Source organism: Veillonellales bacterium (genome assembly GCA_039680175.1).
Classification (GTDB): domain Bacteria; phylum Bacillota; class Negativicutes; order JAAYSF01; family JAAYSF01; genus JBDKTO01.
Map to the genome: position 1 here is coordinate 1 of JBDKTO010000041.1, position 57671 is coordinate 57671.

27 protein-coding genes (1 of these 27 running past the window's edge) are annotated in these 57671 nt (G+C 48.5%); 11 read left to right on the forward strand and 16 right to left on the reverse strand.

Translation table 11 applies throughout. From position 1 onward, the window contains the following. The coding region (locus ABFC84_06420; GenBank protein ID MEN6412388.1) for a hypothetical protein at positions 1–21004 on the reverse strand (21004 nt) is incomplete at its 3' end. A gap of 275 nt (positions 21005–21279) precedes the next feature. Next, positions 21280–22002 (reverse strand): LytTR family DNA-binding domain-containing protein, encoded by a 723-nt coding sequence (locus ABFC84_06425; GenBank protein ID MEN6412389.1) that lies wholly within the window; start codon positions 22000–22002, stop codon positions 21280–21282. A 99-nt stretch (positions 22003–22101) separates the two neighbouring features. Between ABFC84_06425 and ABFC84_06430 the strand changes: the two genes are divergently transcribed. Further along, positions 22102–23388 (forward strand): ATP-binding protein, encoded by a 1287-nt coding sequence (locus ABFC84_06430; GenBank protein ID MEN6412390.1) that lies wholly within the window; start codon positions 22102–22104, stop codon positions 23386–23388. Between the two features lie 791 nt (positions 23389–24179). Next, positions 24180–25895 (forward strand): methyl-accepting chemotaxis protein, encoded by a 1716-nt coding sequence (locus ABFC84_06435; GenBank protein ID MEN6412391.1) that lies wholly within the window; start codon positions 24180–24182, stop codon positions 25893–25895. 264 nt (positions 25896–26159) lie between these two features. Here ABFC84_06435 and ABFC84_06440 read toward each other — a convergent pair whose 3' ends face one another. The 5 genes from ABFC84_06440 to ABFC84_06460 form a co-directional block, all read right to left on the reverse strand. Beyond that, a complete protein-coding gene (locus ABFC84_06440; GenBank protein ID MEN6412392.1) occupies positions 26160–27338 on the reverse strand; it encodes a thiolase family protein in 1179 nt (392 codons plus the stop codon). Positions 27339–27437: 99 nt separating this feature from the next. Beyond that, the gene (locus ABFC84_06445) at positions 27438–28211 is read right to left on the reverse strand and encodes a CoA-transferase (protein ID MEN6412393.1); all 774 of its coding nucleotides are present in this window, start codon (positions 28209–28211) and stop codon (positions 27438–27440) included. Between the two features lie 5 nt (positions 28212–28216). Beyond that, complete coding sequence (locus ABFC84_06450; GenBank protein MEN6412394.1) at positions 28217–29194, reverse strand: CoA-transferase; 978 nt, start codon at positions 29192–29194, stop codon at positions 28217–28219. 26 nt (positions 29195–29220) lie between these two features. Beyond that, entirely contained in the window at positions 29221–30552 is a 1332-nt protein-coding gene (locus ABFC84_06455; protein MEN6412395.1) for an aspartate aminotransferase family protein, read from the reverse strand. A 137-nt stretch (positions 30553–30689) separates the two neighbouring features. Continuing rightward, positions 30690–31532, reverse strand: a complete 843-nt coding sequence (locus tag ABFC84_06460) for a MurR/RpiR family transcriptional regulator (GenBank protein MEN6412396.1) — start codon at positions 31530–31532, stop codon at positions 30690–30692. A gap of 328 nt (positions 31533–31860) precedes the next feature. On the opposite strand from ABFC84_06460, the gene ABFC84_06465 reads away from it, so the two are divergent. The 6 genes from ABFC84_06465 to ABFC84_06490 all read left to right on the forward strand — a co-directional run bounded on the left by ABFC84_06465 (position 31861) and on the right by ABFC84_06490 (position 39501). Next, positions 31861–33552, forward strand: coding sequence for a sigma 54-interacting transcriptional regulator (locus ABFC84_06465; GenBank protein ID MEN6412397.1), 1692 nt, complete (start codon positions 31861–31863; stop codon positions 33550–33552). Positions 33553–34062: 510 nt separating this feature from the next. After that, positions 34063–35523, forward strand: a complete 1461-nt coding sequence (locus tag ABFC84_06470) for a sodium:solute symporter family protein (protein ID MEN6412398.1) — start codon at positions 34063–34065, stop codon at positions 35521–35523. A gap of 102 nt (positions 35524–35625) precedes the next feature. Then, positions 35626–36822 carry a pyridoxal phosphate-dependent aminotransferase gene (locus ABFC84_06475; GenBank protein MEN6412399.1) on the forward strand — a complete coding sequence of 399 codons (1197 nt, stop codon included), beginning with the start codon at positions 35626–35628 and terminating at the stop codon, positions 36820–36822. A 179-nt stretch (positions 36823–37001) separates the two neighbouring features. Next, positions 37002–37988, forward strand: a complete 987-nt coding sequence (locus ABFC84_06480) for a phosphoglycerate dehydrogenase (GenBank protein ID MEN6412400.1) — start codon at positions 37002–37004, stop codon at positions 37986–37988. Positions 37989–38075: 87 nt separating this feature from the next. After that, positions 38076–38426 (forward strand): (2Fe-2S)-binding protein, encoded by a 351-nt coding sequence (locus ABFC84_06485; protein ID MEN6412401.1) that lies wholly within the window; start codon positions 38076–38078, stop codon positions 38424–38426. Between the two features lies 1 nt (position 38427). Beyond that, positions 38428–39501: an FAD-dependent oxidoreductase gene (locus ABFC84_06490; GenBank protein ID MEN6412402.1), complete on the forward strand. Its 1074-nt coding sequence runs from the start codon at positions 38428–38430 to the stop codon at positions 39499–39501. A gap of 169 nt (positions 39502–39670) precedes the next feature. Here the strand turns inward: ABFC84_06490 and ABFC84_06495 are convergent, their stop codons facing one another. Continuing rightward, positions 39671–40303 carry a CatB-related O-acetyltransferase gene (locus ABFC84_06495; protein MEN6412403.1) on the reverse strand — a complete coding sequence of 211 codons (633 nt, stop codon included), beginning with the start codon at positions 40301–40303 and terminating at the stop codon, positions 39671–39673. Between the two features lie 578 nt (positions 40304–40881). Between ABFC84_06495 and ABFC84_06500 the strand changes: the two genes are divergently transcribed. The 3 genes from ABFC84_06500 to ABFC84_06510 are packed head-to-tail and all read left to right on the forward strand — an operon-like array spanning position 40882 to position 45644. Continuing rightward, positions 40882–42060 (forward strand): glucose-1-phosphate adenylyltransferase, encoded by a 1179-nt coding sequence (locus tag ABFC84_06500; GenBank protein ID MEN6412404.1) that lies wholly within the window; start codon positions 40882–40884, stop codon positions 42058–42060. Beyond that, on the forward strand, positions 42060–43172 hold the full coding sequence (glgD, locus tag ABFC84_06505) for a glucose-1-phosphate adenylyltransferase subunit GlgD (GenBank protein ID MEN6412405.1): 1113 nt from the start codon (positions 42060–42062) through the stop codon (positions 43170–43172). Before ABFC84_06500 ends, glgD begins: the two co-directional genes overlap by 1 nt. A 36-nt stretch (positions 43173–43208) precedes the next feature. Further along, positions 43209–45644: a glycogen/starch/alpha-glucan phosphorylase gene (locus ABFC84_06510; GenBank protein ID MEN6412406.1), complete on the forward strand. Its 2436-nt coding sequence runs from the start codon at positions 43209–43211 to the stop codon at positions 45642–45644. Between the two features lie 66 nt (positions 45645–45710). Here the strand turns inward: ABFC84_06510 and ABFC84_06515 are convergent, their stop codons facing one another. From ABFC84_06515 to ABFC84_06550, 8 genes are all read right to left on the reverse strand, one after another. After that, on the reverse strand, positions 45711–46658 hold the full coding sequence (locus tag ABFC84_06515) for a diguanylate cyclase (GenBank protein ID MEN6412407.1): 948 nt from the start codon (positions 46656–46658) through the stop codon (positions 45711–45713). 13 nt (positions 46659–46671) lie between these two features. Next, a complete protein-coding gene (locus ABFC84_06520) occupies positions 46672–47919 on the reverse strand; it encodes a response regulator (protein ID MEN6412408.1) in 1248 nt (415 codons plus the stop codon). Positions 47920–47925: 6 nt separating this feature from the next. Continuing rightward, positions 47926–50625, reverse strand: coding sequence for a hybrid sensor histidine kinase/response regulator (locus ABFC84_06525; protein ID MEN6412409.1), 2700 nt, complete (start codon positions 50623–50625; stop codon positions 47926–47928). Between the two features lie 22 nt (positions 50626–50647). Further along, a complete protein-coding gene (locus ABFC84_06530) occupies positions 50648–52849 on the reverse strand; it encodes a methyl-accepting chemotaxis protein (protein MEN6412410.1) in 2202 nt (733 codons plus the stop codon). Between the two features lie 90 nt (positions 52850–52939). Then, positions 52940–54754, reverse strand: a complete 1815-nt coding sequence (locus tag ABFC84_06535) for a hypothetical protein (protein ID MEN6412411.1) — start codon at positions 54752–54754, stop codon at positions 52940–52942. 17 nt (positions 54755–54771) lie between these two features. Beyond that, entirely contained in the window at positions 54772–56466 is a 1695-nt protein-coding gene (locus tag ABFC84_06540; GenBank protein MEN6412412.1) for a ShlB/FhaC/HecB family hemolysin secretion/activation protein, read from the reverse strand. A gap of 133 nt (positions 56467–56599) precedes the next feature. Next, a complete protein-coding gene (locus ABFC84_06545; GenBank protein ID MEN6412413.1) occupies positions 56600–57274 on the reverse strand; it encodes a TMEM165/GDT1 family protein in 675 nt (224 codons plus the stop codon). Between the two features lie 60 nt (positions 57275–57334). Next, on the reverse strand, positions 57335–57671 hold the 3' portion of the coding sequence (locus ABFC84_06550) for a TrkA family potassium uptake protein (protein MEN6412414.1). Its footprint extends 323 nt past the window's final position; the window shows 337 of its 660 coding nt (coding positions 324–660); its start codon lies beyond the right edge, outside the window; the stop codon is at positions 57335–57337.

A 57671-nucleotide genomic window follows, 5' to 3' on the forward strand; every position in this document is an offset into this window, starting at 1 on the left:
CCGTCAGGCTGATATTCCCGTCTGTTGTCTTGACGGTGCCGCCTGCCTCGGTAATAAGGGCTTTGGCGTTAGTGACATCCACCTTGCCGTTAGCTTGATTGATGGTTTTGATGGTTAATGTGTCTGAGGTATTCGTAAACTCAATGTCACCGGTTCCGCTATTGCCGGCGTTAAAGGCATGCACGGTATTGTCTTGTTTCAGTTCCTGACCCGCAACGCTGTCGGTAGTCAGCAAAGCAGCATCCAGTATCTTTCCGCTGTCTGTTTCGGCAATGGCACTGCCGGCGGTAAGGCCGACCTTGCCGGTGGTTTCAACATCACTGTTGAGAATGATGTCCCGGTCGGCTGCCAGCTCGATTGTTCCGCCGGCGCTTGCCACTGTTCCGTTAACTGCCACATCGCTTTCCGCGCCTGTTGCTGTCAATGTTACCGTACCGGTTCCGCCGGCATTGACTGTTCCGTTGATGGTTTCGCTGCCGTCTGCTGCCGTCAGGCTGATATTCCCGTCTGTTGTCTTGACGGTGCCGCCTGCCTCGGTAATAAGGGCTTTGGCGTTAGTGACATCCACCTTGCCGTTAGCTTGATTGATGGTTTTGATGGTTAATGTGTCTGCCGCGTTCGTAAACTCAATGTCACCGTTAGTTTGGTTTGTTGCCTCAAACGTTTTTACCGTGTTGGCCTGAGCGAGCTTCTGACCCGCGACGCTGTCGGTGGTCAGAAGCGCGGCATCTGAGATGCGGCCTTGGGCTGTTTCGGCAATAGCTCTGCCGGCGCTGAGGCTGACGCTGTCCGTGGTTTGTACATCACTATTGAGAATGATGTCACGGTCGGCCTGAGCGGTAATATCGCCATCCGTTCCGTTCACTTTGCCATTGACCAGAACATCCTGCGCGGCTGCCAGCTTTATTGCCCCGCCGGCGCTTGCCACTGTTCCGTTAACCGCTACATCGCTGGCTGCTCCGACTGCTGTCAGGGTTACCGTACCGGTTTTACCGGCGCTGACTGTGCCGTTGATGGTCTCGCTGCCACCTGCTGCCGTCAGGCTGATAGCTCCGTCTGTTGTCTTAACGGTGCCGCCCGCCTCGGTAATGAGGGCTTTGGCGTTGGTGACATCCACCTTGCCGTTAGCTTGATTGATGGCTTTGATGGTTAATGTATCTGCCGCGTTCGTAAACTCAATGTCGCCTGTTCCGCTATTGCCAGCGTTGAAGGCATGCACGGTATTGGCTTGTTTCAGGTTCTGACCCTTGACGCTGTCGGCGGTCAGCAAGGCGGCCTCCAGAATCTTCCCGCTGTCTGTTTCGGCAATGGCTCCGCCGGCGCTGAGATTGACATTGCCGGTGGTTTGTACATCATTGTTGATGGTTATGTCGCGATCGGCCTGGGCGGTAATATCGCCGCTGTCTCCGCTCACCTTGGCATTGACCAGGACATCCTGCGCGGCTGCCAGCTCGATTGCGCCGCCGTCGCTTGTCACTGTTCCGTTAACTGCCACATCGCTGGCTGCTCCGGTTGCTGTCAATGTTACCGTACCGGTTTTACCGGCACTGACTGTGCCGTTGACGGTCTCGCTGCCGCCTGTCGCCTTCAGGCTGATAGCACCGTCGGTTGTCCTGACGGTGCCGCCGGTCTCGGTAACGATAGCTCCGGTGTTAGCGATATCAACCTTGCCGTTAGCCTGATTGATCGTTTTGATGGTTAAAGTGTCTGATGCGTTCGTAAACTCAATGTCGCCCTTCGTTTTGTTTACTGCCTGGAAGGTTTTTACCGTGTTGGCCTGATTCAGGTTCTGGCCATTAACGCTATCGGTGGTCAGCAAAGCAGCATCCAGGATGCGGCCTTTGTCTGTTTCATCAATGGCTCTGCCGGCGTTGAGACTGACCTTGCCGGTGGTTTGTACATCATTGCTGAGGGTTATGTCGCGGCCGGCCTGGGCGGTAATATCGCCATTCGTTCCGCTCACCTTGGCATTGACCAGGACATCCTGCGCGGCTGCCAGCTCGATTGCGCCGCCGTCGCTGGTCACCGTTCCGTTAACTGCCATATTGCTTTCCGCGCCTGTCGCTGTCAGGGTTACCGTACCGGTTCCGCCGGCGTTGACTGTGCCGTTGACGGTCTCGCTGCCGCCTGTCGCCGTCAGGCTGATAGCTCCGTCGGTTGTCCTGACGGTGCCGCCGGTCTCGGTAACGATAGCTCCGGTGTTAGCGACATCAACCTTGCCGTTAGCCTGATTGATCGTTTTGATGGTTAAAGTATCTGATGCGTTCGTAAACTCAATGTCGCCCTTCGTTTTGTTTACTGCCTGGAAGGTTTTTACCGTGTTGGCCTGATTCAGGTTCTGACCCGTGACGCTCTCGGTGGTCAGCAAGGCACCATCCAGGATGCGGCCTTTGTCTGTTTCATCAATGGCTCTGCCGGCGCTGAGGCTGACGCTGCCGGTGGTTTCAACATCATTGTTGATGGTTACGTCGCGGCCGGCCTGGGCGGTAATATCGCCGTCCGCTCCGCTCACCTTGGCATTGACCAGGACATCCTGGTCGGCTACCAGCTTGATTGCGCCGCCGTCGCTGGTCACTGTTCCGTTAACTGCCACATCGCTGGCTGCTCCGGTTGCTGTCAATGTTACCGTACCGGTTCCACCGGCGCTGACTGTGCCGTTGACGGTCTCGCTGCCGCCTGTCGCCGTCAGGCTGATAGCTCCGTCGGCTGTCTTGACGGTGCCGCCTGCCACGCTAATGATGGCGCCGGTGTTGGTGACATCAACACTGCCGTTAGCCTGATTGATGGTTTTAATAGTCAGTGTTTCTGCCGTGTTCGTAAGCTCAATGTCGCCGGTCGTTTTATTTGCTGCCTGGAAGGTTTTTACCGTGTTGGCCTGATTCAGTTTCTGGCCATTGACACTATCGGTGGTCAGCAAAGCAGCATCCAGGATGCGGCCTTTGTCTGTTTCATCAATGGCTCCGCCAGCGGTGAGACTGACGTTGCCGATGGTTTGTACATCACTGTTGATAGTTATATCGCGGCCGGCCTGGGCGGTAATATCGCCATCCGTTCCACTCACCTTGCCATTGACCAGAACATCCTGCGCGGCTGCCAGCTTGATTGCGCCGCCGGCGCTTGTCACCGTTCCGTTAACTGCCACATCGCTGGCTGCTCCGGCTGCTGTCAGGGTTACCGTACCGGTTTTACCGGCGTTGACTGTGCCGTTGATGGTCTCGCTGCCGTCTGCTGCCGTCAGGCTGATATTCCCGTCTGTTGTCTTGACGGTGCCGTCTGCCTCGGTAATAAGGGCTTTGGCGTTAGTGACATCCACCTTGCCGTTAGCTTGATTGATGGTTTTGATGGTTAAGGTGTCTGAGGCGTTCGTAAACTCAATGTCGCCCTTCGTTTGGTTTGTTGCCTCGAACGTTTTTACCGTGTTGGCCTGATTGAGCTTCTGACCCGTGACGCTATCAGTGGTCAGCAAGGCGGCATCCAGGATCTTCCCGCTGTCTGTTTCGGCAATGGTTCTGCCGGCGCTGAGGCTGACGCTGCCGGTGGTTTCAACATCACTGTTGATGGTTATGTCGCGGCCGGCCTGGGCGGTAATATCGCCGTCCATTCCGTTCACCTTGGCATTGACCAGGACATCCTGCGCGGCTACTAGGTCGATTGCCCCGCCGGCGCTTCCCACTGTTCCGTTAACCGCCACATCGCTGGCTGCTCCGGTTGCTGTCAGGGTTACCGTACCGGTTTTACCGGCGTTAACTGTGCCGTTGATGGTCTCGCTGCCGCCTGCTGCCGTCAGGCTGATATTCCCGTCTGTTGTCTTGACGGTACCGCCTGCCTCGGTAATAAGGGCTCCGGTATTAGTGACGGTCACGTTGCCACTGTTTTGATTAATCCCGGTAATATTAAGTAAATCGACCGCATTAGCAAAAACGATATCACCTGTACCGGTATTGGCGGCTGAGAAGTTGCTAACCGAATTGGCGCCGGCTATATTCTGCCCTTCTTTACTATTGGCCGCCAGTGTTTGCGCTGAAATCTTTCCCTTCTGCAGCTGGTTGATTTTACCGCCTGTGGAGGTAATATACACAGAGCCAGTTGTTTTCAAATTATTAACCGTTGCATCATCACTTGCGGTTACATAAATTGGTGACGTTTTAGTTGTTGCCGACGATCCCTCTTCCATGTCAACCGCCTCACCAGTTAGCGTTATGTCGCTATTGGCGTTAACCACCCCTTTAAGAACCAGCTGTCCATCAGCGTCAATAAACAATCGTTGACCGGAGGTCAAATCACCCACATTCAGTATGTTCGCGGTGCTTTGAACAAAAATGCCGTAACCATCAGCTGACGAAGCAGTTAATTTGCCTGATGGATTCACCGTCAGTGTAAACGGATTATCGCCTGTTCCTACACTGCCGCCCTCGGCAAAGAGAGAAACATTTTCTCCTTCCAAGGCCATGGGTCGATCTCCCCGACTGTCGAGGATCGAACCCGCCGCTCTTAGGACAATATCTCCCGTACTGTACATTTCTGCCACATTAAGGTTGCCTGTTTTCTCGGTAATGTAAATATTACCGCCTGCTCTGGCAGTCAATGCTGATAGTTCACCAAGGTCAATAAGCAACGGATCAGCTTTTGTACCAATGCCACTATCTCCGCCCTCCAAAATAGTACGGTTGCCCTGGATGGCTGCCTCTCCTGCAGTTGCTACGTTATAGATACCATCTTTACCTTTTACACGAATAGAATCGCCGCTTTTAATGGTTTTCACATAAATAGGATCTTGCGAACCCAGGTAAACATTATTTTTCCCTTCCGCGGTGATTGTACCGTTAGCGGTAACGGAAATATTAATTGGCAAGCGATTGAGAATCGTAATTTGTTTCGTGTCATTATCCACCGATACATCGTCAGACTCAGCTGCCGCTAAAGCAATACGCGCATCATCATTCTTTAATGCATCCGGATTTGTTCCATCAATGACGATAGAACCGGAATCTTTGCCAATACTACCATTGAGCGCTTTCAATGTAATATTACGGCCTTTCACATTGGGATCTTTGATCCGGGTTTCGGTACTGGTGGTTTGTTTGAAAAGAATACCGCTACTGAGTGCGTAATTTAATTCGTTTTCTGTCCAGGCTGATCCTTGTGTCAGGCTTTGCTTTTCGCTGTCTGTAAGGACATAGACCCATGATGGGTTATAACTGGTATTGCCGTAAGCAGCATGGAGTCTCTGGTACTCGGCATCACCGCTTGGATTGGAGTAATCGTCAGCCTGGTAACCAGTGATGTTGCCGTTAGCATCATACGTCGCCCGAACATTGCGCATCTGCCAGTATTTTTGATATTCGGCCTGCTTGGCTTGTTTATAGGCTTTGACAGTATTGTCAGCGCTCGTAGTTGCTCCCGTCCCGGTGAGCAGCATATTATCCCAAAGAGCTTGCAGTTGGGCAATGGTACGTGTGTCTTTTTTCTCTTCCGGATTGGCATCAATCATACTCCCGTTAGCCACTTCCAGACTGACATCGCCGCCGGCCGATTCAACCCGGATGAGCCGCATATCGCCGCTAGCCTGGCGAATGTTGATGTTGGCAGCTGCAGTAGCGTTAAGGCCAGCGCCGTCTTGGCTGCCGATATTCACATTCAGCGCCTGTACCGTACTGCCGGTACTGCCGATACCTCCCGAGGCAGATACAAGATCAATACGGTTTCCTGTGATCACAGCATTATTGCCCGCTGCCGCCTGAAGGATGCTTCCATCCGCTGTCAGACTTACATTACCATTCGTTGCGGAAATATTGTTTACCCGAACATCGCCGCTAGAGCTACCGAGGTAGATATTCCCGTTTGCACTGGTAGCTGTCAGCGCTCCGGAATTACCCGCAAGCTGCACCGCCACCGGCGTCAGACTGGAGCCGATACCGGTTCCGGCAGTAAGAGTAATATTGGGGCTGGTGATTGTGGTTAATCCTGCTGTTGCACTAATGGCTTTATCGGCTGATAACGTAGTCGTACCGGCTAAGTTGCGCACCGGTCCGGCCACAATTAGATTTTGCTTGCTAGTTACATTAATCTGCCCAGAGTCATAGCCGATAAAACTGACGGGGATGGAGAAATCTGCTTTCACGGAATGGGTATGGATGTCTTCGCTGCCCTTTACATACGTGTCTTTTACAAAATAATCGGTCCAACCGAAAATCCACCAACCATGGGATTCAGACCAGGAATAACTACCTGCCTTTTCTTGTTGTGCTGTGTTAACATTCTTATAATCGTAACTATAATTGGCTGATTGGCCTGTTTGAGTCACATAGGTTCCGTTCGGCAGATTGGTAATAGGTCCGGAAGGTACTGTAACATCAGAAATTGTTGTGGCGTCCTTCCACGAAATCAGCCCTGCCCAACTGCCGCTTTTCTTAGTAATTTCTCTAGTTTCATTTTGTGCTTGCCCGCGGTTCCAAACATAATCTAAACCTGACTGAGGGGCATAGCTGGAGCTTCGGCTATTAGCAGTTACTTGATCTGACAGCTGTTTGTTTCCTGCCGTCTGGACAGTTTGGACATCACTGCCCACGCGGGTAATGGTAGTCACAACCGGGCGCAATACACCCGTTTCGTCCTGCGCTGACTTGCCGGTGTCAGTAATCCGGACCTTGCCTTCAATATTGCCGGTATCCATTCCGTTAAGCACAATATCATAGCCCGTATTATTAGTCACATTGATCCGTCCGTAACCATCCAGCACCTTGATATTGCCGCCGCCGGTGTTCAGAATGATACCTGATAATTCAGCATAACCGCCTTGCACCTTGACCGCATCGAGGACAATCTGATTGGTTTCAGGGTTAAAGTAAGCAAGAATTTTTCCGTTACCGCCATCGGATAACCGGTAACTGGTCAAACTGGCAGAATTGGACATACTTGGCTTGCCTGCTGCTATCCACTGCTGTTTAAGGCTATCAATGCGTGCATTCAAATCAGTATCCAAAGTTACGTCCCAGTCGGGAATGCCGCTTTGAATCGTACCGTTAATATTTAAATAGCGAGCGCTAAGATATACATTATTACCGGCAATCGTTGAACCTGTGCCCGCTTTGTAGGCATTGGATGTCGTGTCGGTTTTTCCTGCTTCAGCTGAATTCTGTTCAGATGCCCAAATGGACTGCGGATCACCGCCGACATTGTAGATGCCGTCAACATAAGACTGAACGACATCTCTGCCGGCCGAAATGTTGACCGTGTTGCCCACAATACTCGGAGCCGCCTTGCCATCTTGCCCCAATAGCTTGATACTGCCCTTGTTATTTTGCACCATAATGGTCCCAGTCGGATTGCTGATATTTCCTACCAGTTCAATATCCGGCACTGCAACGCCGGATATAGGCGAATAGGTGTTTTGTATGGTAATCTTCGGTGTTGCACCGCTGCCGGCAGCCTCAATACTACTAAAGCTAGCCGACGGACTTCCAGACAAATTACGATCATTGATTTGAGCCAACGAACTTACTTGCCCACCGTTAAAAATCAATTTGCCGCCTTTATCTTCGATTGTCAAATCATTGACACGCAGAAAGCTGCGGCTGTTATTAATAATGGTGATTTCTGTATCATTCGGCGCTTTTAAGGAACCGCTACCGGACAAATAGTCAGCCTGAACGGTAATATCGCCGCTGCGTGCTTTAATATCATCTAAAGTTACATAATTTGCTCTTACATTTTTCAGTGCTACATAGACGGTATTTCCGGTAGCGTCTTGCAAAGCTTGCGCATAGCCGAGAGAAACCAGTTCCTGATAGATATAGTTTATTTCTGAATCATAGGCTGCGTATGCAGTTGGATCTTTAGCATAAGCAGTACGCAATTTGAACAGGTTATCCAAGCGGGTAAAAGCATTGGATACTAAATTCTCGTCTTTGGCGGTAAAGGTTACACCGTCAGTCTGCTCCGCGATGATTGGCGTATAATAACCCGAATTAGCTTCTGTCAAAGAGTCGTTGCGCGGATCGTCATTGAGCACCAGCCGCTGTTTATTTTGAATACCGGCATGAAGCGCACCGTCCACGACGACCCCTGTGCTGGCTGTCGTCTTGCTAGTTCCGCCTTTAATGTCAAGCGATACCTCACCACCACCAACTAAAGAGCTAAATGCGTTGGCAACAGCTGCGGCAAGTTGACGGTAGAGGTCTTTGCCGACACCCTGACCATCGGCTACAGCGGCTCCCTTATCAGTGATAAGGTTAATGTCGCCGACACTCAGCACATTGGCACCGCTGCCGACAGAGATCGTATTATTTTGTGTAATCAAAGCATCCGCTCCCGGCGAGGTACTGACCGGCAAAAGTGTTTTATTGAATAGGTCAGTACGCGCACTGGCATTGATGGTATTCTTAACGCCATCTCCATCCCGACCAGCCAGCAAATTAATATCACCATTCGCCCGGAAGTAAGTATTATCACCGACAATGATCTTATTCTGACTAGCTACTGTGGAAGCTGACGCCCCTTGGGCGGCTCCCGCCAAACCGTAGGTTTTCGCATTCGCGTCGGTGTCAACGGTTGCGTTGGTGCGAGCGCCGAGATTGATGGTTCCTACGCTGTTCATAGAAGCCCCGCTGCCTATCGTCACTTGTGCCAACACCGGTGCAGTAATAATTGACTCGGCCTTAGCAATGGCAATCGCTCCGCCAGAATCCAGCTTGGTCTGGTCATGGGCATCCAGATCGTTCACCGCAGTAAAGTTTGTTTGTCCCGGATTATCCGGGTCGCCTGTTATCGTAATCCTTGCATTATTACCGACTGTTACCTGGGTAGTATCGGTAATCGTCGATTGGCTGGAAGCTGCCGAACCGTTAAGCAGCCCGCCTGCCCCAGCGGAAACATTGAAGGCATTGTCTGCCAAAAGAGGTTTCCGTGCAATGTTGTTAGCCAATACATTGATGTTAAGAGCAGTGAGATTCGCTCCGGCACGAATGCCGGCATCCACCTGAGAGTTAACCGTATTAACAGCCGCTGCGCCGCTGGCGCCGACTAGAGCGGCATTTGTTGAATCCACTTTGCTATTGAAAGTTGCTCGATGAGTAGCGTCAACGGCAATGGTGTTCGCTGCCAGCAAGGTGTTTGATGAACCTCCGCCCAGTTCCGCTTTAGTAGTGCTGCTGTTGATGGTAGAGGCTTTAGCAGCTGTTCCCGCCACTAGCCCGCCGCTGCCGGAAACAGCGTCGGCATAAGTATCCTCCGTTGCTACCGCACTGACTTGTAATGTTCCGCCAATATTACCGCTAACTCCATCTTCAACCATAGCCGCTGTTGTACTGTCTGTGCTGGCCTGTGCACTGTTGGCACCTATAGCAATAAGACCGCCAACTATACCTGTCACGTCCGCTTGAGCTGATTCATTATTAGAGGCAATAATTGTTGTGTTGCTACGGATATTCAGCGCAGTATCTTCCCCGACCGAACTGCTGACTGTCGCTTTCAAATTAGCCGTACTTTGCGTTGCATTTACGCCGATTAAGCCGCCGCCGGCAGCACTAGCATAGCTTTTAGCGGTCACATTGCTGTCCGGTAGCAGTTGTGTAGCTGTAACGGAAAGGTCTTTTGCTTCAATATCATTGGCGCTGCCAATCGTTGCTGTGATTGTTGGCTTAACATCCGTCGAAGCAAGAGATGCGCCCACTGATAATAGACCAACGTTCAAACCGTCCGCCTGGGCTTGTGCCTTTTCGGTTGAAACTGAGGCAACTTTTAAGTCCGCTACAGTCTTACTCGTAACATTGTCGCCAGTATGCGCATCGGCAGTCGTGTTGATAACAATGTTTGCATCCGATCCGGATCCGGCAATGCCGCCACCGGCACCGGCTGTAGCATAGGCACTCGCAAACTCTGCTGCATTGGCGGTTACTGCTGCCGACTGAACCGCCTGTTGTTTACCAATCTCGGCTCCATCGCCAAGATAAGCTATTGCAGAGCCGCTCAGATTGCTGTGAATCACTGCCGCCCCCAGAGCACCGCCAATACTGACGCTGGCGTTCAGTGCCCGGGACGAAAATGAATCAGATGCATCGGCACTCACAGCTAAATCAGGTGCTGCTGCATCACTTGCTTTAATTAGCTTCCCATCAAAATGGGCTACGGTATCGCTCGCATCGGTTTGATACAACGTCGCGGCTCCAAGAGCGGCCACTAATCCTGCCTGACCGGCATATGCCTCGTTGCTCAGATTGTGGGTACGCTTAGCATTAACGGCGACCCCACCAGAAGTGGTGACGACCGTTCCTGTGCCAATTGACGCTGTGGTATCTGCATTAATGGAGGCAATACCCACTGCCCCACCAATGCTCGCGCCGCCAAGAGCGCCGCTGCCGGCTAATTGGTAGAAATCAAGATTTTCTTTGGCATTAACGGATACGCTTCCCGTATTCAGCCTGACATTATTGCCAATAAGCGCTGTTGTTCCACCCGGCACGAAGGTAGGTCGTGAACTAGCAATACCTTGTTCAACCGCTGCTGACACCTTGGTATTTGACGTAGCGGCACTAATGTTCGTTGCAGCATCGCTGGCCGAACTATTACCAATTTGCTTAAGAAAAGCGGAAACTTCTAAATTTTGAACCTGATTATCAATATCTTGCTGCGCAGTTACGCCATTAGAACTGGTTAAACTGGATTTCGCATCATTTCCTACCCCAGTGCCAATGGAATATACGGAGACACCACCGGCCACACCGACAAGACCGCCGGATGCGCTAGCAGCATAACTATCAATGTCTTTAGTAGATAGGGCATTCACATCCAGCATTTTATTTGCCTGAATCGCTGCGCCGTTGGCAATGTATGCCGATGTATCTGTGTTAATAATACCAATATCGACGCCACCTGCCGCACCGACTGCACCACCGGCTACCGAACCTCCGACAGAAAACAGTTTTAAGTCATCGGCGGCAGTTATACTGACAGACTGGTTGCTTCCAGCGCCGCTTAGCGTATTGATATCCGCATCACCAATATGCGCACCGGTATTGACGTTGATGACATTCGCCGCGGCTGAGCCTGCCGCACCAGCAAATGCTCCGACCGCACCACTGGCAGCGACAGTAAAGATGTCTTCTGTGCTGTCAGCTCGCACCGCTACGCCTTGTATGTTCTTGGTCACCCTGTTGGTGGCCGAAACGCCGTCAAACACCGTCATCTGCCCGGAGGCATTTGCCTTGGCATCTACCTTGGCGTTATCGGCAATATAAGCTTCCGTTGTTTTGGTTACATGATTCACATCAATCGAAGCACCGACACCGGCAATGCCGACACCCAAAGCTGCGCTGCCGGCAATGGATTTAATTTCGGTATCATCGGCTGCCGCGACTAATACGTTGTTATCTGCGGCGACTGACCCATCGATGTGTGCCAAAGTTGTGTTGTCAATAGAGTTTACGACCACCGCTCCCGCTACGGACAAGCTGGCTGATGCCGCTCCTGCTACCGCGGTAGATAAAATTGTCTCGCTGCTATCAGCAGTGACGGACATATTGTCCTTAGCCGTCATGCTCGCTCCTGTGCCAACGTTAGCTTCTGTTTCATTTTTAACAACAGATATATCTGCTCCCGGTCCAAGTGCAGCGGCACCAACGATTGCCACACCGCCTATTCCCAGATGATAGTAGTCGCTGCCAGCCGCCACACGCACATCTTGCCCTGCTGCAGTGGCATCGGTGTTATGTTGATTGATTCTCGCATTATTATCCACATAAGCATTAGTGGTATTTGTCACAACAGTCACTGAACCTGCAATCGCCGCTCCGGTACCGACAACGCCGCCTGTAGCCTCATTCGCAACGCTGTCTTTTGACATCGCAGTTACAGCTACGCCTGAAAAAGAATCTTGTTCTTCACTCGTTGTGCGAAACTTAGTCAACAAATCCTTATTATCTGCCTTCGACAGGTATTTATCATCCGTGTTCAAACTCGGTGCAGTGACTACACCAGCTTCAGCCGTTTGCACGGCATACTGCTCAGTAAATTTGCCGGTAGCCGCGTCAATAGATTTTGAAGCATTTGCCTGCACATCGGCATTATTGTCAATATAGGCTTCCGTATCTTTTGTAATGACCGCCGCGCCGACCGATCCGCCTGCCCCGAGGCCGCCGACAGCCGAACCGGCAATCAAATTCATCGTATTGTCATCCTCTGCCGCTACGCGGATGCTGCCGTCAGCGGTCAGCACCGCACTATCTCCCACAAATGCCTTAGTCGTTGCATTCAACGTTTCCACAGCCCCTGCACCGGCCACGCTGCCGCCTCCAGCCGCTCCGCTTGCCGAAACATTAGTAATCTGCTCGTCTGACAACGCATCCACCAAGATGCTTCCGTCGGCATTTACTGTAGTCTGGCTGTCTGTCGCTGACCCGATATAAGCTTGAGTATCTTTCGTAATAACGTCGATACCCAAACCAGCGCCAACACCGGAACCACCGATTGATGCCGCCCCGCCGATGTTAACAATCGCAGTCGCATCGGAAGCCTTGACAATCACATCTTTACCGGAATAGGCAGTTTCATTAATAACAGCATCTTGATCGATATGCGCTTTTGTTGCCGTATGCAGCACATTCAAGTTAATCGCACCGGAAATAGCCGTTCCGCCTGCCGAGCCTGCCACCCCAACGGTGTTTAGATTTTCACCGGCTGCAGCGTTAACCACTGTATCACCCTTCGCGTTAACAGCCGCTGTTGAACCAATATGCGCATCAGTTAAATGATCAATAACCCCAATATTCGCCGCAGCACCAAAAGCTCCGGCACCGCCGGCAACACTGCCGGCGGCAGATTGCAGCTGCAGATTGTCTCGTGCATTAACGGCTGCATCACCGCCGGCGTTTATTTTCGCCCCTTCCCGAATCACGGCCGCTGTACCGTGAGGCAGCGGTGAAACCGGTATGGTTTTATTCGCTACAACACTGGAAACAGAAATTGCTGCCGTCTTATCACCTACTGCCTTGCCAGCCTGTTCCCCAATATTTTTGGTCGTTCCGTCCTTATCTTTATAAGTATATGTATAGCTGCCAATCATCGACTCAGCTTTGTTATCCTGGACTTTACTATCGGTATCGCCTTGGGCGCTTGTTGACTTGCCGTCTTTATCTTTTACATCGAGATAAGAAAGCGCCTCGTCAGTCAATCCGCCGCCGATGGCGAGAACGGATACGCTGCCGGCAATGCCGACAACACCGCCGCCGGCACTGACTGTATTGACATGAATATCCTTCGTCGCCAGGGCGTTGACATCCACATCATTGTCTGCCGTCACATCGGCAGCGCCAATATAGGCGGTGGTATCGCCTACGATCACGCCGACATTAAAACTGCCAGCCACGCCGCCGGCGCCAACACCGGCAGACCCGGCTGCAGAAAATAACTTAAGATCATCAACTGCGGTCACACTCACATCTTTGGCTGTGATCTTGGCATTATCGTCAATATAAGCCGCCGTATCCGCACTGATCACGTTGGCGACGACCGTTCCGGCAACACCGGCATAAAGGGAGCCGCCGCCGGCTACAACCCCATCAATGACATTTTCTGTACTGGCAGCCTGAACAGCTAACCCTTGTATGGATTTGCTTGCCCGCTGGCCTTCGGCTTGTGTCTTATTATCGGTTCCGGCATAGACAGTCTGAGTGGCGCCTAAATCCCCGCCCAACGCTTCAACTTCAGCGTTTTTACCAACATAGGCCTGCGTATCTTTGGTAATAACGTTCACATCAGCCGAGCCGCCTACCCCTGCGCCGTTGATGGAAAATCCAGCCCCGCCGGCGATAACGGCGATATTCGTGTCATCATCGGCAGCAAGGCGAACATTGTTGCCGGCTTTGACGACAGCTTTGGCATCCGCAGTGTCAGCCTCCTCAATATAGGCTTTCGTCGTATTGGTCAGAACATTGCCGGCCAATGATCCGGCCACGCCGGCATTGATGCCAACGGCGCCGACGGCAGTGACGGAAAAAATGCTTTCCGCCGCGTTTGCGGTCACAGCAATATCCTTTTGTGCCATAACTTGCGCCGTCTCAGCAATATAGGCTTCCGTGTCGGCGACGCGGACAGCAAGATCTGTCCCGCCACCGACGCCGGCTGTGCCGCCGCCGGCGAAAGCACCGGCCATCGCCAGGCGATGGAAATCGCTGCCCGCAGCTACCAATACAGACTGGGAGGCTTGTTCGCCGCTGTCCGCAGTGTTGATAACCGCGCCCGTGTCGATATGGGCTTTAGTCGTATTGACGATGACATTTGCGCCCAGTGAGCCTTGTACGCCGGCAGTACCGCCGCCTGAAGCGCCGACAGCGCCCGTGCGGACAGTGTCACGGGAAACCGCGCTGACGCCAACACCATGGATGTCCTGTTTTTGCGCCACAACCGGCTTAGTCAAACCCGGAATATCTATTTGATCAAAGGGAGCTTCGGTAATGCTGTCATTCTCCGGCGCTGCAATCTCATTCGTACCCGGCACATAGGTACTATCCGTGGAAAACTTACCGTTTGCAACTTGCACGGCATCACCGTCACCATCGGCTTGTACAACTGCCTTATTACCGATATGCGCATCTGTGGTTTTGGTAATGACGCTGACGCCGGCCGCGCCACCGACGCCGGCCGTGCCGCCGACAGCGACATTACCGGCCAGAAGATTCATCGTAGTATCGTCTGACGCAGAGGCTACTGCACTGCCACCTGCATGAACCTGCGCGTTGTCGCCGATATAGCCATTGGTTTTATCGGTAATAACATAGACGACTCCAGAGCCGGCGACCCCGGCAGTACCGCCGCCGGCAGCACTGGCCGCCGCTGCAGTAATGCTTTCAGTCGATTGAGCCTGAGTAACAACATTTTCTCCCGCATGAACGATTGTCTTTTTGTCTGATTCTGAATCTTTTATAGATGCTTCCGTATCTTTATCGATGACTTCAACTACTGCACCCGCGCCAACGCCGGTCGTACCGCCGAAGCTGACCGCGCCGCCGAAGCTTGCTATCGTTGTGTCATCGCTGGCAAGAATGTTAACATTCTTGCCGCCCGTCAATACTGTGCCTTGATCGATAAATGCTGTGGTATCGACAATGACCGTCTCAACCACAGCGGAACCGGCGACACCTGCAGTGCCGCCGCCCGCACCGCCGGCAGCGATCGTATGGAGGGTTTCCGCAGCCGCAGCCGTGACACTAGTATCCTGCCCGGCGTTGATGGCAACATTCTTGCCAATCCAAGCCTGTGTATCATCTTGGACGTTAGTTGTGCCAATAGCAGCGCCAATTCCAGCCGTACCTCCCACTGCAACGCTAGCAGCAACATTCAAAGCATTAAAGTCATTGTTCGCATGTACGGTCAGATTACCGGTCGTGTCAATCTCTGCATTATCAACAACTTGGGCATACGCTTTATTTTCAGAAACAGCAGCCGTAGCAACACCCGCTATACCGGCGGTATTTGCTACGCCGCCGCCCAGACCAAAGACACCCACATCCTGTTTGGCGTCAGCGGTCACACTCACTGAGCCGGACTGATTAATATCGCCGGCAAAAATACTGGATGTTTCACTGCTATTAATTATATCGGTGCTAACTAAGCCAACGCCTGCATTGCCGGATGATAAAGCCACGCTGGTGACAAATGCTTTTGCGGTAGTATCGCTGCTGCTTTCAATAGTAACGGCATCGCTGGTTGAAACGGTTGTACCGCTGCCGATAGATGCCTTGGTTTGGTCTTGAAAATAATCTACTGCAGCAGCGCCGGTAACGGCTACTTTTCCACTGGCTGAGCCGGCAATTGCCTCTGTATAGTAATTGTTTTGGCCTAAAATCGATTGCAGGTTTTTAGCAGTGAGCGATTCTTTCAGCTTTTGCGGATCTTCGGTATTGAATTCAAAGGGATCAGGCCCTGTTACTTTATGGTTGTAAGCCTGCAGGTTAAGACTTTCGGCATCAATAACGCCACCGCTGCCGACTGCAGCAACGTACTGGTTATCAGAAACTATCGTAGCAACAGAAGCGCCTACACCTGCGTTTTGCGATAAAGCAATACTCCACGCCTTGGCAGATAGTTTGCTGGTATTGTCCGTCGTCACCGTGATATTGCCAGCCTTATCATCGGCAGTATTAATGATCCCATCGCCGTTCTGACCGGTGATGCTGACATTGTTTCCTACCGCTGCCTGAGTGACAGTCTGTGAATAGGCAACGGCCAATGCTCCGGCAACGCCGACCTTATCGCCGCCTGCGCCGGCCACGCCTTCTGCCGACAGTTTATTGACAAAGCTGTCTGATTTATTTTGCAGCGATACAGCAGCAATATTAACATCGCCTTTTGCTTTTACCGTAGTATTATCGCCAATCGACGCCGTTGTATCATTGAGTGCAACACTTATGCCAACCCCGACGCCGATGCCGGCTTTAGCTGTAGGATCAAGCGCGGCGCCGCTGCCGCGGGAACTAAAGTCTGATGTAGTATCAGCGGTGACGCTTAATTTGCCGCCAGTACTGACTAAACGTTTAGACGCGCTATCTGCACCGCCGGTTATTCCTGCGTCTACATCATCATTGATGACGGACACCCCGACAGCAGCAGCGACATCGACTTTTTTGCCGCCACTGGTACCTTCTTGCTTATCTGCAGTGTCTTTTAACGCTTTAGAGCTGACATTTTTAGGATCAGAGGGTGCCGTTTCTCCGTCATCAAGCCCCTTAGCTCCTTTTGAACTGGCAGTAGCTACTGCTTCATAGGAACGGTCAGCAGAGGCAGCAATCGTAATGTCGCCTGCGGAGACAACATCGCGGTTTATTGTCGCGGAAATAAGACCATTGCTGGTAATAACTGCTGCTGACGCACCAATTCCGACGCTGTCAGACTTGGTATCGCCGGTAGCGGTTGCTGTATGATCGCCGCTATTCGTGCTGCGAACTTCAATGGAAGCTGCGTCCAATTGGCTGCCGGTATCAATAGTAGCCTGGGTTGTTTGATTCAGTGTGGTTACCGCAGCCACTGCATCAATAGCAACACCGCCTGCAGCGCCGCCTGTCGCCTCGGTATTTGTATCACTGTCAGAAGAAGCGACGACTGACAAAGCACCCGCTTTTGTTAAATTTGCATTTTTGTCAATATCGGCTTTGACGTTATCAACTACAGTGTTTATCGCGACCGATGCGCCAATGCCAACCTTTCCACCGGTAACGCCTTCTTTCGTTGGCAAAGCCTTGGCTTCGCTATCACTTTGATTTTCTGCACGAATGACAACAGCGCCGCTGCCGGCATCGACTGTCGCATCACTTGCTACTTCTGCCGTCGTCGAATTAACGACAGTATTTATGGCAACTGAGCCAGCAATGCCGACTTTAGACCCGCCTGCTCCTGAGGTGGCTTGTGCGCTGAAATTGCTTACCTTATCAGGCTGCTCAACTGTGCCGACATCCCGCATAGCGGCGGAAATCTCTAAACCCTTGACATTATGTTTGGCTGCCCCAAGCTTAGCTTCGTTAGTCACAGTCGCGACGTTTACGGCGACAGCTGCGCCGACGCCAACCTTATTGCCGTCAGTATCAACTTTCGAAACAGCCTTGCCTTCCGCAGTAGCGGCAGCGGCGCTGTTACTAGTTGTTTTGAGTTCCAGAGTTTTCCCTGATGTAATGGCTATCCCATCCGGTGTATAGGCTTTAGCGCTAGAGACACCAATGTTGACGCCAACTGCCGCAGCAACACTGACAGAGCCTTCGCTGGTCTCAGCCTTAGGCGGTGCTGCCAGACTTGCCTTGGCCTTGTCTGACGCTTTATCTTTAATTACATCTTTATTCGCAACTGTAGTTGTCTGATCCTGTACATTTTTATTAACATCTTTGTCACCATCTTGGACACTACCGTCATCTTTCGCCGCTTTACCGCCTGCCGCGCTGGCGATAACATCTGTCTTGGCTGCACTGGCGTTGTCAGCCTGGAAGCTGACGCCGCCATCGGCTCTTATGTCCCGTTTGGTGGTAGCTTCTGCCTCATCGACAGCCACTGTTAAACCGATAGCAATGCCGACTGCGGCTTTTTCACCGTCTGCCTGGCCTTCCGCCGTGGTTGTGCTGCTGCCGGCATTATCCGCTTTAACGGTAAGATCTCCGGTTATATTTAAAGGATCGCCGCTGCCCACTTTGGCTGACGCCTGGTTGTCGGCTATGGTTAAGGCCACTACCGGCGTAACCGAGATGTTCCCGGCTGAGCCCGCTTTGGCTTCGGTGGTCAGAGTGTGACTTCCCGTTGCTGCCAAACTCACATCGTTGGCACCGGTTATCAGAGCACTATCTTCAATTTCCGCAGCAACATGATTGATTCCGATATTAACCGCAACCGATGCACCTACACCAACCTTGTCGCCTGAAGCGGTTCCTGAAGGCAGTGCATTAGCTGTGCTTACGCTTCTATTATCCGCAGCTATGTTGACATTCCCGCTTGTCTGTATATTGCCTAAACTTCCGATGGAAGCATTGCTTTCATTAACATTCACGTTAACAGCCAGTGCGCCCGCAACGCCAACATTATCTGCACCTGCGCCTGAGGAAACATTTGTCGTAAGGCTGCTTGTCGCCGGAGAATTATCAGCTTTATTCATTAGCGCCTTGACTGACAATCCGGAAGTTTCTACAGTTTGGTTAACATACGCTTTATTATCTGACGATACCTTATTGATACCTACCGCAACACCTACGCCGGTGGCACCCGCTTCCACAGCGCTGCCGTCAGCGGTAACTGCGGACTGATTGACGGCGTTACTTGTCACCTGAGCCTGACCTGTTGAAGTTGATGCGGCTGCCGATTCCATATAGGCCTTCGTAACACTGGTGATATCATTTATTCCCAATGCCGCGGCCACAGTGACAGATCCATCACTGGTCTTAGCATCATCCTGATATTCCGTAAGTTTTTTTTGTGTTTCGCTAGGGTCGGTTCCGGTTTGCGCTTGTGCACCCCTGACCGAGGAGATCGCTTCTGTCGTCACTGCATTTGATGAAAAAGCGTTGATGTCAATGGATTGAGACTGACTGATTTTGGTTTGTCCGGCAATACCCGCCTCGGTCGTGCTGTGGATAACGCCAAAGCCGAGACTACCGCCGCCTGCGTTATTACCACTATTGGTTTGATCGGTATCACCTGAATTGTCTGCGGCCTTAGCCGAAACAGTAAGATCAACTGTATTTTTGGCGGCCAAGCTGACTGCCCCGGCTGCGCTAACATCCGTTGTCCCATCAAGCTTTACACGGGCAGTGCTGTCCACCGTCGCACCGGCAAAGGCCGAATCGCCGGTCAAATTGGCAAGAAAGTCTGGTGTATTAGCAGTAATGTCTACATTGACAGTTGCCTTCATATTTACATCGCCACTTGCCACTATGGAACTATCCTTGACGTCGATAGTAGCAGACGGCGTTTTACTGTCAATACCCAATATAGCGTTGTTGCTATATGTTGATGCAGCATTAAAACTGACGTTGCCACCCTTAACAGTCGCTCCAGTCAGACTGATCGCTGCCCCATTTCCTAGTAAATCGGTAGCATTGAGAGTGATGTCACCGGCCGCATAGACGCCAGTTGCATGAGCAAGCAAGCGTGAACCGCTGTTTAATGTAATATTGGGCGCTTCCAGCGTCAATTTGCCCGAGTTGCCGACAGATGCTGCCGCCATCTGATCCGCAGAGATGCCGCCATCAACTTGGCGTGTTGAAATAGTAATGTCTTGTGCCACAGTAATGCTATTATTTGCAATCAATGAATAGTTTGCGCCCTGGGTATATTGATTGTCTTTTACCACTTCGACATCATTGGGATCAACAAGAATTGAACCGCCCTTGCCTTGCTCAGCCCATGCCCTAAATTCCCCGCCTGCCAGCGTCACTTTATCTTTAGCGCTGAACTCCACACTACCGCCGTCACCGGTTGTTCCACCGCGCACATCAATAATTGCACCGTCAGCGAAGGTCGCGCTGCGGCCGGCAAAGCTGTCAACTCTACCACCTGCAGAGTTGACTCCGTTTCCTTTAGCGGATATGACCGAGCCGGACTGCAGGTTGATATCCTGACCGGCTTTTATCGTAATCGTCCCTGCTGCTAAATTGGCTGCGCCGTCAGTTGCAACAATGCCGCTGTTCGTTATATCGCCTGCTGCCACAATCTCAATAACACCATTTTCGGTTGAAACCTTTGCCGCACCATCTAAGCCTCTTACGTTCACTACGTCGCTGAAATTCGGTTTATTTACCTTAAATGCCGCGCCAGACATGATGGTGCCGCTATTGACAATCGTTCCGGCTGCTAACCGAATATCCTTAACGGCATTCACTTTTCCCTGAACCGTTACGAAGCCATTCGCATCCACAGGAACGCTGCCGTTCAAAATCATTGCTGTTCCTGCATCAGATGGATTACCATATTTATCGAATAAATTGTCCATAAACGGTTTAGTCGGCGTAATGACTGACAGGGAGCCCACGTTAACCGCGCCGCTAGCTCCGACCACCATTCCATATGGATTTAAAAAGTATACATTACCGCCAATACGATTATCTTTTATTGAATTCAGCATGCCGTCGATCTGCGACCGACTGCCGTGAACGAAGTTTAGCAGGTTGCTTGTCCCACCTGGCAGATACAAATTAACCGTGTTTCCATTAAATACGTTAAAATAGGTAAACGAATTAAATGCATTCTGCTTGCTGATTGTCGTTGTAGTTACATCGGTGATTTTATCCTTGATCGTTAGGCTCGTATGCGTCTTGCCGTCAATGACGATCTGCTCTGCGGCAAACGACAGCGATCCACTCCCCCAGAACATTCCTACTAGCAGCGCAGCAGCAATTTTTCGTGCCAAAAGCTTATTGCAATACCTTGGCCTGGCTTGATATTGCCTTTGTGGTTTATGCACCTTTTGTTTCCTTCTATAGGACATAAACGACGGTTTTCCTCTACTCCAGGCTCTGCGCCACTTTCTTTGTATTTTCATACATGATTCCTCCCTCTCCGCCCGCACTGTACATTCCGTAATAAACATAAACCGGCATCTCACCGATATTCCCGACAATCTAGCGTTAAAATAAACTTTGCTATTATCTCTACTTTCCATAAACATCCTATTCTTAAATAAAATTATAACAAAATTTCCATAATTTTTAACTAATTAAGGAAAACTCGCAGGTTTTCTAGGAAAATTGACGAAAATAATTAAAAAACCATGTATCGTGGTGATACATGGCAAAATATTTCCCAGGCAAATATTCACTATATGCTATTCAGCCAAGCGAAAAAGCTTTCCTTGGCCTTGTTTTTATAAGTCCGGCTGACGGGGATGACTGTGCTATCACTTAACACAAACTTATCGCCAGTGTATTGCTCAATATGCTGAAAATTGACAAGGAAGCTTTTATGCGGACGAATCCACATTTTTGATAAATAGCACTGTTCGAAACCATCCAACGTAGTATAAATAGCTACTCTTTCGCCTGCAGGCGCTAAAACAATCTCGACCTTATTCTTTTGGCTTTCTAGATAAAGAATATTTTGCATCGGTATTCGCTTTGTTACACCACCGCTGGTAATCATGATGCTTTCTTTAGCTGCATCTTCTAGCTGGGCAATTGTTTTTTCCAGAAAAGCGATTATCTTCGGTTCATTTATAGGTTTAACCAGATAGCCCGCAGCATTTACCTCATACCCTTCATAGACATATTCCGTAGAACTTGTTAAAAATACAATTCTAACCCTGTTATCCTGCTGACGGATTAACCGTGCGCAAGTCATGCCATTCATATCGCCCATAACTATATCCAAAAATATAATGTCAAAGCCCGGGCTTTTGTTCTCTACCACCGAGATTAGCTTTTCAGCACTATCATAGGCAAGTATTTTGCTGCTTATATGTTGATTTTGCAAATGGCTTTCAATCGTCTTACATATTTGAGTTCTATCTGCCTTATTGTCGTCACATACCGCTATCAATAACATAATTTCTCACCCGCTAATCATAATAGTAATTTTCAGTAAAAATGTACTATTGCTTTTATAAGGCTATTGTTAAATACACTATTTAATTATGGAGGCCATATGCTAGAAACTACAGTAGTAGTACTATATTTAACGGACATTATCTTTCTAACTACGAATATTCTGCTTCTACATATTTTCTTAACACCGAAACGTTCTTTATGGGTTCAAGCCATAGCCTTTATTGCCGCAGGGTTTACTGTACACTGGCTGCGCATTCTTTTGGAACCATTAGCACCCAATTTTTTGTTACGCGGCTTTATAACCGGACCATTATATCTGATTCCTTGTACGCTGCTTTTTAAGGAAAAACTTAATGCTATCGTTTTTGTTTTCTTCTTGATTTATTCTCTGACACAGTTTAATTACCTAATCTTCATGCATATCGATCGATTTTTATCTCCTACTATACCCGATACTTGGGTTATTTTAGGCCTTTTACTTGAATTTGCATTGTTACCATTGATAAAAAAATACGCAGCACCCATTATTAAAAATATCATCGGGATCATAAATCAGCAAAATCACAGTTTTGTCTTTTTTCCCATTTTGTCTTTCATCTTACTGGCTTTCTATGGTGTACAAGGAACTTATGTGTTATCTACTTTTATCCCCATAGTGTTATCTACTATAATTATTTTCTTTGCCTATTACCTAATCGCTCTATCCATAGATCGGACCAGACGTCAGCAGCAGCTTGAGAAACAATTAGCTATGCAGCGTAACCACTATAGCAATCTAACTGAAAGTATTACCATGGCAAAAACAACCCGCCACGACTTACGCCATCATTTGGTAACAATGTTAGAATTATTGGCTAAAAAAGATGTTATTGCTACGCAAAAATATTTGAACCACCTATGTAAATTCTACGACGATAGTGCGATCCCCTCCGTGTGCCGCAACCAATCCGCCGATGCGCTCATCTGTCATTACTTAAAACTGGCTAAGCAACAAGGCATCTCCGTTGTCACCAATCTCAATATTCCTGACGATTTAGGCATTGATGAGTTAGAACTATGCGTTATTATCGGTAACTGTTTGGGAAACGCCCTCGAGGCCTGCAGTAAAATGAATACCTCTGAACCGCGTTTCATTGACATTAAAACTACAATAACTAAGGGATATCTAGTAATTAAAATTGCGAATTCATTTCGCGGTCTCGTTCAGCATCAGGATAATGGTTCTTATTTCTCCGAAAAAGGCCCTGAACACGGAATCGGCATTCCCAGTGTAAAATCACTAACTGCCAAATATCAGGGTCATTGCTTTATTTCCTTTGCGGAAGGCATTTTTAGAGTGTCTGTCTCTCTGAGACTCCCAAAAATTGTTACAAAGACACAGTAACGGTCCGTTAAAATCGAAAGGGGTTCCGTGCCTCCTAGCGAGCTGTTACATATTACTTCGTCTCCAAAATATACTATTTCTGGACCAGTTGAAACAGTTCATTGACATATTTCTTTTTATCGATCAGCTCGCTGCGCATTGTATGCAATAGCTCCAATAGGAAGGCAAAATCACCGTGCATAAAAGCAAGGCGCATTTGCAGAAATCGGGCGCAAAATAGTCACCGGTTTTCAGGAACCGCCCGGCTGCTTTTTGATACATATTCTGCCTATAACGGGAATCTTTTTCATTGGCGCTTCGACAGTGGTAAGCGGATAATCGAATACTCCGCTCAGGGCTTTTGTGATTCGCTTTGAGAAATATAAGTTTTTTGTATTATATTGCCTCATTTTCGTCATTGATGTACCGCCTTGTGTGTTACTCGCGCTTTAACCTGTCTTTACACTTAAATCCATCTCAGATACATATTCCCACTCTATTCCTTTGCGTACAATGCGTGCTCTAGTATATTCTGCAGCGCATATAAAAGGCTCTCCCAGCAACAATTGCCAGGAGAGCCTTTGTGTTTCACTATGCCTTAGCGCTTAAAGCTTCAGTCACTTTTCCCTCATCCAAAACTATTTCACATGCTGAAACTGCACCTTACCTTTTTCATTTAATTCGCAAAGGAATTATAGTAATTTTGGCGAATCAACAATTTATTGGTAATATTTCATATTTTGGGAATTCAATAAATTTACTTTGCCGAACCATTTTCCCCTGTTCAGCAAAAAACAAGGACGTGAACAACTATGACCTTTTTAAAAAATTTTAACCTTTTAACCAAGATCATGGTATTTATCGCTATTCCGTCTATATTTTTAGTGTGTGTGGGAGCACTCGGATATCATTACACCGCCCAAATGAGCGATAGTATGGATGAAATGTACCAGGACCGCTTAGTCCCCATAAAGCTCCTCAATGAATCCCGAGCCAATTTCCGCCAGGTGAATGGAATCATCCTGGAGGAAATTCTGACTAATACTGATCCGATAAAGGCTCAGCAGCGATCTTTGACCCTAAAAGAACTGTCGGCAGAAACTGATAAAACCTTGGCCGATTATGCGCATGGTAAACTTACCGACGATGAACGGGAACGAGTTGACAAAATACATAGTCTCATCCAAGGCTACCGCAGCGAATGCCGGAATGCGATTGCTATGTCCCAAACCGGCCAACGAAATGAAGCGTACATCTATTATCTCCAGAGCGCAAATCCTTACCTGAATCAACTCAATGCATTGCTGCAGGATTTGGCAGATTCTAACGATAAGGCCAGTAAAACAGCCGATGAGCAAGGCAATCAGAACGCCTGGGCTGCCGCTGCCATGATCATCATCCTGACGCTGATCTCTTTGGCCCTGTCCCTCATAACCGGCATCGGGGTGGCTCGATTGATCACCAAACGGCTGAATAACGTGAATACGGTTCTCAAAGCGGTTGCCGGCGGCACCTTGACCAGTGAAGTTGCCGTTACCGATAATGATGAAATCGGGCAGCTGGGCATACACCTTAATGCCACAACCCACAGTCTCCGCTCCCTCATCAATGAAGTCGCCCAATCGGCTGAACAGGTAGCTGCCTCCGCCCAGCAAATTACCGCAAGCTCCGAGCAATCGACCGACGCCGCCAATCAAATCGCCGCTTCCATCACTACTGTAGCCCGGGGATCGGAAAAGCAGGTAACAGCGGTTGATACAGCCACTGCCGTTATTGAACAAATATCATCCGGCATCCAGCACTCCGCCGATACCTCCCACCAAGTATCCAGCCTAAGCGACAAAACAGCATTAGAAGCCCAAACCGGAGTACAGGCCGTGGATAAAGCCATCAGTCAAATGGCTCACATTGAATCTACCGTAATAAATTCCGCCAAAGTAGTCAGCAAACTTGGCGAACGCTCCAATGAGATCGGACAAATTGTAAATACCATCGCCAACATTTCCAGTCAAACCACCCTGCTGGCCTTAAATGCCGCCATTGAGGCCGCCCGGGCCGGCGAACAGGGTCGGGGATTCGCCGTTGTTGCTGACGAAGTACGAAAATTAGCCGAACAGTCCCAGGAAGCGGCTAACCAAATTACCGGCCTGATTACCAACATTCAAAGCGATACCGCTGCCGCCGTTCAAGCCATGACCAACGGCACCAGTGAAGTAAAAACCGGGACGGCGGTAGTCAATACCGCTGGCAACTCTTTTAAAAAAATCGCCGGTCTGGTGCAGCAAGTATCCCTGCAAGTGAAAAAAATGTCAACAACAATGCAGCAAATTGCCGGTGGCAGCCGTCAGATCGTATCCTCCATCCGGGAAATCGATATGATCTGCAAAAGCACTGCCAATCAAGTCCGGACGGTTTCGGCATCAACTGAAGAACAATCCGCCGCCTTAGAACAAATGACTGTTTCCAGCCAAAGCTTGTCCCGCCTGTCTCAGCAGCTCCAGACCGCAATCGGCAAGTTCGCACTTTAATCCAGATAATCATTCGCTCCCCGTTTAAAGGCATCGACTGCATAATGACCAGAGGACGCAGTGCAAATAAATAAAGGAAACCAGGCCTAGCTTCCGTTTAATCAGGAGTTAAGCCTGGTTTTAGTATGAGGCTGCAACATAGATCTGTCATCGCGGCAATCTAAACTTTGACTGGAATCCCATGCCGTACCTGAAAGATTGCTTCGCTACGGCTTGGACTGACAAATTCAGTGCCACGTGCTATGAGCTATGAACCATGATCGCTTAATTTTTCCTTTCAACAATCATGGCTACGCCTTGGCCGCCGCCGATGCAAAGGGTAACTAACCCGGTTTCTTTATTCAGGTTTTTCATAGCATGCAGGAGAGTGGTAAGAATCTTGGTGCCGGTGGCCGCAACCGGATGCCCCAGTGCAATCGCTCCACCGTAGATGTTGACCTTACTTCTGTCCAGCTTTAATTCCCGGTCACAGGCAAGGGCCTGGCCGGCGAAGGCTTCATTGAGTTCAATGAGATCGATATCTTTTAATTCCATCCCGGCTTTTTTTAACGCAGCCGGAACAGCTACCGCCGGCCCTAGTCCCATCTGTTTCGGGTCTAACGCAATGAAAGAGTAGGATTTAATGATCGCCATTGGCTGAATTCCCAGCTGGGCTGCCTTTTCTTCCGACATGGCGACAACCGCAGAAGCAGCATCGGATAAAGCACAACTATTTCCCGCTGTTACTGTATCCCCTTTGCTAAATACCGGTTTTAATTTTGCTAATCCTTCCAAGGAAGTTTCCTTGTGCACTTCATCGGTAGCAAAAACCGTGATTCCTTTTCTCCCTTTAACTTCGATAGGAACGATTTCTTCTTTGAAAACTCCGCGTGTAACCGCTTCTTTTGTTTTTAATTGAGAAGCGAGCGCAAATTCGTCCTGTTCGCGACGGGAAATGTCGTATTTTTGATTGAGCAGTTCACACGTATCTCCCATAAACATTTCGGCTAAAGGGCACAAAAATCCGTCGGCATGCAGCACATCTTCCACGGACTTTTTGCCCATTCGATAGCCCCAGCGTGCTCCCGGCAGAATGTAGGGAACATTGCTGGGAGATTCAGTACCGCCGGCAACGACGATATCCGTTTCTCCCGCCCCGATGCTTAAAGCGGCAAGCTGCAAGGCTCTCAAGCTGGAGCCGCAGCGAATATTGATGGTAAACGCGGGTACGGTTACCGGCAGCCCGCTGTTTACGGCAGCGATTCTTGCCGGGTTTGCCCCGACCCCGGCCTGCCAGCCATTGCCGAAGATGACTTGGTCAACCAGTTCCCCTTCCAACTTGGCCCGTTTTACAGCTTCCTTTATTACAGCTGCACCAAGTTCAGGTGCGGTGACGCTTTTTAAAGAGCCGCCAAATTTTCCGCCGGCAGTTCTGACTGCACTGGCGATAACAACTTTTCGCATAATATTTTACCTCCCAATATTATAATGGGCTGAGCTTGCCGGCTGCAGATAAACCGGCAGCTCCTGGCAATTTATGCGGGGAGTTGCCGGACAAAGTGCTTATTTTAAAACCATTCTCTCAGGATCGCATTCCGTTCGTAAAATATGAAGTTCATGTTCAGTCGGAGGTACAGCTTCCTTGGCCCGGGTCAGATCAATTGAAAAAGTAATTTCGGCTTGAATCATTTCAGGCGTAAACCCGGGATAATAGCTGTGAAGGTACATTTTTTTAGTGATATCATCAAAGCGGAAAGAAGCCTTATTGGTTATCACCATTGAAGGACCGCCGCCCGGCAGACCGGCTTTTTCCCTGGCACCGGGGCCATCTAGGAAGCCGGGGGTCGTTAAGTAGTCAAGCTTCTCCACAAACTTTCTTTTGCCTAAATCCATGAAAGCGATGGATTGACCGACTACGCTTCCGATGTCGGCTGCTCCGCCGCTGCCGCTGAAACGCACAGTGGGATGAAAATAATCGCCGATTACCGTGGAATTTAAGTTTCCATAAATATCAATTTGCGCCGCTCCCAAAATAGACAGAGTTTTTTTGCCGGTAATCTGATTTTGTATTTGGTTAAAGGAATCCATTAAGCTGCCTAACCGTACTGTCCGGTACATCACTCTGGGATCGGATAAGCAAATCGGCATTTTATTAAATTCCACATCGGTAGCGCCTGTTTCAAAGAAGATGACCACAGCCGGCGAAGTAATCTTTTTTGTCGCTATCGCCGCAAGGGTGGCTAATCCCGTACCGCACAATATGACATCGACGCCGGCATTTTTAATTTCTCTGGCGGCAATAATCGCCATCATTTCCTGACCTGTATATGCTGTCAATTTGATTACCTCCTTTCTAAATTCCGTTTGTATCCATATTCCGGATCTGCTTTAAGGTTTTCCAGTCTCTCAGTACCGATTAGCGAGAGAAATTCTTCACGATTTTTAACGCCAAAAACATATTTATCAAGATATTTCGGCCATTCTGCATCATCTTTGGCAACTGCGGGATACAGGGTTTTTAGAAACCAGGGATCGTAATCATAGTACTGGGGTACAGCTGTAGGATAAGCACCCCAGGGTACTTCCACCACTGCACTGACCTGGAAACTGACGAGTTGATTTCTCTCGGGTTGCTTTCTTAGTTCATCCGTGTCCACAATTTCCTCACAAGTTACGATAACATTCTTGGCGGCTTTAGCCTGTTCAATATCGGCGTAGACTAGACCCATGAGCAGGACATTTCCGGCTTTATCGGCTTTTTGTGCATGAATGATGGTAACATCCGGCTGTAAGGCCGGTACTAACACCAGCCGATCCACCTTATCAGTCTCATTAAAGGGATTATCCATAACAATCAGTTTTTTTGCCGGCAGACAGGGGTTCTTTCGCCGGTATTCTTCGTCAAAACCCCATTTGTTGATGATATCCGTTCCTAATGTAGCATAAGTCTGTAAAAAGGGCAGCCCCATCATGCCGGCTGTAAACCGTAAGACCATTTGATAGTTTGAATAGTCTTCAACTTTAATTTTTCCCTGCTCGACGCTTTTGCGGAAACGGAAGCAAGTCGGTGCGAACCGTCCGTTGCCGCAGTAAGCGATTTCAACACTCTCCACGCAGCAGCCGCCAATCAGCTCATCCACTGCCTGACCGTTGGAACAGGCAGCGAGATGAAGTCCCTTAACTTTGTGCCGGATCATTTCATGCACAGCCGCCATGGGACATTGTGTGGCAGAAAATCCCCCCAGCGAAATCAGAGCTCCGTCATGGACAAATTTTTCAATTGCGTCCGTTAACGTCATTATCTTGCTTGTATCATTCATGTTTTCACCCTTTCTTTTCCGTATCGCTATTTTTTTGAACCCAGTTCCCGGCCAAAATCAGTGAAACCGGCCACCAGCCCTTCGACGATTTCGTCCGCCTGATCCCGGGTGAGAATAAGCGGTGGTGTCAACAGGAAGTGATCGCCATTTACTCCGTCGGCGCCGCCGGTGCCGGGATACACAACAATGCCGTGGTTAAGGCAGGCCTGAGTAATTTTTTCCGCAACGCCGGCGTTTGCCGGGAAGGGTTCTTTTGTTTTTTTGTCACGGACGAATTCCACTCCCTGCATCAGGCCGATGCCCCGTACATCACCGACAAACCAGAAGGGAAGCAGCTTTTCTTTCAATTGTCCCAGCAAATATTTGCCGATGGTTCGGGAATTTTCCACCAGCTTATCTTCAATAATCGTGTTTACTACTGCCACCGAGACAGCTGCCGACAACGGGTTGCCGCCGTAAGTGTGACCGTGGGTGAACACACCGGAACCCTCCATGAATGCAGCAAAGATTTCGTCTTTTGCAATTACAGCGCCAAGGGGCGAATAACCGGAGCTCATACCCTTGGCGGCGCAAATCATATCGGGAACCACACCGAAGTCTTCGATAGCGAACAAGGATCCCGTCCGCCCAAAGCCGGCCATAACCTCATCGTCAATCAGCAGGATGTCATAGTGATCGCAGATCTGGCGGATGATTTTGAAATATTCCGGGTGAGGCACCAATGCGCCGCAGGCGGCACCGACAACCGGTTCAGCGATAAAGGCGGTGACGTATTCCGCACCTTCTATTTTCAAAATCCGTTCCAAATCATGGGCGCAGGCTGCGCCGCAGGTTTCCGGCTGTTTGCCAAAGGGACAGCGGTAGCAATAACAGGGAGCTGCTTTCGGGAAGTTAAGCAGTAAGGGAGTATACTTTTTACGGCGTTTATCGCCGGTCATGGATAAAGAACCGATGGTATTACCGTGATAGGATTTCCAGCGGGAAATAATCCGGTATTTATTTGTTTTGTTGCCGTCTCTTTCCAGAAAATAACCCCGGGCCATTTTCAAGGCTGCTTCGGTAGCTTCCGAACCGCCGGAAACAAGATATAGTTTATTGAGTGAGCCAGGGGTCAGCCCGGCGATTAAATCCGCTAATTCCCGGATCGGTTTGGAAGTCCAGCGGGATAAGTGACTAAAGGCGATTTTCTTAGCCTGCTCGGTCATGGCCTGAATCACTTTAGGATTGGCATGACCAATATTCGATACGGCTGCTCCGGCACAGGCATCCAGATATTTTCTGCCATTTGAATCGTACAAATAGACGCCTTCGCCATGATCGATTTCCACAAGATCTTTATGCAGATTACGATAGAACACGTTATCCAAGAAAGACCACTCCTTTTGAATTAAATTTTTATTTCATTATATACTATAAAATGAAATATTTCCATCATTTTTTTATGGAGAAAGGTCTACGTTTTTGTCTGGCTGCGTTATCTCTTACGTGTCAAAAATTATTCTTCATGGTAAACCGCATGCTGTTTCCAAAGTGCTTCCAGTTCCGAAAGCCGTTGACGGGTCTGCTGCGGATTTGTTTCGCTTACCGCAACGATAAGGGCATTCATCAGGGATAAAGGAGCCGCAAGGGAGTCAATAAAATAGGCCATGTCCCGGTGGGCTAACAGTACCGTATCACCGTGCCTGACCAGTGGCGAGGTGTTGGTGTCGGTAATTACCAGTGTGCGGGCTCCCCGTTCCTTGGCAAACTGTAACCCATCCACGGTTAACTTCGTATAACGGGCGAAAGAAATTCCGATCACTAAGTCTTCCGGGCCGGCGTCGACTAACTCATCGACAAGCTTAATGGGGTTGCTGACCAGGGTGCAGTTTTTAAGGAGCATTTGAAGATAGTAATGAAGAAACGTACCGAGTGCGGCTGCGCTGCGGAAACTGACAATATAAATTTTACGGGCATCGGCAATACAGGTTACTGCTTGTTGAAACCCGGCCATGTCCAGTTCTTCTACTGTTCGGCGGATATTGATCATATCCCGGTCCATTACATCTTTTACCGGGTTTTCCCGGGGAGACTGCAACGATAATTGTAAGCGATCAACCGTAGTGATCCGGTTTCTCACCATTTTACTCATGGCTTTAATCATATCAGGATAGCCATTATACCCCAGAGCTGTCGCAAATCGGGTAACCGTCGCTTCACTGACGCCCACATCTTTCGCCAAAGCTTTGGCCGTTTGAAACACAACTTTGTCGTAATTTTTAGATAAATACGTGGCCAGTTTTTTATTTTTAGGACTCATCTCATAAAAATTTTCCTGGATCCTTTTGAGAAATGACACAATATTTTTGACCTCCCATCAATTTTAGTGCCGGCATTCATTCCATCTATTCTATTTCACCAGGGCAGCCGGTAATCCTTGTACTCCATAATAAATCAGCAGCTATCGACGTTAGCTGATATTTCTTAAGCTGGCGTTCGTTTATTTTGTCGGTGTTGTCATTCGCTGAATAGCATGTTTATAGCGTTAGTCTTGTAACATAAACGGTACTGTGCTAAAATAATATTATTATAGTAGTAAGAAAGCGATGGAGCTTCTGCGTTTAGGATTAATAGCGCAGAAGCTTTTTTAGTCTATCAGAAAGTATAAACGGCTGGGGTGGTACTACATGACGGAAAGTATAGTGAAAGGACCATGGGGGATCATCGTATCCCCGGATATTTTGCAGTCAGCTATCCGCTCCTGGGGTCCTAAGCCTTTCTTTTTTGATGTTAGAGCCGCCTATCTTACGGGAGGTGCTCAAAACCGCAGTACACTCGAGGAAATCTGCACTTATTTTGAGACAAGGATTTTTAGTGATATAGGGGAATTCTGCAACAGTATTGAAACAGGATTTGTTTTAAACTTAGATACCTCGAACCTGGAATTGAGGAAATCTCTCCGGCAGCTGCAATCAAAAAATATAATCGTTTTAGACGGAAGCTTGGGTAAGTTAGTATGGAACTTTATTGTCCAATTAGAAAAACAAACGTTACAACGGGAAATATTTTTTCAAGCGCTAAATTCTACGGTAGAGGGAATACAAATTGCGAATGCTCAGGGTTTGGAAATTTTTATCAACGATTCGCTGCTAAAAATGATAGACTTGAAACTGGAAGATCGTCTGGGCAAAAGTGTTTTTGAAGTTTCACCGGATGGAGGCATGGCACGTGTATTGGAACAAAAAGTTCCGGTGAAAAATATTCGCAATCATCCACAAGGTACAGATGTGGAATTGATCAGTAATGCGGGGCCGATTTATATAAACGGCAAGTTTTCCGGAGCGGTTACGGTAGCGTACGATATTACCGAGTTAAGCCGATTAAGTAAGGAGCTGGAGGCAAACAAGCAGGCGGTGGCATTTCTTGATAAAAAGGTAGGACATCTGGCTTCGGCAAAATATACCTTTGAAGATATTATAGGGAACAGTCAGCAAATACGAGCTGTGATTCAGCTTGCCCGTAAAGCTGCGGCCAGCGATCTGACGGTACTTATTCTGGGGGAAAGCGGTACTGGTAAGGAAATTTTTGCTCATGCTATTCATGACTCCAGTGTCCGAAGATCCAGGCCCTTTATTCCAGTGAACTGTGCCGCCATTCCCGAACAGTTGCTGGAAAGCGAATTTTTTGGCTATGAAAAAGGTGCGTTTACTTCTGCCACAGCCCGTAAGCTGGGATTTTTTGATTTGGCCAATACAGGTACATTGTTTTTGGATGAAATCGGTGACATGAATCTGAACTTGCAATCCAAGCTGTTACGGGTGCTGCAAGATAAAGAGTATATACGGGTTGGCGGAACGAAATCAGTGAGAGTGGATGTGCGTATTATTGCGGCCACCAATCGTGATTTGGTATCATTAGTGCACGAAAAAAAATTCCGTGAAGACTTGTTTTATCGGCTGAACGTCATCAACCTTACTATTCCGCCTTTACGGGAGAGAATTGCCGATTTGAAAAGCATAGCCGACTATTTGATCCGCAGAATTGGGGCAAGAGTGGGAACCCGTATTCAGGGAATAAGCCAGGAGGCGCTGGACGCAATGGCCCCGTATCCCTGGCCCGGGAACATCAGGGAGCTGGAAAATGTTTTGGAAAGGGCCGTTTTTCTCTGTCAGGGAAATGTTTTAAAGCTGGAAGACGTTCATTTGCCCCAGATCTATACGGAAAAATCCCGGGAAGGTGACAACGAAAAAGAAGCAATTACCAGGTATTTACAAACCTATGGTTATTCGGTAATCGGCAAGAAGGAAGTCGCCAGAAGGTTAAATATGTCTTTAGCAACGCTGTATAATAAAATTAAGCTATATAAATTAAAAAAATAAGGTTTATTAGAAATTAATAGAAATTTTTAGAATTTCTAGCTTAACTGCGATCAAAATAATAGACGAGGTTCGTTGCTTTAATGTCTTTGCGACCAGGTGATTGCTTCGATCATTAAATTCTATCTTTTTGTGCGGATGCTGCCACAGCAGGGTCTTTAGCAAGTACGTTAGACGGATTTAAAAAAAGTTAGCCATATTCCTCTAATACCAGTACTCTTCGCCTGGAATTGGCATGAATTTTGCATGTATATTAATTAGCCAATCAAATCCGGCTGTATTTATCTAAAAAAATATATGTTTAAGTAAGCGATGAAGCTGCGGTATTGTGTATAACTACACAATACCGCAGCTTTTTTACATAAATAAGGCATAAGGCGTTCAGACAGACCCGGCAGGCTTCGTGCATGAGGAGGTGTGGCGACAGGTGGTGTGTATTAGAAAGGGCATATTTGCAGGAAGCCGGCGTATAGACAGTAAGTAGCGAGAGAAAGAATGAGAGGAGTGAGTGGTATGACGGTAACTGAGGTTGGTTCAATTGCCTTGTGGATTTTTGCTGTTTTAATTCCGTTACAGTTAATTATAGGGGGGATAGCGGCGCGTAAAAGCAGTCAAAGTGCCAGCCATTATTTTATTAGTGGCAAGCAACTGCCGTTTTTACTGATATTTTTTGCGGATTTTGCTACCGTGATGGGAGTCGGAAATTTCATTGGTTATGCCGGAAAAGGTTATGAGATTGGGCTTAATCAGTTTTGGATGCTGGCGGGTGAGCAAGGCAGCAAAGTTATTTTCGCATTGTTTCTTGCTGGAATGATAGGTCGATACGCCTATACCACTTTCAATGAGTTCTTGGAAAAAGAAATGTTTCATGATAAATGGCTGCGTGCGCTGGGGGGGATTATGATGACCATACCGATGATTTGCTGGACCGGCGGGCAGGCAATCGGGATAGGCTCATTGCTTTCAGTAGTCATGGGAATCGATCCGGTATCCGGTATCTGGGTAGCCTCGCTTACAACAATTTTATACACAGTTATGGGAGGAATGTGGGCCATTGCCTGGACTGACTTGCTACAGGGTCTGATTCGCATCGTCGTGGGCGCGATTTTCTTCGTAGTTGTCTATCTTGGCGTGGATGGTGTCGGTGGAATCAAAACAGCGGTTACTGCCGTAAAGCCGGAGATGTGGTCCATGACGACAATTGGGTTTGGTGCCGCGATTTCGTTATTTTTAACGCCATTATGTGGGCAATTTACCTTTCAGGCTTGGTGGCAGAGATGTTTTTCGGCAAAAGATGCCAAAGCGGCGCAAAGAGGCTTTTTGTGGACAGCCTTTTTCGCAGTTCTGATGTGTTCTGCGAGTATTTTCGTGGGGATGGCCGCGTATACCATTAATCCTAATTTGCCGAAGGCGGACATGGCATTTAGCTGGATGCTCAACTCTTGGCTGGATCCGGTATTGGCAGCATTACTGGTTGTTACCATTATCGGCGCAGATATGACTGTATCAGCAGGGCTGCTTAATTCCGGAGTGACATTGCTATTAATGGATGTAATTAGACCCTTTTTCAAACCCAATTCCACTGATGCCGAATTGGTTAAAATGGGAAGGTGGTTTACCTTCATTCTTGGCGTTGGCGCTGTGGGAGTGGCCTTTTCCTTTCCGTCAGTACTTTCCGCTGCCCTGTTTGGTTTGGCAGTGACCGGTGGTGGCTTGTTTATGCCACTTGTTCTGGGACTGCTGTTAAGGAATAAAAACGGTGTTACCTATATTACCAAGAGCGCTGCCATGGCATCCCTCTTCCTGGGCGGAGGGACTGCGGCAGTATTTCAATACGTACCATCGCTAACGAAGATGTTTGGCGGCGGTATAGTTCCAGGGGTATGTTTGTCAGCTATTATTACGATCGGGGTTAGCTATTTTGAGCACTCCCTTAGTAATAGTAAAGTGCCGGAGCATGAAACAGTGAAGTAAATAATACAGTTCGCGTCTATGGAGGTTTGGCCAAGGTGTTGCTGGTGAATTCTGGTGGCAGAAAATAGGCGTACTTATTAGGAATTTAAGGGAGGCATCTTTGTGGAAAATGTACCTGTTATAGCAAGCAGGGTGGCTCAGATTCCCTTTGCGGGAATTCGCAAGGTATTTGAAAAAGCGAATAAAATGGAAGCCCAGGGACAAAAAGTAATTCACTTTGAAATTGGCCGCCCTGATTTTGATACACCGGAGCACATCAAAGCGGCGGCAAAAAGAGCGCTTGACAAGGGGTTTGTCCACTATGCTCCCAATAGTGGAATACCTCTATTGCGCGAAGCGCTGGCGATGCGGCTGCAAGCCGACAAGAAGCTACGTTATCATCCGGATAAAGAAATCATGGTGACGGCAGGCGGTCAGGAGGCTTTGTATTTAAGTTTTATGAGTATTTTAAATGAGGGTGACGAGGTGATTCTTCCTGACCCCTGCTTTGGCCCATTCCCTTTGGCAGTACGACTGGCCGGCGGTGTTCCAGTCAAGATCCCGCTTCAACCGGATAAAAATTTTGCTTATGATTTCTCAGCCGTTAAAAAATCTCTTTCGGCGAAAACAAAAGCAATTATCGTAAATTCTCCTCACAATCCCACAGGGAGCGTGTTAACAGCGGAACAGTTAAAAGCAGTGGCTGATTTTGCAGCTGATAATGGTTTATGGCTGATATGCGACGATGCGTATGATCATATGGTCTACGACGGATGTTGTGTATCTCCTGCCGGATTTCCCGGAATGCGGGACCGAACGATTCTTTGCGGCTCATTATCGAAAACATATGCGATGACTGGTTGGCGTGTCGGGTATATAGCCGCTGTAGAACCGGTAATTAGCGCCGCTGTTCGGCTCCAGCAGAATGTGATGCTGTCATTGTGCAGTTTTGCTCAGTATGGGGCGGCGGCGGGACTTACCGGACCGCAAGACTGTGTGGAGACCATGATGCAGGAATTTGCCCGGAGACGGCGACTCGTACTGGAGATGATTCCACAAATTCCCGGAATTGAATTAGCAGGAATTCCCCAAGGTGCTTTTTATGTTTTTCCCCGGATTACTCTATCCGGCATTACTTCCGCCCAGGTAGCTGAATATCTGCTTGACAATGCGGGAACTGCAGTAGTGGATGGCTCGGTATTCGGGGAAAGCGGGAATGGTCACTTTAGATTATCGTATGCCGCGTCCTATGAAGATTGTCGCGATGGATTGGAACGCATTGCCGAAGCAATGCGTGTTCTTACCAAAAAACAGAATTAAAGTGAGCTATATTTAAATTTATTGGAATGAATAATCAGTGAAGCTGGAATCTGACCTTATTCGATTTTTGAAAGTATCTTTACTTTTTGGGGATAAATGCAAAACGTTAGCTCAGCAGGAACTGAATCAAGCGCGGGCATATATGCCGATGATACTATGCGAAAAGCGGAAGGGATTGGATGAATTTGAAAACAGTATTAATTACGTCAAAAGAATTCGGCAGTCAAATCGATCAGGAACATAAAAATAGAGTGGAACAATATTTTATTCAAAACGGCTGGCATATCTTTTGGAACTCGGCGAAGACTGCTATGAGTGCGGGCGATATTATTAAACTGAATAGCCGGCATTCTCTGGATGCGATTCTGGTATATTCCAGTTCTGATGAAATCAACCGGGAGGTTTTCAAACATTGTACTAATTTGAAGGTTGTATCCCGACACGGCGTTGGTATTGAAAACATTGATACTGCCGCTGCCCAAGCGGCAGGGGTGCAAGTTAAAACTACGGATGATATGCCAGGATATGAAACGGTAGCCGACTTGACTTTTGCCCTGATGCTGTCGTTGGCGCGTAAAATTCCGATGATTGACGCCAAATTACGGGACAATCGATGGTATCGCCCGATCAGCAGTGATGTTTGGGGGAAAACGCTGGGTATATTCGGATTGGGACGTATTGGGAAAGCGGTTGCTAAACGGGCAAGCGGCTTTGATATGAATATCTTAGTAAATACCCGCCATCCGGATAAGGATTTTGTGGCTGAACATGGAATTACGGTATGTTCCCGGGAGCAATTGTTAGCGCAATCAGACTTTATCAGTCTGCATTGTACGCTCAATGAAGAGACTAAACATATGATTAGTGCAAAAGAGTTTGCGTTGATGAAACCTACAGCCTATTTCATTAATTCCGCCAGAGCGGGCTTAGTCAATCAACGGGATTTGCTCACAGTGCTAAAGGACAGAAAAATAGCCGGAGCGGCTATTGATGTTTTTGAGAAAGAACCGGTGAGTAACGACCCTATTATTCAAACAGGATTGGATAATATTGTAGTTACGTCCCATGTAGGTTCTTACACTTGGGATTCCCTGAAACGCATGGATTTTCTTGTTGCGGAGAATATCGTTGAAACAGTTGCCGGGTTCAGAAGTACGGCAGTGTGAAAAGATTTCTCTTCACTGTGTTGATATAGAAAATGAATGCCTATTTAGCTATAGACGGATAAGTTTAGAGTAAAGGGGGAACGAACGGTGAAAAAAGGGGGACTCGAGGTGGATAAGTCAACAATCGTTTGCCGCTGCGAGGAAATTACTGTAGCAGATATCGAGAATGCAGTTGCCCAGGGAGCGCAAACGTTTGATGATGTCAAAAGACTGACACGGAGCGGCATGGGGCTCTGCCAGGGTAAGACTTGCCGAACTGTAATATCCGAGCTGATTGCACAAATCAGGGGAGAATCGGTGGCGGCTATTCCTGTTCCACATATGAGAATGCCGCTTCGCGCTATTCCCATCGGAATTTTAGCCGATCACTTTTCCGGAGGTTCTGCTATGCAATCGTTGCTGGCAGAATCAAAACCGGATGAAGGGCAGGAATCATAAATTGCGTAGAGATTATGAAACGATTATCGTTGGCGGCGGCGTGATTGGCAGCGGAATTGCCTATCATCTGTCTGAAGTTCAAACCGAGGGGATATTAGTTATCGATAAAGAGTTTCCTTTAAACGGGACATCGGGATCTACACAAGGCTGGGTCTGGGTGCAAAGTAAGACTCCCTCCTGGTATGGGGAACTTTCTATGTTTAGTGCCGAACTGTATGAATATCTGCCCAGAAAAATTGGCGATATTGAATATACGCGTACCGGCGGTATCGATCCCTTTTTTACAGCAGAAGAGAGGGATCGAGCTTTGCGATTGGCTGAATCCCAATCCCAGGCTGGAATCGAGATGCATGTTTTGGATCGGGATGAAACATTGGCACTAGAGCCTGCCTTGTCACCGAAAATTTTTGGCTCTATTCACAGTAATCTTGATGGGACTGTGAACCCCATGCGCTTAGTTGAACAGTACATGCGGGCGGCTAAAAAAAATGGTGTCATCTATGAGTACGCTAATCCCGTCATCAATATTGAGAAAAAGCAGGGGGAATTTATTGTAACGGCAAAGGCCGGGACATTTTCCTGCAAGAAATTAGTCTTAAGTGCCGGTGTGTGGACCTGCGAGCTGGGTAAGCTGCTGGGAATCAATATTCCGGTTTATCCCGTGCGGGGACAAATCATTATTACGGAACCGCTGGCGCCTTTGCTCAAGCATACGCTGTCATCAATGCGGCAAACCTGTAATGGTGAGATATTAATTGGCTATACCAAAGAAACCGCCGGATTTGACCGGAGGACAACATTGGATGTAATCGAAGAGACCGCCAATTTTGGAGCTAAAATCGTACCGGCTTTGGCTGAAGCAAAAATGGTCCGTACTTTTGCCGGCTTGCGTGTTATGCCGCAAGATGAATTCCCGATTATTGGCGGCGTTCCGGGTATCGAAAACCTTTTTATTGCAGCCTTGCATAGCGGGTTTACTTTATCGCCATTGGTCGGTACTATTTTAACAGAGCTTATTACGGAGGGAGAGACCTCCATACCGATAGACCGGTGCAATATAGCTCGCTTTGCTTAAAGATAGGTGGAGAAGAGTCTGAATATTGTTATATTTATCAAGCAAATCTTTGATTCCGAAGCCAAAATTGTAGTTGCCGGGAGGAACAATTGACGATTATAGCTAGTGTTAAAGCCGGAACATTCTCAGGCTCCTGAGAATGTTCCGGCTTTTTATAACAGGAATAATCTTAAAGACGCAGCTTGTCTATTTCTCCATTCATGATCTGCGGCAGGAAATGCTGTATCTTTTCAACAGGCCAATCCCACCACTCGATCTGCTGCAGTTTCCGAATTGCTCCTTCATCAAAACGCTTTCTGATTTCTTTCGCGGGAATTCCGCCGACCACGGTATACGGCGGAACATCCTTTGTCACGACCGCTCTCGTCCCGATGATCGCGCCGTTACCGATATTAACGCCGGACAGGATTACCGCTTCATAACCGATCCAGACGTCGTTGCCGATGACGATATCGCCTTTGTTGTCCCACGCGGAGGCGACGTCCTTTTTATCCAGCTCCCATTCTTCAAAGAAAATTGGGAACGGGTAGGTGGAAAGCGATTTCAGCGTGTGATTGGCACTTGTAAAAAGGAATTTTGCGCCGCAGGCAATAGAACAAAACTTCCCGATCCTCAATTTGTCTTTATTGACGGGATAGTGATACAGTACGTTGTTCTTCTCAAACTGTGTTGGATCTGAAACGAAATCATTGTACATCGTATAATCGTCGACAATGATGTTGGGATCTGTAATCACGTTTTTCAGGTATACGGTGTCAAAATCATTGGTCCGCGGATATATTTTATCAGCCGGAATAGCCATAATAATCCTCCAATTTTATTTTTTATTCAACTCTTCCGGCAATTACAATACACCTTTTCACTCGACCACCAACTTTAAAGAATATATAAGCTAAGGTTTGCCAATCGGAAAACAGAACCATAAATTGAGAGCTGCCCTACACATTCGGCCTTGGCGCTTCATAACAACTGATTTTATATCGCAGTCCGGTAAAAGGGTACATCCGTCGATCGATTTAACACTGTCTTTCTTTAAGGAAACGGTTTTTACGCAAATACAAGTCACAGGCTAACAAAATTATGCGTATTTATCAGCCTAAGGACTGGGAGTGGCATACCAAACACATAAATTATTATATCATACGCCTCGACCTTTGAGCAATTATCAAGTGAATCCACTGGCACGCATTCTCAGAATGAGCGAATTATTCAATCGGATCCGCCAGGGCTGTCAAGGACCTGTACCCATAGTCCATTATAAGAAATATCCCGAATAATTACCGGGTTTAAAGGGTTATACTATCGGAGTATGAATATTACGAAGTTACTTTCACAGAATATGGCTACTTATTTGTCAATCTTTCAGCCGAGGTATTTGTCATGCAAAAAAAAGAATGCGTTGCCGTAGTATTAGCCGGAGGAAGAGGCAGCAGGCTGAACACACTGACCACAACCCTGGCCAAACCTGCTGTGCCTTTCGGCGGCAGATATCGTATCATTGATTTTACTCTGAGTAATTGTTATAATTCCCAGCTTGATACAATCGGCGTACTGACTCAGTACCGGCCCTTCGCGCTGCAGTGCCATGTAGAAGATGGAATAGCGCCTGAACTGGCCAGCTGCACCGGTGGTGTTTTTATTTTATCTCCTTATCTTAAGGATGATGGCGGTGAATGGTATAAAGGAACTGCCAACGCCGTATACCAAAACATTGACTTTATCGACCAGTATTCTCCCCGGTATGTTTTAGTCCTATCCGGCGACCATATCTATAAAATGGATTACCGGTTCATCCTGCAACAGCACCGGCTCAAACAAGCGGAAGCGACTATTTCGGTGATTCATGTACCCTGGAAGGATACCAGCCGCTTCGGTATTATGAATATCGGCGACGATTTCCGTATTCATGATTTTGAGGAAAAACCCCAAAACCCCCGCAGTAACTTGGCCTCAATGGGGATTTATGTATTTAACTGGCCTATATTAAAGCAATATCTCCTTGCCGATGAAAAAGAAACGGAATCCGGTCACGATTTCGGTAAAAACATAATTCCACAAATGCTCCAGGACGGCCGGAAGATGTTTGCGTATCCTTTTACCGGTTATTGGAAGGACGTGGGAACGGTGGAAAGCTTCTGGCAGGCCAATATGGATTTGCTGGGAGATGAACCGTTACTTGCGCTGGACGATCCCCTGTGGCCAATTTATACGGTAGATTCCGTCCAACCGCCACAATGCCTTACCGAAGCGGCAATCACTTCTCAGGCACTAATTGGCGATGGCTGCATTGTTGCCGGCCATGTGGACCATTCGGTTCTGTTACCGGGCGTCTGCATCGCTTCGGGGGCAATCGTCAAAAATTCAGTGATTATGCCGAATGCCAAAATTGGGGCGAACAGCAGAATATTCGGCGCAATTATCGGCAGCGGCGTCAGTATCGCCGAAAACTGCTGCATTGGCTGCAGCAGCAATGAAAAAATCACCGTGATCGGCGAACACGCTGCTCACCTGCTGCATAGCAAAGCAGCAGACGATATATTATGCCGGGAGGATGGTTGATGGGCAATCTTATGGGAATTATTAATACCGTAGAAAGCAGCCAGATTTTAAGAGAAATGACGCTCCATCGCCCCCTTGCCACCGTTCCTTTTGGGGGAAAATACCGCATGATTGATTTTATTCTATCCGGAATGGTCAATTCGGCTATTGACAATATCGGCATTCTTGCTCCCTATCAGCACCGGTCGCTGCTCGATCATTTACGTTCCGGCAGGGACTGGCAGCTGGGGCGAAAAAAAGATGGACTGACCTTGCTGCCTCCCCCCTATGATCCAAAGGAAAAAGGGTTCGAATTCGACTGGCATCATTTTCACAGTAATCTGGACTTCCTGCAAAAAAGCCGGCAGGAATTTGTCATTGTGGCTTCTGCCGGTGTTATCGGTAATTTTGATTTTTCTCTGCCCTTCCGCTTTCATACAGAAGTCAAAGCCGACATCACTTGTTTATATCAAAAACAGCCGTCCGGCGATCAGGACTGTCCAAACTGCATTCTGCTGGATATCGGTAACGATAACAGGGTAACCGCGATCCAGTTTAATCCGTCTCAGGGGGACAATACAAATTTTTTTCTTGGCATGTTTATGCTGCGAAAAGGACTGTTAATCCAGCTTATTCAAACTTGTTTTGCCGAAAATGCTGCCGACTGCCTTTTTCGGGTGATCAGCAATCACTTACAGCAGTTAAAGGTCTACGCCTATCTTTATCCGGGACACATTGCCCGAATTCATTGTTTGCATAGTTATTACCGGCACAGCATGGACCTGCTGGACCCTCAGATATGGCGGGAACTGTTTCAGCCCGGTAAAATCTACACAAAAAGTAAGGATGAAGCTCCTGCTAAGTACGTTGGACAGGCCAAGGCAACAAATGCACTGGTAGCAGGCGGCTGCAGCATTAAAGGCACTGTCGACCACAGCATATTATTTCACCGGGTAATTGTAGACGAAGGAACTCACATTAAGAACAGCATTTTAATGCCCAACACCGCGGTGGCGAAGAACGCCTGTCTAGAGCACGTTATCTGTGATAAGGATGTTCGAATTTCAGCCGGAATTTGTCTGAAAGGGAGCCGGGAGAATCCCCTGTTTCTAAAAAAGGGTACCGTCATTTAGTTTCTATTTTAAGCGCTTGGCCTGAGGAGGGTTTTTATGCATCTTAGCAAAGAAATTTTTAAGAATCAATTTGTTGAAAAGCTGCTGTACCTGCACCAAAAAAACTTAGCAGAAACGTCCCGGCTTGAACGGTACCAAGCTTTGAGCAGCCTCGTCCGTGATTATATCAGCAAAAAGTGGCTTGATTCCAACCGACAGTCGCGGCTAAAGGAACAAAAACAAGTCTATTATTTATCCATCGAATTTCTCCTTGGCCGGATGTTAGGAATGAATCTGGTCAATTTAGGAATCTATGACCTGTGCCGGGATGCATTGGCTGAATTGGACATTCGTCTGGATACCCTAGAGACGGTTGAAGAAGATCCCGGTCTCGGCAATGGCGGACTGGGACGACTGGCCGCCTGTTACCTTGACGCTATGGCAGCTGAGGGATTGCCGGGACATGGCTGCTGCATCCGTTATCGTTACGGTTTTTTTGAACAGAAAATCGTGAACGGCTGCCAAATTGAAGTACCGGATAATTGGCTAGCCGAAGGCTTCGCCTGGGAATTCCGCCGGCCGGAGGAATCGGTGCCGGTAAAATTCGGCGGCACAGTCCGAATGGTGTCGTCGGGAAAAGTGAGCTATATCCTCGAAAATTATGAGATGGTGTCCGCTGTTCCGTATGATGTTCCCTTTTTAGGCTATAAGAATGACACGGTAAACACGCTGCGGCTATGGAGCGCCGAACCGGTGCGAGAAAATCTCATATGCTCAGCGGCCAATGCTCTGGATTGCATTCGAACAATCGCCTATAAAAATAAAGTGGAATTACTGTCCAGCGTACTGTATCCTGATGACAGTTCTTACGAAGGCAAAGTATTACGCCTCAAACAGCATTACTTTCTCGTTTCAGCCAGTCTTCAAAGTATCCTCAACAACTGCAAACAAAGGAAAATACCCCTGTCCGATCTGGCCAGCCATATTGCCATTCACATCAATGACACCCATCCGGTGCTGGCCGTTCCCGAGCTGATGCGAATACTGGTGGACGAAGAAGACATCGGCTGGGATGAAGCCTGGCAGATCACGCGGAATACTTTTTCCTACACAAATCACACGGTGCTGCCGGAAGCAATGGAAAAATGGTCTGCGGATATCCTCCAGCACTTTCTGCCCCGAGTCTATATGATTATCAACGAAATAAATGAGCGTTTTTGCCGGGAACTGTGGAACAAGTATCCGGGAAACTGGGATAGGATCCGAGCAATGGCAATAATCGCCGATCATAACGTTCATATGGCTCACTTGGCCATCGTTGGCAGTCATAGTGTGAACGGCGTGGCTCAAATCCACACTGAAATTTTGAAGACACGGGTAATGAAAGATTTCTATCAATTTTATCCCGCCAAATTTAATAATAAAACAAACGGAGTAGCCCATCGCCGCTGGCTGCTAAAAGTAAACCCGGCCCTTGCCCGGCTGCTGAACGAAAGTATCGGCCCCAGCTGGATGCAGTTTCCCCGTCACCTGCTGAAACTGCTGGAGTACACGGATGACGGAGCTTTTCAGGATAAACTGGCAGTAATTAAGAAAAACAACCGGCTAAAGCTTGCCAAATACATAAGAGACATGCAGGGAATTGATATTAACGTTGATTCTATCTTCGATTCGCAGATCAAACGTATTCACGGCTATAAACGTCAAACTATGAACGTATTCCACATTATGCATCTCTACAATCTGCTGCGGGAAAATCCCGATTTAGACATAATACCGCGCACTTTTATTTTCAGCGGCAAAGCCGCTCCCGGATACTTTCTGGCAAAGCAAACCATAAAACTAATTCATACCTTGGCTGCGGTCATCAACAACAATAAAGCCATCCGGGATAAAATCAAAATCGTATTTGTGGAAAACTATAATGTGTCAATGGCCGAATTGATTATTCCCGCTTCCGACGTCAGCGAGCAAATTCCCACAGCCAGCCGGGAAGCCTGCGGCACCGGAAACATGAAGTTCATGCTGAACGGAGCGGTTACTATCGGAACTCTTGATGGGGCAAACATTGAAATGCACAATCTCGTCGGCGATGCAAATATTATCACCTTTGGTCTTACAGCCGACGAAGTGCTGAATTACTACGAGCACGGCGGCTATAATGCGTGGGATGTTTATCACAGCGATCCCCGGATCAAAACCGTGCTTGACCAGCTTATTAACGGTTTTCTTCCCGTTGACGCCGCTGAGTTTAAACCTCTGTTCGAATCGTTTCTCAACCATAACGACCAATTTTTTGTCCTCAAGGATTTCGGAGCGTACGCTGCGGCGCAAATTAGGCTGGAAAAGCAGTACCGAGATCAAAGAGTCTGGCTGAGCATGTGCGCTTGCAACATTGCTTATTCGGGTAATTTTGCCGGCGACCGGGTCTTTGCCGAATATGCACGGGACATCTGGGAAATAAATCCGGCCGTCCCGGTAAAATGTTATTAATTGAGTTCTATCCCTTACATGCTAAAAACCCGCAGCTGCGGGTTTTTAGCATTGCTGTCCGCTCCCTCACATCGCCAAATAACTTACCACACAGTTCTTTGACTGCAGTTTGCCTTTATACAAAGCCTGATCGGCATTTTTAATACTTGCGTCAAGCCCTGTCGCCTGAGTTATTTCCGCTACCCCCAGTGTGACTGTCACCGGAAACTTTTTTCTCCGGCAGTAAAAAGGTGCTGTCTCAATCACTGTTCGTATTCGTTCGGCAATAATCTGACCATCCTTTAACCCAGCATCCGTCAGCAGCAGCAAAAACTCTTCACCGCCCCAGCGAGCCACTGCCGTATCTTCCCGCACCACCGACTTTATCAAAGCAGCGACTTCTTTTATCACCAAATCGCCGCAATCATGCCCATAGGTATCGTTTACCTGCTTAAAATCATCAATATCAGCCAAAATAATCGCTGCCTTGCCTGTATTTTGCTCTAAGTTATCAACCGCGCTTTTAATCTGCTGGATCATACTTCTTCTGTTGGCAAGACCGGTCATATAATCTGTCATGGCAGCCAGCCGAAACTTTTCCATTACCTGCCCTAACTCCCGGTTCTTCAATTCCAGTTCCCTGGCATATTCCAGCAAAATTTCCTTGGATTTTTTCAGTTCTAGATGAACTTTAATTCGGGCGCACAATTCCGGGGAAAAAAACGGCTTCGTAATATAGTCCTGTCCCCCGGCTTCAAATCCCCGGACTACTTCCCGGGAATCGGCAACCGCGGTAATAAAAATCACAGGGATATCGGCCATCGGTTTTTGGCTTTTCAATTTTTTACAAACGGAAAGGCCATCCATACCCGGCATAATGATATCCAGCAGGATCAAATCCGGCCTGATTTCATGCGCCAGTTTCAGGGCTGTTTGACCATCCAAGGCCTCCATAATTTCATATCTATCGCCTAAAAACCGGCGAATTATTTTTATTTCCACCGGACTATCGTCGACAATTAAAATTTTTGCCATTCTTCTCCCTGCTTTAATTTTCAAAATATTGTATTATACCCGCCAGCAGATTCGCCTCTTCCTGGCCTTGTTCCCCCCGAATCCAGTCGACAAGCCGCTTATTATTGGCTATCGCCTTCACCTTGCCGGAATGGCTGTGGATTACCGCAATCATTTCATTTATTTTGTCCAGCAGGGGCGGCTCCAATTTCGCCATCCTACCAAAATCAAGCAATACCCGGGGAGTACCTTGTAAATGTTCTTCCAGTTCCAACGCTAAGGATCGGCAGCTGGTCAGGGTGAGGCTGTGACTCAAATGTACCTGAACCACCCCGTCCTGAACGGAAATCGCATACGGCGGCAAAAGCGTATTGGAATCATTTCCCAGAACGGTTGACAGTTCCTCGGCCTTTTTCAGCTTCCGGACCCGTTCCCGATGCTGTTGCAAATTATCATCCTGCTGCAGGATATTATTAAGCACGACCGCTACCTTTTCCTGGCGGATCGGTTTTAGAATAAAGTGCCGGGCTCCCCGCTCCAGGGCATCAAGTATTCCCCGGCGGGATTCCATGGCACTCACGACGATAATCTTGGCAGCGGGATAGGCCGCAATAATTTTTGAAATTGCTTCCGCCCCGCCCAGCCCGTCCATTGTCAGATCCATCGTCACCACATCCGGTTTCAGCCGGGTATACTCTACAAAAGCCTGGGCGCCATTGGCCGCCTCGCCGGCAACAGTATGCCCCAAGGCGGTGACGATTCCCCGCAGGCAGTTTCGGGCCACTGCGGAATCATCCACAATCAGCACCCGCGCCGGGATTTTTTTATGGTCCCGCTGCGGAACTTTTTGTCCTGTCCCCGGAGAGGCGGCAGCGTCCCGCAAACTGCGCACAAGAGCAAGGTGCTTCTGCTTGTCAAATTTTTGCTGCAAAACATTATTTAATACCGCTGAAAGCATGTCCTGTGAAACCGGCTTCACCAAAAAATGCCGGGCTCCCCGTTCCAGAGCGTCGAGTATCAGCCGTTGATCCCGACGGGCGCTGACCATAATAATGCGCGCTTCCGGATAAGCGAGAAGAATTTTAGAAGTAGCCTGAACCCCGTCATGCACAGCCATTGTCAAATCCATGGTAACTACATCCGGCTTCAGCCTGACATATTCGGCAAAAGCTTCGCTGCCGTCGGCTGCTTCGCCGGCAACCTCATGGCCGAGAGATATTACCATCTTGCCCAGCATCCCTCTTGCCGTAGCCGAATCGTCCACAATCAAAATCCGCGCCATCCTGTCTCACCCCCTCTGTCTCGGTTCCGCTCTTTTTCCCAGGACTTCATGAATACTCTCCAGCAGTCTGAGCCGGTCAAACTTATACTCATAGATATCAAATCCCGCCCGCAGACCTTTGTCCCTATTTACCTCGCCGGTTAAAGAAGTAAGAGCAATCACCGGCAGCTGCCGCAGTTTTTCATCGGCACGAATGGCCCGCACTAACTCAAATCCATTCATAAGCGGCATTTCGATGTCGCTGATAACCACATCTACCCGGGATTGCCGCAACTTTTCCAATGCCTGGCGGCCATTTTCAGCCGAAAGCACCTCATATCCGTCACTTTCCAGATAACTTTTGACTACTTTCAAAAAGAACGGCGTATCTTCCACCAGCAATATAGTATTTTTTTTCTCTGCCGCCCCTTGGCCTTCATCTCGCTGAATCGGACGATGGTAATATTCCGGTGCGGCCTTAGCAAATAGTTCATGTATATTCAATAAGGTGACCACCGTGCCGTTAATCATTGCCGACCCCAGGATACCGGTGCCGCAAACCCCGTCTTTATCCAGAGACACCTGGGTATATAAGGCATCTTCAATTTTTTCAGCAAGAATTCCCACTGTATACTTCACCAATTTTGGCAGGATAATATAGACTTTGTCCAGATGATTCTTTTTCCGTGAAAGCGGTAAATGATGCTCCGGCCGTATGACCCGGATTGTCTGCCCCTGGTAAAAAATATAATATCTTGAACCAATTTTTTGCAGCCGAGATACTTCTGTTGCTACAATCCGGGACACCATTGCCAAATCCAAGCCCAGTGTTTCACCGCCGGAACAATTAAACAGCAGCAAATATTGTTTTTCTGCCCCAATAGGTTTCATCGCATCGTTAGCCGCCAAAGAAGTATCCTGGATAAAGGAAATTCCGGCGCGGCGCCGGATTCTTTCAGTATCTAGAATCATTGAAATGCTGCCGTCGCCCAGTACTGTCACGCCGGAATACAAGCCGCAATTTCCCAGTACCGTTGAAAGGGGTTTTACCAGAATTTCTTCCGTGTCGTAAACCGAATCAACAACCAGCCCATAGACCATGCTGCCTGCCTTGATCACCAATACACGCAGCAGCTGCTCCGTATTGGCAAAGGCTTTAACGGCAGCTGCTGCCGGCGGCGTTTCTCCCGCAAGTATATCCGCCAGTCTGACCAAAGGAAACAGTCGTCCCCGCAGACGCAGAACCGGCCGGTTCTGTACCACTTCAACTCTTTTTTCACCGGTTTCGCCTGGCTGGATCAGCAGCAGCTCCCGGACATTCGCCTGAGGAATGACAAATGATTTACCATCCACAGCCACGATAAAAGCAGAAATAATGGCCAATGTTAACGGTAAAATCAAGCGGAAAGTAGTTCCCTTCCCCGGATCGGAAAAGACCTCAATCTTGCCGCCGAGTTTTTCAATGTTGGTCTTTACCACATCCATCCCTACGCCACGACCGGAAATATCGGTAATTTCCTCCGCCGTTGAAAATCCGGGAGTCATAATCAGATTTATGATATCGGCCTCATCCAAAGCCTTGCTCTCATTTTCACCTATCAGCCCTTTTTGCACCGCCTTGGCTCTCACTTTTTCCACATCAATGCCGGCGCCGTCGTCACAAACATCCACCAGCACTCTGCCGCTTTCGTGGTAAGCGTGCAATACCAGAGAACCGGGGATTGGCTTATGCTTCTCTGCCCGGATTTCCGCCGTCTCTATGCCATGATCCAGGGCATTTCGCACTAAATGGGTCAGGGGATCAACCAAGGCCTCAATCAACGAACGATCCAGCTCTACCTCCAGGCCCTGCATCGTCAGGTCAACTTCCTTATTTACTTTATGGGACAGATCTCGGACAATGCGGGGGAATTTATTAAACACATTGGCAATAGGCTGCATCCTGGTTTGCATAACCTTTTTTTGCAGGTTGGTGGTCAGTTCGTCAATACTTCTGGCTACCAATTCCAGCTGAGGAACCCGGTCGCCGTTTTCCTGGGAAATCCGCAGCAGCTGGTTGCGCCGCAGCACCATTTCTCCCGCCAAATTCAGCAAGTCGTTCAGCAAGCCCACATTCACCCGGATACTGTCTTTCACCATGATTTCCCGGGGAGGTACGGCATCCTTCCTGGCAACCGGTACCGCCGCATTATCCTCCTTTACGACAGCCCGCTGGGACGATTTGTCGCAATGAGCGGCAGGATCCTCCCTTTTTTCTAAAACCGGCGCATCGTTACTCGTTAACTGATTCCATACGTCCCAGACTGAAAAAAGCCCGGATTGATCAACCGGCTTCGTTTGTGGTACTGCTAAAAATCTTTTGATAGCGGCGACCTGCTCGGTAATATCGTATTTTTCACCAGCGGCCGGCGACATGTTGATGAGTTTCTTCAGCATGTCGCCGGCCGACAGCATAGCATCTATCATTTCAGAGTTGACTTTCAGTCTATGTTCACGAAACTCGCCAAATAAATTTTCCAGGCAATGAGACAACTCTACAATTTTATTGAGTCCAAAAAAGCCGGCAGTACCCTTAATGCTGTGGGCGGCACGAAAAATTTCGTTGATAGTACCGTCATCCTCTTCTCCTTCTTCCAAGCGCAACAGACCTGCCTCGATTGTCTCAAGATGAGCCTTTGCTTCCGTGACAAATTCTTTTAAAAGCTCACTGTCCGTTTCCAACTCCATCACCTGCCGCATCCGGGATTTTTCATGCCTTAAATCTTCCTATTAGCTCTTTCAGTTGATTTGCCAGCTCGCCCGATTCATGAGCACTCTCGCTCACCTGGGAAGCTTTTGTCGCCGTGTCGCCAATCGCCTTATCGGTCTCCTGCATACTCAGGGAAATATCCTGAGTCCCTTTAGCAATTTCCTGAGTCGCCTGAGAAATATTATTCATAATGGACTCCATTTCACCCATGCTGCGTGCTACCTCGTCCGCTTTCTGCGAAATTTCCGCATTGGTATGAACCATAGCTTCCACGCCGCCGGCCGCTTCCGCCGCATTCTGTGAAACCCGCTGAGTCTTGTCGGCAATAGCGGTCACTTCCCGGCTGATCGTCGTCACATCACCGGTGCTCGACTCAGGCTTCTCCGTACCTTCCGTTGCCGGTTCGCCGACAGCCGCTGCAATCGTCTGAGTAATATCCATGGTCTCCGCAATTACTTCGGTAATTTTTCCGACTACGGTCACCGCTTCCCCCATATCATTTTGCATCTCTTCAATTTGCTGCCCGATCCGTCCGGCTTCCTCGGTGGTCCGTTTTGACAATTCCTTGACTTCCCCCGCCACTACGGCAAAACCTTTTCCGGCTTCACCGGCACCGGCCGCCTCAATCGTGGCATTCAGAGCCAGCATATTGGTCTGTTCGGCAATATTGCGGATTACAGCCACGATTTTGCTGATTTGTTTCGATGAGGCACTTAATCTTTGGATCATATCGTTAGTTTCCTGAGAACGAATTTTTGCTTCTGCTGTAATAGCGATGGAATGTTTGCAGGACGATGCCACCTCCTGGGCAAAAACCGATACTTGCTGAATGCTTTGGGAAACTTCATTGATTACAGTACTAACCTCTTTTACGTCCCGCTCCACACTTTCCGATGCCTCCGCCGCTTTTTTCGCGGCAGACGACATTTCTTTGGCCCGCAGGGAAACGGATTCCACGCTGTGACTGGCCTGCTCCGTTGAACTGGCGTTTTCCTCCGTTCCTGCCGATATTTGCTCTACCGAAGCGCTTACCATGCCCACCGTGGCACTCATTTCCTGGCTGTTGGCCGCTACAGTTGATGCAATATCAATCAGCTTATTGGAACTGCCCTGCAGCTGCACGGTGGAATGATAAATGTCATTGAGCATTTCCCGCAAATCACCAACCATTTTGTTAAATCCGGCGGCAAGCCGGGAAATCTCGTCCTCTCCCTGAACTTCTGCCTGGACCGTAAGATCGCCGTTTGCCAGCAATGCCACCTGCTGCTCCAATTTTTCCAACGGTCCTGTAATGCGGCGCGCTACAATAAAGGTTACGCCGATTACCAGCAAAATCGACACCAAAGCGATGGCAATAAACAACTCCCTTAAATAAACCAGAGGCTGAAAAACAACCGCCTGATCCACATTAATACACAGCGTCCAATGAGTCGACGGTATTTGCTTATATACCATAATCATATCTGTGCCGTTTTCTTTAAAATATTGAAAACCCTGTTCTTTTTCCTGAATTTCTTTCGCCACACCGGCAATATCTTTCAACTTCTCTATTTCAAAAATATTTTTACCCAGCACTGCGGCATCGGGATGAGCCAGGATAAATCCCTTACGATCCGTTAAAAACGCATATCCATGGCCGTCCAGGTTAATATCCCTGACAATATCCACTAAAGTGTTCAGCATAATATCGCTGCTTACCACACCCCGGATTTGCCCGGACGGTGACCATACAGGCAGCGCGGCCGACACTTCCAGCTTTTGCGTTTCTTCATCAACGTATGGATCGGTAAATACGGTCCGCTTCTGTTGAATGGCTTCTTTGTACCATATGCGGGTACGGGGATCAAAACCTGCCGACGGTACCCAGCCGCTTCCGCTGACCAGCTTTCCCTCCGCCGATCCGAAATAAACATCATTTAAATCCTGATCCACGTTTTTATAGCCAGCCAGCAGGGAAGCCGGTACTTGTCCGTTCCCGGCGGCGGACTGTATGGTCCCCGCGGTATTTTCAACCACTTTTTCTTTCCCAATCAGCCAGCCGTCCAATTTATTGACATGAGCACTTGCTGTGGCTGTCATTTGTTTTTCGATGTTTTCAGTTAAACGATCTTTAGTAAAGAAATATCCCGCCGAGGCAGCTGCCAATACTATAATTGCCGCTATAGCCGAAAAAACCAATATCATCTTCGTCCTGATACTCATAACAACAATCCTCCTCATCAGAATTGTAACCTATCTCATCCGACTGATGAGAATATTAACGATTCTATACGTCCATTCGACTAATTCTCCCTATTTCCTGTCGTTATTTTTGTTCTTTTCCGAAACATTCCAAATTTTAACCGTCCTGTCTCTGCTGCCGGAAGCTAAATAACGCCCGTCGGGCGACCAGGACAGAGACTGCACCCAGGACGAGTGCTCTTCTCCCCTCAGTATATCCTGCTCCTGCCACTCTTTGCCCCACACCTTAACCCGGGCATCTTCCCCGCCGGAGGCCAGGTAGCGGCTGTCCGGGGACCAGGCAAGACAAAGCACGCCAAAATAATGGCCGGAAAGTATGGCTGCATTTTCCCAAGTCGCCGTATCCCATATGCGAATCATTGCATCCCAGCTGCCGGAGGCCAGATAGCAGCCGTCAGGGGACCAAGCCACGCTGACTACACCGTAAGAATGCCCCGGTAAGCTAAGAAATTCCTGCCATGCTGCCGTATCCCATATTTTTACTGTGGTATCCCGGCTGCCAATGGCTATATATTTCCCGTCCGGCGACCACATCACAGCCTCCAGACCGGCACCCAATATAAAGGTTTTATCTTGGATCCAGGTGCTGGCATTCCATATTACCACTACTCCGTCCGGGCTGCCAGCTGCCAGCAAAGTTCCATCCGGCGACCAGGCCAGGGAGCGAATACAATTTTTTTGCCCTTTGAGGACAATCGTTTTCTGACCGTCTAAAAAGCAGCGTACCTGCAAAAGATTCTCTTCGCCGCCTATGGCCAAATACCGGTTATCCGGCGACCAGGCCAGCGTTCTAATCCCGGCATAGCAGTTTTCAATATCCGGCAATGCTTCTTTGAGTGAATCATCTACTATATCAAGCGCGCCGTTCCACCTGCCAACTGCCAGATACCGGCCGTCCCGGGACCACGCCACGCTTTGTATTCCATATAAATATCCGGCTATAGTAACCGACTCCCGGCCTGCTTTTATATCCCATACCTGAATACTGGCGTCCTGGCGGCTCATAGCCAAATACAAATTATCCGGCGACCAGGCCACGGCTTCCACTCCGCCGAAGCCGGTAAAAACGGCAGCCGCCTGCCGGGCGGATAGGCTCCACAGCCTGGCTGAGCCGTCCCAGCTGCCGGACAAAATATATTCTCCGTCCGGCGACCAGACTACGCTTTCCACCGCATTGTCATGACCGCTTAGAACCGTGTCCTCACCGGTACCCATTTCCCAGAGTCTCAGCTCGTTATCCCAGCCGCCGGATACCAAATAGCGTCCGTTCGGCGACCAGGCTACCGTTCTTATCGGATCTTCCTGTTCTGCCAATATAAAATTTTTCTGCCAATCCTCTGTGTCCCACAGCCGGATGAGCCCATCCCAGCCGCCTGATACCAAATACAGCCCCGTCGGCGACCAATCAACTGCATAAACCTGTCCGGTATGGGCGTTAATCGCCGCCGTTTTTCGCCAATTTTCCTGCCGGCTCCAGACGATAATATCGCCAGCCTGTGTTCCGGCAGCCAAATAGCAGCTGTCCGGCGACCAGGCCGCGGCTTCCACTCCCGCCGGATGCTCCAGCATCGCCAAGGGCTGCCAGTTGTCTGTATTCCAAATAATAATGCGCTGATCCCAGCTGCCGGATGATAATAACTTGCCGTCAGGCGAAAATGCCAGACAGCAAACGGCAGCGTCATGCTGTGCCAAAATCGGCAATTCGCTTCCCTTACGGATATCCAGAATTTTAATGTTGTCATCATTGCTGCCTGATGCCAGATATCGTCCATCGGGCGACCAAGCCAGCGACTGTACCGAATCAAAGTGCAAATTCAATACCGGCTGCCGTGGGTTATACTTTCTGTCATCTGCCGAAAAAGACATCCCTAAGCCTCATTCCTTTAAAAGCGCTTGGTAACTTGCACCCACAGCCGTCCGTTCTTATCCGTGTCTGATCTGGCTTCGCCTGAACCGATTTTCCAGGCGTAGTGAACCTTGGCTGTTAAGTTGTTGGACCCTGTCCAAACCATGCCCAGCCCTGCGCCCTGAAGCGTACGGTGATTGGCACCTGACCCCGGCAGGGGATCTTTATTAATGGCTACCGAACCAAGATCATAAAAACCGACAAGCTGAAAACTCCCGGAAGGCCTGTGGGGAATCGGCAAAGACCAATGCAGCTCGCTGCTAAAAAGATAGCCTTTATCCCCGGAAGCCTCTCCCTTAGGATAAGCCCGAACACCATAAGGTCCGCCCAATGACAATTTTTCCGACGAATCAAGGTTTCTTGTGGCAATCTGACCGTTAAAAACAGAAACCATTGACAGCCGATCATTGATATACTGCTGCCGCGCCGTCGTCATATTCCACTTGCCAAAGGAACCGGGAGTCCCCGCCTGCCGGGAATTTGAGTCGCCGGCATGCAGCTTGCCGCGGCTATAACTTAGTGAATAGCTATTGGCGCCACCTCCTCCCCAGGAATCCATACTGTCCCCATTCAGGGTAAACGCCACGATATCGCTGTGCTTATCGGTCGTTGTTCCACTTACCGTATCCTGCAATTTTTTATAAGAATAATTGACCTGTCCATATAAATTAGCCATGCGTGAGCGATGAAAAGTACAGTCATAGGCAATGCTGGTCGTATCGGCTGTACCACTGGCATTGAGACTGGAAAAAACATTTCCCAGTTCATAGTGCATGCGGGAATAATTCAATTCCAGCTTGCCGCCCTGCACCTGAAAGGGAAGCTGATAGGAAATACTGCCGCTTGCCAGTCCGCCGCCGGTAGTCACGCCATAAAACGAAAACAAATCCCCCTGCTGGGAAGGATTAAGAACTGTTACCGACGTGCTGATTTCATTTTTACCGGTAAACCGGTTGCCGTAGTTATCAACGCCGATACTGCCGGAAACGGTTTCTCCCTTAGGATTAATATCCAGGATAAGGTTGGATGTCCCCGGATTATTCCCCGGTGCCAACGTAGCCTTCGCCTCTACTCCGGCCAAATCCGTCATCAGCCACAACGCTTTATCCAAGGCGTCCTTTTCGATATACCGACCGGCTTTTACTGTGCCTAATTCCCTGCTGATAACAGTATCGGATAGTCCGGTTTTCTTGCGGACAATGATTTGATCATACCGTCCGACAATAACGGCGATCTCAGCGATACCATTTTCCAGCCGCTGTGCCGGCACATAGGCCCGGGCCATCATATAGCCGCGGCGATGATAATAGTCCGTAATACGACCGGCAAGCTTCTCCAGATCGGCAAGGGAAACTTGCTCGCCTGTGCCGTCGGCGATAAGCCTCAGCAATTCCGTCTCACTAAATACAGTTTGTCCGGTGATGCGAAATCCTTTTACCGGGAACCTTTCCCCGCGATCGCCTTGAATCGGCGGCCGGTAAGCTTCTTCAATCTGAATTTTTTCTTCTTGTTTTTGAGGTAAGTTCAGTTCCGGTCGTTTTAATTCCTCCAAAGTTTTTCCGGCATCAGGAGCTTCCGCGGCCAATGCTGCCACCGGACTGAGAAGACAAAACACCGAAAGCGCTGCCCCGCAGACTTTCGTTCGCTTGTCTCTGGTGCGCTGCTTGGACAAAAAGAATCCCTTCCTTCTAAAAATTCGCGTACTGTTTTTACAATAACTTATTATAGACACTAAAACAATCACCCATTTGGGTGATTGTCTAGGTTTTAACAAAAAAAGCACGGTTTATCCCCTGTGGGGAAATTTATTTTTCCGGATGAACTTCCGGTTCTGCCTTTTTTGTTTCCATTTTGGCTGCCAGATAAATCAGCGCAATGATGGCAGCCACACTGCCAAGCATGACCGGCATGGTTAATAGCGGCTTAGGAATGGATTCATACAAACCGAAAACGCCGAACAGAATGAAAATAATCGCTGCCGTCCATTTTACCACTCTCTCGGGAATTCGTTTGCCCAAAACTATGCCTATCAGGATCCCGATTCCATCGGCAAGCATCATGCCGGTCGTCGTACCCAGCCAGACCGGAAGAATCGTATTAAACTGAGCCGCAAGAGCAACCGTTGCTAACTGTGTTTTGTCCCCCATTTCCGCCATGAAAAAAGCGATAGTCACTGTCCAAAAAGGGCTGTATTGCGCAGCACGCTCTTCCCCGTTCAGTTCATCGCCCCGGATGGTCCAGAGGCCGAACAGGATAAAAGAACCGGCGGCAGCAATTTGTATATACTGCATCGAAATAAAATGAGTGAGATAGTTTCCTACCACCACGGCCAGCAAATGGTTTACCACCGTAGCCGCGAATACCCCCCACATAACGGTCTGCCACCGGTACCGGGTGGCAAACGCCATGGCCAGAAGCTGGGTTTTGTCCCCCATTTCCGCCAGCACTACAAAAATAAAAGCTGTGATAAAAGCTGTCATTGTTCCTCCTTTGCAATAGCTGTGATTCCATATTACATCCTCCCAGCCATAAAAATCGACCTAAGAATGAGCGTCTTCAAACCGCTGTATACCCAAACTATCCCCAACCAGGATTAACTTATCCTCCGGCATGAATTTTTCCATCGGGTCCGGTGAAAGCAGCAGTTTATCTTTGCGTCTTATCGCAATAACCGTAATTCCATATTTACTCCGCAAATCAGCTTCCACCAAGTTGCTGGTCACTAATTTAGCAGGAACTTCCACCTCGATGATTCCTAAATCCGGTGCAAGCTCAAAATAGTCAATTACATTGGCTGATAATAAATTATGGCCAATGCGCCGCCCCATATCCCGTTCCGGAAACACTACCCGATCCGCCCCTATTTTTTCCAGCATC

Excerpts from the sequence above, each read along its gene's own strand:
- ABFC84_06425 (MEN6412389.1), bottom strand. The coding sequence starts at position 22,002 with ATGTTATTGATAGCGGTATGTGACGACAATAAGGCAGATAGAACTCAA.
- ABFC84_06430 (MEN6412390.1), top strand. The coding sequence starts at position 22,102 with ATGCTAGAAACTACAGTAGTAGTACTATATTTAACGGACATTATCTTT.
- ABFC84_06435 (MEN6412391.1), top strand. The coding sequence starts at position 24,180 with ATGACCTTTTTAAAAAATTTTAACCTTTTAACCAAGATCATGGTATTT.
- ABFC84_06440 (MEN6412392.1), bottom strand. The coding sequence starts at position 27,338 with ATGCGAAAAGTTGTTATCGCCAGTGCAGTCAGAACTGCCGGCGGAAAA.
- ABFC84_06450 (MEN6412394.1), bottom strand. The coding sequence starts at position 29,194 with ATGAATGATACAAGCAAGATAATGACGTTAACGGACGCAATTGAAAAA.
- ABFC84_06465 (MEN6412397.1), top strand. The coding sequence starts at position 31,861 with ATGACGGAAAGTATAGTGAAAGGACCATGGGGGATCATCGTATCCCCG.
- ABFC84_06470 (MEN6412398.1), top strand. The coding sequence starts at position 34,063 with ATGACGGTAACTGAGGTTGGTTCAATTGCCTTGTGGATTTTTGCTGTT.
- ABFC84_06480 (MEN6412400.1), top strand. The coding sequence starts at position 37,002 with ATGAATTTGAAAACAGTATTAATTACGTCAAAAGAATTCGGCAGTCAA.
- ABFC84_06495 (MEN6412403.1), bottom strand. The coding sequence starts at position 40,303 with ATGGCTATTCCGGCTGATAAAATATATCCGCGGACCAATGATTTTGAC.
- ABFC84_06500 (MEN6412404.1), top strand. The coding sequence starts at position 40,882 with ATGCAAAAAAAAGAATGCGTTGCCGTAGTATTAGCCGGAGGAAGAGGC.
- glgD (MEN6412405.1), top strand. The coding sequence starts at position 42,060 with ATGGGCAATCTTATGGGAATTATTAATACCGTAGAAAGCAGCCAGATT.
- ABFC84_06510 (MEN6412406.1), top strand. The coding sequence starts at position 43,209 with ATGCATCTTAGCAAAGAAATTTTTAAGAATCAATTTGTTGAAAAGCTG.
- ABFC84_06515 (MEN6412407.1), bottom strand. The coding sequence starts at position 46,658 with ATGGCAAAAATTTTAATTGTCGACGATAGTCCGGTGGAAATAAAAATA.
- ABFC84_06520 (MEN6412408.1), bottom strand. The coding sequence starts at position 47,919 with ATGGCGCGGATTTTGATTGTGGACGATTCGGCTACGGCAAGAGGGATG.
- ABFC84_06525 (MEN6412409.1), bottom strand. The coding sequence starts at position 50,625 with ATGGAGTTGGAAACGGACAGTGAGCTTTTAAAAGAATTTGTCACGGAA.
- ABFC84_06530 (MEN6412410.1), bottom strand. The coding sequence starts at position 52,849 with ATGAGTATCAGGACGAAGATGATATTGGTTTTTTCGGCTATAGCGGCA.
- ABFC84_06535 (MEN6412411.1), bottom strand. The coding sequence starts at position 54,754 with ATGTCTTTTTCGGCAGATGACAGAAAGTATAACCCACGGCAGCCGGTA.
- ABFC84_06545 (MEN6412413.1), bottom strand. The coding sequence starts at position 57,274 with ATGACAGCTTTTATCACAGCTTTTATTTTTGTAGTGCTGGCGGAAATG.